Here is a 57,671-nt window from a genome sequence, read left to right on the forward strand (position 1 = left end):
GTATAGCGCTTCGGTAAAACACTTCGCTTTCCGTGGGCACGGCTTCGGCTAACTGTGTGAAGAAAGACACTTCACACAGTGGATCCTCAGCTCGTGCTGTTCCCACAGGAGTCTACGTATTTTACCTACGCTTAATCAGAATGTTCGGATGCCCTGTTTCAATATTTAGTTATGTCCCAGCCTCTTTTTAAAGTTTTATTTAACAACCGATCCATTTGGGAGACTTGTGTCATAGACTGTAGCTAATGAAAGCTTGCCATCTTTGTCTTCACCAGTCAGAATCATGCCCTGTGACAGCTCTCCACGTAGCTTGACCGGCTTTAAATTAGTGACACAGATCACTTTTTTACCGACTAGATCTTCGGGTTGATAATATTGTGCAATTCCGGAAATAATCTGGCGTTTCTCATTACCAAGATCGACAGAAATCTTTAGTAGTTTATCTGTTTTTTTAATTTTTTCTGCTTTAATCACCTCTGCCACTCGAAGGTCAAGTTTTAAAAAGTCATCAAATGCAATTTCTGCCTTAGCAGGCTCTTTAGCTTCATCCACTTCTACAGCCGGTTTTTTCATCATTGCTTTTATTGCTTCAACTTCTTCCTCAGCCTCTAAACGCGGGAAGATTGGCTCTCCTTTTTGCACCTTCGTATTTGCCTTGATTAAATCAGTAAGTAGAAGCGTCTCCCACTCTTTAGCTGCACCATCCTCAATACCTAGTTGACTAAAAATTAATTCAGGGGTTTGGATTAAGAATGGTCGTAACAAGATGGCTACTCGTCTTAATGCATCTGCTAGGTGTGCCATCACATTACCAAGGCGCGCTTTGTTAGCTTCATCCTTCGCTAGTAGCCAAGGCTGAGTCTCATCGATATATTTATTGGTGCGACTGACATATTGCCAAATTGCTGTGAGTGCCACACTGAACTCCATATTATCTAGGGTTTTTTCAACTTCTGCTACTGTCTTTTGTGCTGTTGCTTCTAACTGCTGATCAAACGTATCCTCACCTGATTTAAAGGCTGGGATATACCCATCAAAGTATTTATTAATCATTGCAACAGTTCTGTTTAGTAGATTACCTAAATCATTAGCTAAATCGAAATTAACACGTTCAACAAAGCCTTCTGGGGTAAAGACACCGTCTGCACCAAATGGCACTTCTCGTAATAAGTAATAGCGTAAGGCATCTAGGCCATAACGATCAATTAACGAAACAGGATCGACGACATTGCCTTTCGATTTCGACATCTTGCCATCCTTCATTAAAATCCAACCATGTGCAAACACTTTTTTAGGTAAAGGTAAATTTAGTGCCATCAGCATAATCGGCCAATAAATTGTATGAAAACGGACAATTTCTTTACCAACAAGGTGAACATCCGCTGGCCAATACTTTTGATAGTCTTGATCATTATCACTACCATATCCTAATGCCGTAATATAATTAGATAGTGCATCAATCCACACATAAATGACATGCTTTGGATCTCCTGGAACCTTCACACCCCAATCAAACGTTGTCCGTGAAACAGCTAGATCCTCAAGACCTGGTTTAATAAAGTTATTAATCATCTCATTCTTGCGACTCTCAGGCTGAATGAAATGAGGATTTTCTTCATAAAAAGCCAACAGACGATCAACGTATTTACTCATTTTGAAGAAATACGATTCCTCTTTAACACGTTCAACCGGGCCCCCACAATCTGGACATTTACCTTCGTCGAGCTGCCGTTCTGTAAAGAAAGATTCGCATGGTGTACAATACCAGCCTTCATATTGATCTAGATAAATATCGCCTTGCTCAAGCAACTGAGCAAATATCTTTTCAACAATGACTTTATGCCGCGTTTCCGTTGTCCGAATAAAATCAGTATAGGAGATATCAAGTTTATCCCATAAGGTTTTAATTCCACTAACAATTTCATCTACATAAGCAATCGGGCTAACACCTTGTTCATCTGCTTTTTTTTGGATTTTTTGACCATGCTCATCTGTTCCTGTTAAATACATCACATCATAACCTCTTAAGCGCTTATAGCGTGCCATTGCATCTCCTGCAACTGTTGTATAGGCATGACCGATATGCAAATTACCGCTTGGGTAATAGATTGGTGTGGTCAGGTAAAACGTCTTTTTGTCTGCCATTTCTATGTCCTCCTTAACTGCATGCTAGCAATTGACTAAATTTTTATCATATTTCTTTATATTGTAGCGTTTTTAATAACTTTTTTCCATGCTCTCTTTTCTTTTCTCTATCCTAACCAATAATTTTGTTATTAAGTCAAAGCGCTCGTATTTATGCCGATACATTATTAATTCTAAACAAAGCCATTAATCTCTAGTTAAAAGTGTTTAAAAAAAGTATTTAGTGGAAAAATGAAGAAAAGGGCTTTTAAATTTTTTTGATAAAAATACAATTTTCTTGAAATTTTTAATTGACACATATAGAAATTACTGGTATATTCAAAATAGGTATTGTCGAAATATGCCGAAATTATCTTAAAGGGGAGATTTACATGAAATCTACAGGTATTGTCCGTAAAGTTGATGAGTTAGGCCGTGTCGTTATTCCAATTGAATTACGTCGTACTCTTGGTATCGCAGAGAAGGATGCTTTAGAAATTTATGTAGATGATGAGCGTATCATCCTACAAAAATACAAACCAAGCATGACTTGCCATGTTACTGGTGAAATTTCTGATGATAATTTATCTCTTGCTGATGGTAAGCTTGTTTTAAGCCCTGAAGGTGCAAAATCATTAGTAAGCGAAATTAACAAAGCGTTAAACAACTAAAAAAACTAAGAGGTTGTCAAATCTGGCAACCTCTTTTATTTGTCTAAATTTATTCAATATGGTATTGGTTATAAACATCACGTTTTTTCATCTCTCGGTCTTTTGCCACTAGCTTTATGGCCTCCTTACTAGAAAGCTCATCATTAGACATATAATATTGAATGTGCTCCACAACAGTATAAGCAATCCACCATTTGCTTTGCTCAATGGCTTCTAGATTACCCCCCTCAATTACAAGACAACATTCGCCCTTTACTTCATTAGCTTCGCTCCACGCTCTTATTTCTGATAGCGAACCTCGTACATATTGTTCAAACTTCTTGGTTAATTCTCTAGCTAAAGTGGCCTTACGATCACCTAGCATTTCTTCGAGCTCTATTAGGGTAGACTTTACTCTGTATGGTGATTCATAAATTAGCAATGTACTTGTTTGACTTTTTAAAAATGTTAAAGCCTGTTCACGTTCTTTATTCTTGCGGGGTAAGAATCCATAAAAATAGAATTGCCTAGTATCCAGTCCCGATCCGACTAGGGCACAGAGCGCTGCATTAGCGCCAGGAAGAACAATAACTTTAATCTGTTTTGCAATTGCAGCCTGGATTAATGGTGTACCTGGATCAGAAATACCAGGCATGCCTGCATCGCTTACCAATGCAATTTGTTTACCAGCTTCTAATTGACTTATCAGTTGGTCCTTCTTATGCTCTTGACTATGTTCATGATAACTAATTAATGCACAGTGAATATCAAAGTGCGTTAGCAGCTTTCGGGTATGGCGTGTGTCTTCAGCAGCAATTAAATCGACTAACTTTAGCGTATTTAGAGCCCGAATCGTGATATCATCTAAGTTTCCAATTGGTGTAGGTACAATATAAAGCGTTCCTTCACCTGCTATATTTTGAAAGCTGTGCTGATTATTCAAATTGATCACTCCATTTCTTAAGCTTAATAAGCTGCTCTTTTCTTGTCCGTGAAAGCTTCTTTATGCGATATTCCACCTGCATTGCTTTTTCTTTAGTAGGAAAAGGCTCCTGATAGATCAGTATAAACGGGCCTCTCCCTCTCGTGTATTTTGCACCTTTACCACTTTCATGCATTTTAAGACGATTGGTAACATTATTTGTATACCCTGTATAATAGGTGTTATCCTTACATTTCAGTATATAAACGATGTGCTTAGTAGACAAGTCGGCTCAACTCCTCGGTATAGCTACCATCTTGATTAAAAACATATAGGGGTGGTAATAGTTTTAAATCCGGCTTACCATCACGCACCGCTTCAATTAGTAAAATATTGGCTTCCTTGCCTGGCTTTGGGTAAACAAACTGGATTCGCTTCGGTTCCAGCTTATTCAAGCGCAGTAGCGTAATAATATCTACTAACCGACCTGGACGATGAACAAGCGCTACCTTCCCCCCAGATTTGGCTAGCTTACTCGTTGTTTGGATCACCTCTTCTAACGTGACCATAATTTCATGTCGAGCAATCGTTAAATAGTCTGTTTTATTTAACTGATCAGGATGGTCTGTCTTAAAATATGGTGGATTAACTGTGACCAAGTCAAATTTATCATTACCAAATCGAGCTGGCATAGCCTTTAAATCCCCGTGAATAAGGTCTATCTGAGTTTGCTTATTATTAAATTCAACACTTCTAGCCGCCATCTGATAAAGACGTTGTTGAATTTCCACACCCGTTATTGGTACCTCAGTATGTTTACTCATCAAAAGGGGGATCACGCCATTTCCAGTACACAGATCGATAACTTTTCCCTTCTTATATGGTATCGAGGCAAAATCCGCTAGCAAGATGGCATCAATTGAGTATGAAAAAACGGACCGACTTTGAATAATTTGCATGGATTGATCAGTAAATAAATAATCAAGACGCTCATCACCATATAATTCAACCACCTTAATCACCACCCTTTAGTAAATGTAAGCTATTTTCTGCAAAAAAGAGAAGAAAGAGGTTCTTCACCAAAACACATTGGTTAAGTAAAGAGTTGTCTTGTTCCAGCAAAAAAGAGCCGCTTTCCGCGGCGGGCACAGCCTCAGTCTCGTCAGAAAGCAAAGAACGCTTTCTTGTGGGAACTATGGACGCGTACTATACCCGCAGGAGCCGGCTCTTTTTTTCTAAATTTCCGTAAACTTACCATGTACATTCCATTTGATCTGTTACCAATAAAGACTAGGCACTTGAACACGAATATGTTCTTACGCAAGTCTTTATTGTGTTTACCTTTGGGCTTACTTTGCTTTATTTAAGAACATTAGACAAAAGAGACAATCCTCGCCCTTTCGAGGACTACCAAAATGCACATTGCAAATATGAAAGCCTTCTTCATATAGCCTAGCTAAATTATCATAGCCCTCTCCGATTGCATCACCTTGCTCATCTTGCTTCGTTGTTAAGTTTTGCTCTAATGCTGTTTCTTTTTCAAGTCTATTACGCAAGTGATGGTTTTCCAGTGACAATCGATGATTTTCCTCTAACATTTCACCCAAATTGGTTTTTAAATCACCTAGTTGTTCGTAAAGCTGCCCAATTTGTGCCTCCATATCAGATACTTGCTCGAACAATTCTTTTTTATTCATGTTCATGTCACATCCACCTCATCATTCTGTGGTTTGCAAGCTTACCATACCTTGGTCAATTAGCTCATCTAAAGTATACTCAATCACACGCTCATTTGCAGGTATTTCAATTTGAATAATGCGCTCTAAAATATTTAGACCAACTACCTTTCCCGATCCAAGCGGTGTTTTTATTGACTGGCCTAAGTCAGGAAGCTGTCTTTTTGCTTCTTCATAATCGTCATTTTCATACTTTAAGCAACACATGAGCCGACCACAAAGACCAGATATTTTAGCTGGATTTAATGATAAGTTCTGGTCCTTTGCCATTTTTATTGAGACTGGCTCAAAGTCACCCAAGAATGTCGAACAACAGAGCATACGGCCACATGGACCAATACCTCCGAGTAGCTTCGCTTCATCTCTTACCCCAATTTGTCTAAGCTCAATTCTTGTCTTAAAAATAGCTGCTAGATCTTTGACAAGGTTTCTAAAATCAACACGACCCTCCGCCGTAAAATAAAAAATGACTTTATTGCGATCAAATGTATATTCTACCTCAACAAGGTTCATTTCAAGCTTGTGTTCAACGATCTTATTCGTACAAACATCAAAAGCCTTTTGCGCATTATCCTGATTCTCAAGAACCGCATGCTTGTCCTTTTCCGTTGCAAGGCGAATAACTTTCTTTAATGGAAGTACAACATCTTCCTCATCAACCTCTTTGTTAGCAATGACAACCTTACCAAACTCTATTCCTCTAGCTGTTTCTACAATAACGTATTGTTCCTGCTCAATCTTGAACTGATCAGGGTCAAAGTAATATATTTTACCCGCTTTTTTAAAGCGGACACCAATAACTTCTACCATTTACTGTCACCTCTGCATCTGCAGTGTTAATTGCTCCATAACTAATGTTGGATGGACATTATAATTCAAGTTTCTTTTTGCATCCATAATAGCATAAATAACCTTTGTGGCATCAGCTCTAGACCAGTGCCATAAACATTTCTCTAGTTCTTCATAATAAGCAATAAAAACAAGGGAATCTTTTTGATCAATATCTAAATAAATCAAATCCTTAAACCAATATAGGATCAAATCCAATCCAAAGTTTTGTTGCTCACGATCTGAAAAATGCTGTAGCCATTGTTTTTGGATAAAAAGTAATGCCTCTCCATGATTAGCTTGGAGTATACCTACTAATTGTACCACTAACTTTCGCGCCTGCGCAAACCACTCATCTTGATTAAGTGCACGAGCTTGGTCCAAATTTTGACTCACGCTTGCAAATAAACGTGCATTTTCCTTTGAAATACCCTCAGACTCAAGTCGAGTTTGAACACGCTGTGTAACGAGCGGCTTTAAAGAAATAATCTGACATCTTGATTTAATTGTGTCCAAGATGCTTTGATAATTCTCGGTCAGTAAAATTGCAGTTGTTTGCTGGCTTGGTTCTTCAAGAAATTTCAAAAGTCGATTCGCTGCATTTGTTGTCATTAAATCTGCTTGTGTAATAAGGTAAACTTTTTGATTTGACTCAAGCCCTGTATAGGTAAATTCCTTTTGTAAATGGGCAATCTGCTCTTTCTTAATTGAGGCACCGTCTGGCCTAATCCAGTGGAGATCAGGATGATTACCTGAATCAATTCGACGACAATTCACACAAGCTAAGCATGGCTCTCCGCCATGTTTATTTTGACAAAATAAACTTTTGGCCAACATTAAACCAAGCATGGCTTTCCCAGTTCCCTTATCTCCATAAATTAAATAGGCATGGGCAACTCTTTGCTTAATAATCATTTGCTTTAGCATATTTACTGCAATTGGCTGAATCTCGCTTAAGGCATCCCACGTTTTCATCACTTACACCCTTGCTTAAAAATCTATAGTTAATACTTACGTAAATATTCGCTTACTCATTTTATTTATGAGCAAAAAGAGTGAAATCAACGGGTGACTTCACTCTAGCCTCGCTATCGCTATTTTAACATAAATAATCGCCAAGGTAATAAACTTTCATGAATATAAATTAATTAGAAGACCTTTTATCTCGCCAATTACATCCAGTAGATCAATTGATTTTTTTTCATTCTCAAGTACTGACTCGGTTATTTCAATAAGCTTCTCATCAATTTGCTTAACGAGAGTTAAACGACGATTACTGCTGTGCAAATTAAAGCTGTGTGAATGAGACAAATCTAGCCCAAAGCCTACTGCCTCTCGCACAAAATCTTTTACTAAGCGCTTAAATTTAGCCAGCTCTCTAATAGTCCGATAACGCATCAGTTTTTCACCCTGAAGGGTAATCCCCTTCATTAAAAGCTCAAGTTCATATCCTTGTAGCTTCTGTGCTTGAGTTGCAACCATCGCATCAAAGTTAAGACCTTTTGCTGGCTGGGAAATCTGATTAAATTTAGTTTGATCAACCTGAGCATGAATATCTTTATTAATTTTCATAATACCCTACCTTGACTCATTTAGAATTGAAAAAAGCTTTCGATTGGTAAAACAAAGACTGTGGCGCCACCTACTTCAATATTAATCGGCTGAGGGATATAAGAATCTGCATTGCCTCCCATTGGAGAGATAGGTGCTACCATTTGTTCTCTTTGGCTAGAGTTTTGCTTAATAATAGCTAAAGCATCATCAACATTCTGATCATCACAACCAATCATTAACGTTGTATTGCCTTCTTTTAAAAAGCCCCCAGTTGATGATAATTTCGTTGTTTTGAAATCCTGCTCTCCTAAAGCATCAATTAAACGGTGACTATCCTTATCCTCTACCACAGCAATAATTAATTTCATTTCCCTTACCTCCGATATAAAATGATTGATTTTGTCGCAAATTAACTATCTGTATGCTCTCAACTGATTGTGATTCACTTTATATAATTAAATACCCTTTGAAAGGCTACCTCAATCACTTCTGCTAAAGGACGATCCGCATTAATGACCTTAATACGTTGCTGAGCTTGCTTAATAATAATCTGATAGCCTTCATAAACGGACTGATGAAAAGATAAATTCTCTAAATCAAGTCTGTTTTGTTCCCGTTCTTGATTAGCTTGAATTCGGCGTAACCCCTTACTAGGTTCAATATCAAAAAACAAGGTTAACTGCGGCATAAATTGATTAATAGCAAAGTGATTTACCTGATAAACTTCCTCAATTCCAAGCCCACGCGCAAACCCTTGATAAGCAAGACTGCTATCTAAGAACCGATCGCACAGGACAATTTTACCTTGCTCTAAAGCCGGTTGAACAATTTCAACAAGATGCTGGCGCCTTGCTGCTGCATAAAGCAAGGCTTCTGTTCGCGCATCCATTTCGGTATGCTCAGGGTTTAAGATCGTCTCTCTAATCTTCTCAGCAATGACACTTCCTCCTGGCTCTCTGGTCGTTAACACTTGATAGCCTGCTTTACATAATTTATCAGCAACACCTTTGAGCGCAGATGTCTTTCCAGCGCCTTCTCCACCCTCAAATGTAATAAAATGTCCTACCACTATTTATTCTCCTTTAAAAACAAAAACACCTTCTGCAATTTGAGATTGCTGAAAATTTATTTGTTCATCAATTAAGTATTGAATATATTGCACATGCTGCTCGGTAATTTGTTCTCCTTTTAATAAAACAGGAATGCCAGGTGGGTAAGGGATCACCGTTTTGGCGGAAACCTTACCTATGGCTTCACCCCAAGCAGATAGCTCCTCGTCTAAATCCTTCATTTCCAGTGATGAATAAACAGGATGAGTTATTGGACTAATAAAATTCAGTTTTTTTCTTTCTATTGTAGCACGTTTTGGAAAAAAACTTAATTGTGATGTTAATTTTTCTATCGTTGCTTCAAGTCTTTCCAATGCAGTAAACGAGGCTAGTCCATGGACAAATAAAAGATGCTTATCTGTTACCAGCTCTGGATAAATACCTTCTTGCTCGAAAAAATTGGCAATCAAACGCGTTGAATAGCATGCTTCAACATTTAGAGTGATTTTAAGAAAATCATCCTCATCACTCTGTGGAAGAACGCGCCACAATGGCACTCTAGCAAAAACGGCTCGCACCGTTAAAACAGATTGTTCAATTTCGGCCATCTCTTGAACTGTTAAATTAGCTAAATAGTATCTAGCTAAATCTAAACTAGCTAACAGCAAATACGAGGGGCTACTGGACTGTAGCGCTGATAAATAGTAGGCCAGTTTGCTCGCATCAACACGATCTGAACCAACATGAAGGAAAGCCGTCATCGTCAATGCTGGTGCCATCTTATGTGCAGATTGAACAACCAAATCAGCACCTAGTTCAACGGCCGAGAGTGGTGTACCATTTGGTAATGAAAAATGCACGCCATGAGCCTCATCAATAAGCACAAGCATATTATGACTGTGTGCATACTTAACCACTTCTTTTAATGCAAATGTATGCCCATAGTAATCTGGATAGGTGAGCAAAATAGCTTTACTATTAGAATATGTATCAATTGCTTTTTTTATTGTAAGTAAACTAGGGAACGTATAACGCTCATGCTTGTTACAGTAATCAGGAGATATAAAAATTGGGTCAGCACCACTTAATTCTAAGCCATTTATAATGGATTTATGACAATTACGTTGAACAATAATTTGATCATTTAAACCGCAGGTCGCCAGAATCATTGCTAAATTGCCCACGGTACTGCCGTTAACAAGAAAATATGTTTTTTGAGCTTGAAACCACTCAGCAGCTAACTGCTGAGCGTCTTCAATAATACCCTCTGCATTATGTAAATCATCTAATCCTGTTAATTCAGTAAGATCATATGTTAAAAGACTTTTAAATTCAAACCATTCATTAGAGGGCATAATTTTGCCATTTTTATGACCAGGTACATGAAAAGAAACGGGATTATTGCTTTGAAAATGACGTAATTTCTCCCAGATCGGTTTATTAAGCTGACGATTCATTATTATCACCCTCACTTATACATTGTATCTAGTATAAAATGAAAAAAGCCCATAGTCTATCTAAAAAAAGACTATGAGCTTTAGTGCTTTTAGCTATTAATTAGGTGCTGGCGAATTCGACGCAACTTGTTAACAAAGAACTGATAATTAGGATCCTCTGGCTGTGTTTTTAACATTTCTTGCTCACAGCTATTACAGATATATAGATTGTAAATATATAAACCTTCTTTTTGAGATTGATCACATAGATGACATTTATGCATAAACCTCCACCTCCATTTTTAATAGGATGGTCACAAATAGTCTGATTTATACATATTAAAAAAGATACCTGCTAGATTACTAATAGCAGGTATCTTTTTTATTGCTTTTATTTTTTAGTGATCTTAATCTACATCACTTACCGATAAAGGCTCTTCTTGAGTCAATGCAATTTCATTACGATAAACGCCTAGTCCTGGAACTTGAGGTATAAAGTAATTATGAACACGATTATTTACCGGTACTAACACAGCACGATATACAGTAGGGAAAACCGGGATTTGCTCAACCATATATTCTTGCCATTCGCTATAAACCTGTTGACGATATGCAATGTCAAAGGCATCCTCAGATAAACCTTCCTCTAATAACTCATCATTACGTTCACTTGCAAAACGTGTATAGTTAAATGCTGCAGTACGACCATACAAGCCTGAAGGATCTACATCTGAGCCAACACCCCAAGCGCCTTGATAAATGTCAATATCAGGGTCATCAGCTTCAACACGATCATAGAATGTGTTGAATTCTTGAAGTCTTCCGTCAACCAATTGAACATTTAAGCCTACAGCTTCCCATGCCTGCATATAATACTGAGCTAATGGCTCGGCAATATCTCCGCCTGACATTGAAGCAAAATTAATAACTAATTCATTTCCATCTGGATCTTCACGATAACCATCACCATCAAGATCTTCATAACCAGCCTCATCTAGAATGCGCTCTGCTTCAGCTGGGTCATAGAGTGGTGCTTCAATTGAATCATCGTGATAATCTGGATGAGAAGGTGGAATTAAAGTTGTTGCATTCCAACGCAAACCATTATAATAACGTTGCCCAACAGTATCATTATCAACTGCATGCCACATAGCACGGCGTAGTTCTACATCAGCCATTTTAGCATCCGGATCGACGACAACCTCTCCTGCATCAGCATCCCAACTTCCAAATTTGAAGCCAATATAAGTGTAGGCATTATCAATACCGCCTAAAAATTCAACATTAGCTAATTCAGCATTTTCAGGATATTGATCTGTCGGGAAGCTATCAACAACATCGATATTTCCATTTTCAAGCTCTTGAACAACAACACTTGGGTTAATAACACGTAAGGTTACACCATCTAAATTAGGCTCACCTCTCCAATAGTCTTCATTTTTGACAAATGTTACTGACTCTCCTGGTACAATTGATTCCACAACAAACGGACCGTAACCAATAGGATTTTGTCGTACTGCATCCGAAGAAGCCATGTCTCCGATTTCCATATCTTCAAAAATGTGTTTTGCTAGTGGATAGGCCCAAACCCCGCTTGCAAGTAGTGATGGTGTAAATTGATGATACGTAAATTTAATTGTTTTTTCATCAATAATTTCAATACCTGAAATAGAATCAGCTTCACCAGTTTTATATTCTGGCATACCCTCAACGCTACTTAAAGCTTGTGTATATCGGACACCTTCATAATCTGGATGACCGACTATTTCGTAAGCATAAGCCCAGTCCTCTGCAGTTACTGGTTCACCATCGTGCCAATTTAAATCCTCATGAATGGTGAAAGTAATTGAACCCTCATCTTCATCCACTTCAAATGTTGCAGCACCGTCTTGCGTATAATTATAGTTCTCATCAATTCCTAATAAAGATTCATTAAACCAGTTGATAACCTGAACATCTGGATTACCTGAATAAAAATTGTAGTTCAATGTCCCTTCAAATGCAGTATCTGATACTAAACCAAAGTTTAAGATACCACCAGATATAGCTTCACCTTCGTTTGTTTTAACAGGATCGAAGTCATCAATAGAATAAATCCCATCGTCTTCTACTTCTTCCTCATCACCAGGTTCCTCTTCTACTGGTGTCTCATCTTCCCCTGTTGCATCGTCATCACCTGACGAACAACCTACAACTGCTAGTAATAAAAATAACATCAGTGCAAATAACAGCTTTGCCATTTTAGAACTTGTCATTTGTTACCCTCCCCTTATTTTTTATGTTTCTTGTCAACCTTTAGGTTGATATATACTTAACACCTATAAAGGTGTTGGTACCCTATTATCCTCTTCGTTGTCGTGCGTCTGTAGCTCGTTTTAAAGCTTCTCCTACATTTCGAACACTTAACATTAATAAAAAAATTAAGATAGCAGCTGGCATCCAAATCCACCAACGATTTTCTAACGTTTGTGGATTTGTTGCATAGCTTAATAGTGTTCCTAAGCTAGGCATCCGCTCTGGGAAGCCGAAGCCTAAGAAAGATAACCCCGATTCTAAACCAATGTTAGCTGCTAAATTTAGGGTCATTGTAACAATAATTAATGAACTTAGATTCGGTAAAATTTGACCAAACATGATCTTCCATCTCGGTGTACCTAAAGTTTGAGAAGCTTGTGCATAATCGAGCTCGCGCTCTTGCAATGTCTTTGAACGAATAATACGTGCAATCCCCATCCACAGAAAGCCAGTCATAATTAATGAAAATTCAACTATTCCATAATTCGGCACTATTGCAACAAAAACAATGACGACCATAAGGAAAGGTAATATTTGAAAAAAATCTACAATTCTCATTAACATATTATCGGTTTGGCCACCGAAATATCCTGTTATTAGTCCAAAGCTTACTCCAATAATTCCTGTCATTAACGTAACAGCAAAGCCAATCGCTAGCGAGTTTCTTGTTCCAATAATTAGCTGACCAAAAATATCACGACCACCGTAATCAGTACCTAACCAAAAATTTTCACTTGGTGGCTCGTAAATTGCAAATAAATCCACTCTAACAATTTCATTTAAATCTAGTAAACCTGAAACAACAAATACGGTAGTCGTTATGACTGCTAAGAAAATGAGTGACACTAATGCTAGCTTATCACGAACAATTTCTCTCCATAATATATTTAAGCCACTTTGGCTACGATGAGCTTTTTTTTCTTTTTTAACATCAAGTTTTAATTCGTTCATCCCTATATTCTCCCTTTTCAGCTATTTAATTCGGATTCTCGGATCAACTAAACTTAAAATAATGTCCGATAACAGAGCACCAATAATAGAGGCAATACCAAATAATAGCACCACGGCGACTACCACACTATAGTCTCTCTGTGATATTGACTCTAATAATAGTAAGCCCATACCTGGATAACTATAAATGCGTTCTATAAAAACCGTTCCTCCAATGAGTCCAGTAATCTCAAATCCAAATAATGCTGCAATTGGTAAAAGAGAGTTTCGAAAAATATGACGATTATACACTCTTGATTCTGACGCACCCTTAGCACGTGCAGTTAAAATAAATTCTTTCTGCTTCGTATCAATAATTTCACTTCGCAAATACTGTACAGTACTTACTGTAGTAATAAGCGCCATTGATAACGCGGGTAAAATTAAATGATGGAGCTTGCTAAGCACATAATCTAGGGTACCTGGTGTTAAACCTGGTTGGACACTACCACCAGTTGGAAACCAACCAAAATTAAACCCTAGCAACCATAGTAACAGTAAGGCAAAGATAAATAATGGTGTTGCGAAGCCAACATAAGTATAGCCGACAATCATTTGGTCACGGAATGTATCATTAAAACGCCCACTCGTAATCCCTAATGGAATGGCAATCATGTAAGTGAAGATAAGCGTTAACAATGACAACCAAAAGGTATTGACCAAGCGTTGTGCGATGATATCAGTTACATCCATTTTATATCGAAATGACTGCCCAAGATCGCCTTGTAAGGCGCTAGTAATCCAGTCGTAGTATTGAACATACCAAGGATTATTTAATCCTAACCGCTCACGCTGAAGTGCAATTTGTGCTGGATCCAAGTTGGGATCAACTAGACCAGTTAGTGCATCACCCGGCATTAGCTGAGCAAGAAGAAAGACAAATAAACTTAATAATAGAATTTGTGGTAGCGTTATAATAATCCGTCTAACAATAAATTTCCACATTATTCAACCACCCCTATTTCTGGTAAAGCGGCGAGGTGAGTCTGTGAAATATTACGCAAATTAAACGCCAAGCCCTTTTCATCGAAATAACGACCATAATCTTTCTGATATTCCAGTTGTACTTCTTCTCTAAATTTCTTTTGGGCATCTCTATTTTTGGGATTAATATCTGGAATAGCCGCAACTAGTCGCTTCGTGTAAATATGCTGAGGGTTACTAAAAATATCCTCCGTATCGCCTTCCTCAACAAAACGACCTTTATACATAATGCCAATCCGGTCCGACATATGCTTAACAATTCCTAAATCATGACTGATAAATAAATAAGTTAAATTAAGTTCTTTTTGAATCTCGCGCATGAAATTAAGAACTTGTGCTTGTACGGATACATCTAAAGCTGAAACAGGCTCATCAGCAATAATAAGCTTCGGCTTTAAAGCAATTGCTCTGGCAATTCCAATTCTCTGTCTTTGCCCACCTGAGAATTCATGTGGATATTTAAAAATACTTTCAGGAGAGAGACCTACTTTTTCCAATAAATCTGCTACTCTCTCAACCTCTTGGCTCCTTGATAATTTTTCATAGTTTCGTAGTGGTTCAGCAACAATGTCTAAAACTCTCTTCTTTGGATTTAGTGAAGAGTATGGATCTTGAAAGATCATTTGGACATCTCGCTTAACATCTAACTTTTTATTTTCTGTGGCGGCCAAATCATTTCCTTCAAAAATGACTTGGCCGCTTGTAATTTCATTTAATCCAATAATGGCACGTCCAGTTGTTGTTTTACCTGAACCAGATTCTCCAACTAAGCCATAGGTTTTACCCTGTTCTACTTGGAACGAGACTCCATTGACAGCTTTCACACTATCAATCGTTCTATTTAGAATACCACCCTTAATCGGAAAGTGAACATGGAGATCATTTATCTCAAGAAAGGCCACTATTCTCGACCTCCGTTTCATCTGGAAAATAGAAATGTTCGTAACAAGAACATCTAACGAAATGATTTGGTGCGATTTCATGTAATTCAGGATGGTCTTCATGCGTGCTCTCTGCTATCCATGGAATTCTCGTTTTAAAACGACACCCTTCTCTTGGAAGGTTTTGTAATGCAGGCACAATACCCTGGATAACATGCAATTTATCCTGCTTCTCATCAGAATTCGGCACAGAATTAAGTAACGATCTTGTATAAGGATGACGAGGTTGCTCAAATAACGTATTTACTTCTGCAATTTCAACAATTTCCCCTGCATACATAACAGCTACTCGATCAGCCATCTCTGCTACAACACCGAGATCATGTGTAATTAAAATAATTCCTGCATCCATTTTTTGTTTCAAATCTCTAATTAAATCTAAAATCTGTGCTTGAATGGTAACATCCAATGCAGTCGTTGGCTCATCAGCAATTAACAGCTCAGGTGAATTCGCAATTGCAATTGCAATAATTACACGTTGGCGCATCCCTCCTGATAGTTCATGAGGGTACTGATCACAAACATATTTAGCATGTGGTATTCCTACCTGATCTAATAATTCAATCACCTTAGCCTTTTTATCACGATTTGAAATGGCTTTATTGTGTAGATAAATAACTTCTCCAATTTGCTCTTCAATCGTCATTAATGGATTAAGTGCGGTTAAAGGATCTTGGAAAATCATCGACATCTCTTTACCACGAATTTTATTTATTTTCCCTGGCGCTAAGCCGACAAGGTTTGTTCCTTTAAAATTAATGCTGCCTTCCATTTTTGCTCGATTGTGAAGTCCCATAATTGAGAAAGCTAACGCACTTTTCCCAGATCCAGATTCTCCCACAATCGCTAATACCTCATTTTTATTTACATTTAAAGAGACATCATCTACAGCAGCATAGTAATCGTCACGAATACGAAAAGATGTCTTTAAATTACGTATTTCTAATAATTTATCGTTCAACTTTATCCTCCTATTTGCCCTTTTCTTATTCAGAACATTGAATTAATGAATAATTCTGAAATTTTTATTGATCTCTGTATATTACGTTCCCTTCAGTGAACGAATCGAATTTATAAGGAACATTATAGGGAATTAAAAGGTAAAAAGCAATGACTTTTCTGAATTTTTTTAAAAGTATCTCATATATCGAAGAAAGCGATCTCTTATTCATGTTAATTTGGATATGGAAACTAATTATACACGAAAAGTAGTTCGTAAATTCTTCTTTATACAAACTACTTTTTGTGTATAATTCTTAATTAACTTGCGATAAACGATAACTCGTCCTTACTTAAAGCTATAAAACATAAAGCTGTAAAGAACTCAATGCTAAAATTCCTGGTAAGCCAAGTATGCCAACCAATGTAGAGGTAAACAGGTTGATCGGAATATGCAAACCGATTGTTCCACTTACTAAATTTAGAAAAAATAATAAGATTGCTCCAATGACGACCTTAATAACAAGCTTACTTAACCATTTAATTGTTGCTGGGCTAAATAAGGCAACAATGAAGATCACGATTCCACCAATAATTACACCTTGTAGCACTATCGTTTCCCCCTATCCGACTATTTTAATTATAATAGGAGGATATGTATGAACAGGCAAAAAAAGAACGCCCAACCATTAAATTTGGTTGGCGCTCAGATGACGTTTTCTTGCTTCTCTCAGTAAATAAAAGTATTTGGCTTCAGCTACCATTAAGTCATAGCGACCAATTTCACTTGGATCAACACTCTTTTCAATAATCTCTTTTAGCTTGGACCATTCATTTTGCAATTGAAAAATATCATGTAAAAGTGCTTCTTCTACCACTTTCTTTTTTCGCTTGTTAAAAGCCATGTTCACCACTTCCTTTTACAGCTCTCTACGTCCTTCTAAAGCTTTAGATAAAGTTACTTCATCTGCATATTCAAGATCGCCACCCATTGGCAAGCCATGGGCAATTCGCGTAATTTTAATCCCTGAAGGCTTAACAAGACGTGAAATATACATAGCTGTTGCTTCACCTTCAACATTTGGATTCGTTGCCAAGATAAGCTCCTCGACCTGCTCATCTTTTAGGCGATTGAGTAGCGCTGGTACATTAATATCGTCTGGGCCAATACCATCCATTGGTGATATCGCGCCGTGAAGAACATGATACCTGCCGTTAAATTCACGCATTTTTTCCATCGCAATGACATCCTTAGGGTCCTGAACAACACAAATGACTGAATCATCTCGAGACTGGTCCTGGCAGATTACACAAGGATCCTGATCAGTAATATGACCGCACACATTGCAATGGGTTAATTCTCGTTTGGCGCTAACTAATGCCTTGGCGAAATCAAGCACATCGTCTTCCTTCATATTTAGAACGAAAAAAGCCAGGCGGACCGCCGTTTTCGGTCCAATCCCTGGCAGTTTAGTAAAGCTGTCAATTAGCTTTGATATTGGTTCTGGATAATACACATTAACGCCTCCCTAGAACATGCCTCCAGGTAGATTCATCCCTTTTGTGAATTTCCCCATTGTATCATTTGAGGTATCCTCTACTTTGGCTAATACTTCATTTGTTGCTGCAATAATAAGATCCTGAAGCATCTCTACATCGTCTGGATCAACAACTTCCTCTTTAATTTCAACTTCAAGTATTTCTTTCTTTCCATTAGCAATTACCTTCACCATACCACCACCGGCAGTTGCTTCAAATGTCATCTCTTGGAGCTCTTCCTGTGCCTTCATCATATCCTTTTGCATTTTTTGCATTTGTTTCATCATTTTATTCATATTACCCATATTTCCTCGCATCTGCTTAATCCTCCTAGAATATTTTTTAAAATTTATTCATCATGTACTTCTAATAAATCATCTCCGACTAGCTTCCTTGCTTCAGAAACTAGTGGGTCTTCCTCTGTTAATTCTTGATCTTGGTCATCCTCATTTGTTTGCTGACGTTGTTTCTCAATAAATTCTTCCCTAATTTCTTGCCAGCTTACCTCTGGTATTGGGATAAAAGTAAGCCGTTGACCCGTTAGCTGTAATAATAATGCCTCAATGATCTGCTGGTGGTCTAATGCTAATGAACAATGAATGTCATACTTAAATGACATAATAACCGTGTCCGCCGAAGCTGCGGACGGTTTTGCATTTTGGAGCGTTGCATGTGCTGGGGCACTCTGCTGCTTAAGCATTTGCATAAACGTAGCCCAATGACTATGAACAAGCTTCAAATGCTGTTTTTCTGCTTCCTCTAATACATCACGAATGCGTTGAAAAGGAATCTTATAATTATTCTTCGTTGAAACTGCTCGCTTTTTGGCTGGAGCTTCCTTTGATTGTGGTGAAGCAGCAGCTACGCCGTTCTCTTTAAGTACATTTAACTCTTTTTCTAGTTTATCAACCTTTTCCGTTAACTGCAAAAAAAGATCTTGTTGTGTTGATTCAGGCTCCGAGGTAGATTGGATTTCAGTTAGCTTAAGCAATGCAATCTCAATGAAAACCTTTGGGCTATTCGTCCATTTCATTTCCTGCTGACATTGATTAAGCTCTTTAATTGCATATTGAATCCATTCTGCTGTTATATCATGAGCCAGCTGTTTAAAACTTTGATCAACAATAGCTCTTTCCATCGTGTTTGCTAGACTTGGAGCGGCCTGATAAAGTAATAAGTCCCGTAAAAAATAAATAAGGTCGTGTACTAATCGCCCCGGGTCCTTACCCTCTTGTACAAATGCATCAACAAGTAATAACGCTTTACTTATCTCCTGCTTATGTATACTCGCAATAAGCTCATTTATTCTCTCCTGTGAGACAGACCCTGTAATCGCAAGGACATCCTCTAAGGTAACTCCACCTTCACTATATGAAATAGCTTGATCTAGTAGGCTAAGTGCATCACGCATACCACCTTCTGCTGCTAATGCGATGGCATGATAAGCTGACTCAGAGACGCTAATCCCCTCTTGCTCCATAATAAGACTCATTCGTTCAACGATTGCTTGTTGCGTAATTCGTTTAAAGTCAAAGCGCTGACATCTTGAAATAATTGTTAATGGAATCTTATGCGGTTCAGTTGTTGCCAGAATAAAAATAATATGCTTTGGCGGTTCTTCTAAAGTTTTAAGTAGCGCATTAAATGCACCGATAGAAAGCATATGAACCTCGTCAATAATATACACTTTATAGGAAACTGCACTTGGGGCATATTTCACCTTGTCCCTAATATCCCGAATTTGCTCAACACCATTATTCGAAGCTGCGTCAATTTCAATGACATCAGAAATGGCACCAGTTTGTATCCCGACACAAGCGTCACATTTGCCACAAGGATCATTAGTAGGTGCTTCCTTACAGTTAATCATCTTGGCAAAAATCTTCGCCGCACTTGTTTTCCCAGTCCCTCGTGGACCAGAAAATAAATAAGCATGAGAAAATTTATTTTGTGCGCTTGCATTTTGTAATGTTCGAGTAATATGCGATTGTCCTACGACATCTTCAAAACGCTGCGGTCGCCATACGCGATATAGGGCTTGATAGCTCATTTTGGGCATAGTCCTCTCTGCTCTTAATTCTCTTTCTATTATAACTGAATTGCCATCCACATGTATATCCTAACGTTGAAAAAATGCCCTGAAGCTCGCGCTATAATAAATGCCACATCATTAATCATATTCAATTATTAGAATTTAACTAAGCAATAATTTGCAATCCGACACATTACCATCTGACGGCTGTAAATCCTTTTACAAATTACGATTATTAAACTATGCAAATTTAATAACTAACAAAAAAAACCTCTCCCTAGCTCGGTAAGAGGTGATTTAACATATTAACGCCGTGCACCCATCCTCGATGGCACAACCCTAAGCGTTACATAAATGCATGGCTCAGCTCAGGCTTCCCCGCGGCACACGAGAGAAAACCGCTTACTGCTGCTTCCTTCCGGACCTGACAGGGTTCACGGGCTCCCATTGCGCGGGACCCAAACATCAACACCAATTCTTTATGGCAGACCTTATTATTGTGCACCTCAGATGGGAATTCAGTCTCGCTACAGCGGATTGCGAGTACAGGACACCGCTACCTTCCCACCTAGCACGGCAAGTTTTAAAAGCTTTGCATCTTAACGACGCATATATTAGTATAAAGCGTTTAACTTAAAAATGCAATTGTTATCGATTGTTATTTTCTCCCTTAGACTTTGACAGTTGGATAACCTTTTTGTTTGGCTTACTTTGACGAATTTTTTTAAAAAAAATTCGGAGTAATTCTCCACATTGTTCGGCTAAAATACCACCTTTTATATCAACTTGATGATTAAAGCGGTGATCATTAAGCAGATTCATAATTGACCCGACACACCCCGCCTTAGGATCATAAGCACCAAACACCACCCGTTTAATCCGTGCTTGTAAAATGGCACCTGCACACATTGGGCACGGCTCCAAAGTCACATACAACGTACAATCCTCTAATCGCCAGCTTCCTATTACTTCATTTGCCTTATCAATCAACAACATTTCCGCGTGTGAAGCGGTTGTTTGTAATGCTTCTCTTAAGTTAAAAGCCTTTGCAATGACTTGATCCTGATAAACAAGCACAGCTCCAATTGGAACCTCACCTAATTGCGCCGCCTTAGTCGCTTCTTCTAGGGCTAATTCCATATACGCCTCTTCTGTCAACATGAACACCTCTAACTCTCTATATTGGTTATTAGTTTACCAAAGTTCAAGCATTTTGCCTAAAGTTTTTGAATACTTATTTTCATTTAAAAAATACAGCACATGCCCAAGTTTTAAAGCATAGGCTAATGGGAGATTGAAAAAAAAGGAGGAATTATTGTTGTGCAAATTTATGTTGTAGCAGAAGGCGATTCAATCTACCAAATAGCAAATTTATTTGGGTCCTCAGTTGCAGACATCACTACCGCTAATGAACTAGAAACACCGGAGCAACTTGTAGTTGGTCAAGCATTAGTGATTCCAATTGTCGGGCAATTTTATTTTGTTCAGCCTGGGGATACCTTATCCAGTATTAGTGACCAATTTAATCTATCGGTTGCCGAGCTTGCGCGTATTAATGGCCTTGATGCCAATCAACCGTTACAGGTTGGGTTTAGACTCTATATTCCAGAGCTACCTAAAACAACAATTGAATCAAATGCTTATATTGAACCATTTGGTGGGACTGTCTCCGAAACATTGGAAAATGCTGCTCGAAAGCATGCCTCACAGCTTACTTACTTAGCACCCTTTAGCTATCAGGTAACCCGAGATGGAAGCCTAGTAGCACCCCCACTTAATGATTTTAAAACGATTGCTGATCAAAACCAGGCTGTTTTGATGATGGTCATTACGAATTTAGAAGAAGGTGCTTTTAGCGCAGAGCTTGGAAGTACAGTCATTAACAACGAAACTGTTAGAGAGCAACTGCTTACGAATATTATTACAACTGCTCAAGAAGTCGGCTTTCGAGACATACACTTTGACTTTGAATTCCTCCCGCCAGAGGATCGCGAAGCCTACAATGCTTTTTTACGTTATGCAAAATCACGACTCAGTGAAGCAGGCTTACTAATGTCAACAGCATTGGCACCAAAGGTAAGTGCAGATCAAGCAGGAGCATGGTATGAAGCACATGATTATCGTGCTCACGGCGAAATTGCTGACTTTGTTGTCCTTATGACCTATGAATGGGGCTACAGCGGTGGCCCACCTCTGGCGGTATCTCCAATTGATCAGGTTAGAAGAGTGGTCGAATACGCATTAACCGAAATGCCAGCAAATAAAATTATGCTTGGTCAAAATTTATACGGCTATGATTGGACACTTCCCTTTGAGCCTGGTGGAGAATATGCACGTGCAATTAGCCCCCAGCAAGGTATTGCTTTAGCCCGGCAATACAATGAATCAATCTTATTCGATTCAACTGCTCAAGCACCCTACTTTCAATACGTTGATGCAGAAGGTAATACCCATGAAGTTTGGTTTGAAGATGCTCGCTCCATTCAAGCTAAATTTAATTTAATTAAAGAAAAGGGATTGAGAGGAATTAGTTACTGGAAGCTCGGCTTGGCCTTTCCGCAAAACTGGCTCTTGCTTGATGATCAATTTATCATATTCAAATACTAGAAGAAAAAGATTTTCTGCATACTAAAGCCCCCCATTATCTATTCCTTCTGGGGGGCTCTTGATCTAATCAGGCTTACTCCTTATCTATCCAATAGCTTTAATGATTCTCGGTTAAATGCTGGTAAATCATCAGGTGTGCGACTGGTAACTAATTGATCTTGGTCAACGACTACCTCTTGATCAATATAATTTGCCTTTGCGTATTCCATATCCACCTTAATTGACTTAAATCCAGTCGCAGTTCGACCCTCAATAGCTCTAGCAGTAATAAGTAATTGCGGACCATGACAGATCGCAAATACAGGTTTTTTATCATCCATAAATGCTTTAGTAAATGAAACAAATCGGTCATCACTGCGCAATAAATCCGGTGAAAAGCCGCCTGGTATTAACAATGCATCAAAATCGTTAGGTTTCACATCAGCAATGCCTTTATCAACCTGAAATTGTATCTCTTCTTGCTTGCCCGTTACTGTCTCTCCTGCCTCTTTACCAATCGTTATAATGGTATGACCAGCACTTTTAAATGCTTCTGCAGGTGATGTATATTCTACATCTTCAAACATATCCGAGATAACAACTGCTACTTTCTTCATTTCTTGAAAACAGCTCCTTTTTTATAATGTCCCTTTCTCAGAGTTTACCCATGTATAGAAAAGTTAAAACCATCCACACTAAAACCTAGTTAGGTGGTGAAGGACGTGCGGAAAAAAAAAGCTCAAACTCAGCAAAAACAGACCTTATCCAGTGACTTTGTCAACAATCTCGATCAATTAAAAAACTGCTTTTCATATGGCGTAAACAATGATTTCTCTATTCGCTTGCTTCAAGCAAAGTATAATAACAAGGAGCTGGCACTTTGCTATTATGCCTCACTTGTTAATAGTGACAAAATTGAACAATCGCTAATTAGTCCTTTGTTAGAACAGGAGGGTGCATCAATCTTTGCCATTATTACCGCTGAAAGTGTTAAAAAAATAACCCTATTAGAAGAGGTTATCGAGAACATTACGAGTGGCAAAGTCGTTTTACTTATGCAGGATGAAAAAGTAGCCTTTTCGATCGATGTATCCAATTTTCAACATCGAGCCGTCAGCCAGTCTGAGATTGAAAGTGTTGTACGTGGACCGAAAGAAGCATTTACTGAATCCATTCATGTCAATATCTCGCTTATTCGTAAACAAGTTCGCAACAGTCAACTTATTACTGAGGTATTAAAAGTAGGAGAACGTTCACAACAAGATATTCAGCTTGTTTATAATAAGCAAATTGTCAATCAAGAATTACTAGATGATATTCGACAGCGTATTAATAAAATTAAAGTTGATAACGTACCGAATCTTGAATCTCTTGAACAGTATATTGAAGAACGTCCTTATTCAATCTTCCCAACCATTTTTTATACAGAACGCCCAGATAATGCATCTACCTATATCGATCGTGGTCATGTCGTTTTATTAATGGAAAGTTCCGCTTCTTGTTTAATTTTGCCAGTCACGTTTTGGACTTTTTTTCACAACCCTGAGGATCGTTATGCCCGCGTGGCTTTTGGTAACTTCTCACGATTAATTCGATACATCGCCCTGTTTTTCACCCTAATGATTTCGGCAATTTATGTTGCACTTGCTAATTTTCACAGTGAGATGATTCCACCCGATTTATTACTGGCAATTACTGCTGCTCGTGAACGGGTCCCCTTTCCGTTAATATTAGAGGTTATTATCATGGAAGTTGCCTTTGAACTTATTCGAGAAGCAGGTATTAGGATTCCTAGCCCTTTGGGGCCGACAATTGGAATTGTAGGAGCGCTTATTCTTGGACAAGCTGCGGTAGAGGCTAATATTATTAGCCCGATAATTGTCATCGTTTCGGCTCTTTCTGGTTTAACTTCCTTTGCCATTAGTGATCCAAGCTTTAATTTTACAGTAAGAATTTCTCGTTTTATTTTTATTATTGCAGCTGGTGTGTTTGGTATGTTTAGTTTGATGAGTGCCCTTATTCTTTGGCTTATGTATGTAGTTTCCCTTAAATCATTTGGTGTACCATACTTAGCACCTCTTTCACCGACCTTTAAATCAAATCGTGATGTTTATTTTAGGCGGGCATTAAAAAAGGAACGCTGGCGACCAGCCTATCTTTTACCTAAGGATTTACAAAATATGAACAAAAATAAATAAGGAGGGGGCTCTATTTAGATGAACGTTAATAAAAAATTATCATCGTTTGAAATGTTCTCGATGACTTTAATATTAATTGGCATGAAATTATCAGATACCACCCCTTCTTTATTTGCACAAAAGAGTCAAAATGCACTATGGTATATTCCATTTCTTGCATTCCTAATTGTACTCCCCTCTTTTTTTGTAATAATGTACTTACTTGAGAAAGTACAAGCAAAACATTTAGTTAATTTGTTTGAATTACTACTTGGCAAACTGCTTGGCAAAGGATTAGCATTCTTTATTTTTTTACTGAGCTTTCTAATGATTTCTTTGGACAGTCGCAACTATGTTGAACAGATTAAGACACTTTATTTTGAGCGATCTTCATCCCTCATAATCTTTGTGCTTTTTTGTGTCGTCTGTGTATTCGGTGCAATCCGTGGCATTGAAGTCATTGGTTATACGAGTAAAGTGCTTATTCCATTTCTGACGGCATCGCTTGTTCTTGTAATCTTTCTCGTTTACGAACATATGATTTGGGAACGTATTTATCCGATCTTTGGATCAGGTCTACAATTTGTTTTAAAGGAAAGTTTGTTTAAAGGTTCAATATTTGCTGATTTCATCTTACTGACAATGGCATATTCAAGCTTTAAGAAACCATCAGATTTTAAAATTGGTGGTTTAATTGCTCTTTTTATCGCAGTTCTTGAGATTACTTTTTTATTTCTAATCTATGCAACTGTTTTTGATTACAATTCAATTGAAAAAGTCTCCTTTCCCTTTCACGAAATTACGCAATATGTACAGCTTGGTGATTTCTTCACTAATATCGAAACCTTTTTTATGGTTTTTTGGTTATTAGCAACGTTTCTCCGCTTTATTTTACTGTTGTATTTACAAACCTGGCTTTTCGGCGCCATTTTTAATATTGATGAATTTGAATTGCTTGTGCTTCCGCTTGGATTCTTGTCAATGGTTATTGGGCTAATTCCTGACAACTCTGTCGTTACAGAGCTTGTCTACCGTAATCAATTATTGGATCTATTAACACCTGTTCTAATTGTTCTCCCCTTTCTTTTATTAGCAATATACACCTTAAGACGAAAGCAGGTAACATAATGGCTAAATTCTGTTGGCTGGTAATTGGTCTCATGCCTATCCTATTTGGTTGTGAAGATATGGTAGAGCTTGAAAAACAGTCCTACGTAGTAGCAGTTGGGATCGACAAAACAGACCAAGACGGTACCTATCAATTCACCTACCAAATAGCAAACCCGGAGGCTGGTTCAAGCTTGGCTGCTAACAACGCAGACCAGGCACCTTCAGAAATAATTTCGATAGTTGGGACAGATTTGATGACGACATCTAGTACCGCAAATGCTTTTGTAACAAAGCAAATGGTTATGGATCAAACACGTGTCTTAATTATTTCCGAAGAACTTGCCCGAACAGATCAATTTCTTAGAGTTATTCAATCTGTTGCTCGCAGCAACCAAATTAGGCGTGGTGTAAAATTAGTCATCTCTAAAGAAAATGCCTCCCAGTTTATGAATAATAATGACCCTGCTCTTGAACAAAGACCTCATAAATATTATCAATATATGCTCTCTAGAGCTCGAGAAACAGGCCTAATTCCAGATGCTGATATTCACCGTTTTTTTCAAATTACTGAAGGCGATGCCGATTTGTTTCTTGGTATTTATGCAACCACAATTGAAGATCCTAAAGATGTCAGCGGGCCTGAAGATACAATTGTTGCCGGAGAGATTCCTAAGCATGGTGGTAACAGCACTCAATTTATGGGGGCAGCTGTATTTAAAGAGGGTATTATGATTGATGTGCTCACAGCGGAAGAAACAAGAATAGCTAACATTCTTGATAAAACAATGAAAATGGATGAGCTACTAGCCTCATACCCTGACCCAGTTGCTCCAGAATATAATGTAGCTGTTAAATACATTCAAAAAAACGAACCCAAAATTGAGATTAATTACGACCGTGTCGCAAACCATGCAGCTATTCAAGTTATCATCCCATTTGAAGCAGAAATCATTGCCATTCCAAGTTTAATTAACTATTCACAAGTAGACAGTTATAAGGAACGGCTAAAAAAATCAATTGAAAGCTATGCTGAACATGTCACCAGACAATTTATTAAAAAGACACAGGAGTTCTATCGAGCAGAGCCTTTTTACTGGTCTTTGTACATTCGAAAGTTCTTTAAGGATATACCAGATTTCGAAGAGGCCGACTGGAATAAACAGATTTATCCTAATGCTGATATTACCGTTTACTATCAGATGAAACGGATGCATTTTGGTAAAATGCTTGATGATACCCATCTTAACGAAGTGAGGGATTAGCATGCAATTATTTCTATTCATCGTTGTTTGTCTATACCTCAGCTATTATTGCATCGCAATGGCCTATCATGTGACAAAAAAGGATGGGAATTTAATTGGTGGCATTGCTATTCTGTGTGTCAACATCTTTTTGGTTATAGCAACAATTTTACTCCATATTATGCAATGATAAATAAACGTTCACATTCTAAGGACGTTTATTTTATTTTCAAAATCTGATCACACCGTATGGTTAATAAATATGTTAAAATAGTTTTTGTCTTATTTTATCGAAACCTGTTCTGCAAGGGGGAATTTAAATGAATCAGGTACCTTTCATTGCTGTTGAAGGGCCGATTGGTGTAGGAAAAACATCATTGTCACAAAAAATTGCAACATATTTTAGCTTTTACATATTAAAAGAGATTGTCGAGGAAAACCCCTTTTTGGGTAAATTCTATGATGATATCGAGGCATGGAGCTTTCAAACGGAAATGTTTTTTTTATGTAATCGTTTTAAGCAGCTGGATGATATTAAAAAGGACTTTTTAAGTCAAAGCAAGCCGGTTGTCGCTGATTATCATATTATGAAAAATATGATTTTCGCCAAACGGACTCTACCAGCTGATAAATTTGATAAGTACGAACAAATCTATCATATTTTAACAAATGATATGGCGCGCCCTAATGTGCTCATTTATTTAGATGCCAGTTTAGAAACATTATTAGCGCGGATTGACCAAAGAGGGCGATCAGTGGAAGAAAAGATCCAACCTGCCTACTTAGCGCAATTACGTCAGGATTATCAACAGTTTATGAGCGAATTTGAGCAAAAGCATTCCGATATTCCAGTTATTCGCATTAATGGTGATGAGCTCGATTTTATTAAACATCAGGCTGATCTAGATTGTATCTTTGCCAAAATTAAACCTTATCTATCAAAAGGAGTTCAAACACAATGAATTTAAGAGAAAAGTATCATATTCCACACGATAGTGTGATTACCATTGCCGGAACGGTTGGCGTTGGAAAATCAACAATGACCCATGCATTAGCCGACGCCCTAAACTTTCGTACCTCATTAGAGAAAGTAGAAACAAATCCGTATTTAGATAAATTTTATGCTGACTTTGAACGCTGGAGCTTCCATCTCCAAATCTATTTCCTAGCTGAACGCTTTAAAGAGCAAAAGCGAATTTTTGAATATGGTGGCGGATTTATTCAGGATCGTTCCATCTATGAGGATACCGGTATTTTTGCGAAAATGCACTATGAAAAAGGCACCATGACACCAACTGATTATGAGACGTATCGTAATTTATTTGATGCCATGGTGATGACACCTTACTTTCCTCATCCTCATCTACTTATCTACCTAGACGGAAGCTTAGATGAAGTATTAGATCGCATTAAAGAGCGTGGCCGTCCAATGGAGCAGCAAACACCGATATCCTACTGGCGGGAAATGCACAAACGTTATGAAGATTGGATTAACAGCTTTAATGCGTGCCCAATTCTAAGAATTAACATTGCCGATTACGACTTGATGAATAACAAAGCCTCAATTGAACCTGTGCTTGAAAAAATTGGCCATTTTATTAATCAATCACGCTACTAAATAAACAGGAACTCTCAGAAGGAATTCGAGAGCTCCTGTTTATTTAAAAGGATAATCTTTTGAATGACAAGCAATAATAGATGCGATCACTACATACTAAGCCAAAGATCTATTATATTTCTATGAAACACATTAAAATGTGGCCCCCAGCTACTCGTTGCAACTAAGGATGTTGTATGATCGCCAACTCTTATAGGTCCTCCACTCTGCCTACTAGTAATATATGCAGAATGGATAATAGCACCATTAAAAAAATCATTTATTACGCCCGGAGAGCGATACATGTAATAGTATCGACGATTATTGCCCCTGTCTCTGATAAATCAAATGGATAACCAATTGCGTTTATATTTAAACCTGTTTCATTTACTTCGCTAAGCGACAAATAATCATGCGCTCCTTGAACTTTTAGAACAGCAAAATCATAAACAACATCACCTAGGTATATCATTCCCGCTGCTGGAGGATCAGTAAGACCCAGTTACTTGTAATCCATACATCATACACACAGTGAGCTGCTGTTAATACATGGGTAGGAGAAATAAATGACCCAGAGCACATTGACCCACCCCCACTGTGCGTTAAGAATTCTATCTTAGCAGCGGCCCTATTGCGGTTAACTCTAGTATTGTTAATGCGAACTCTATTATCAATATTAGATATGCTTAGCATTTCTTCTTGGGGTATAGTATCTTGATTTAGTGAAAGAAAAGATTCATGAGGTTTAATATCATCGTGCATACTGATGGAAAAAAGGGTTTTGGGAGTTAACTTAAAGATGGTCAGTGTTTAAGTTATTCCTATATTCAGGAATTTCCATCCTCATTAGTATTTCTTCTAGCTTAGAGACGCGCTCCTCACTCAACTCTGCTAAATCAATTGGCTCAGAAGGTCGCACAATCACTTACCTTCAATAATAGGATGACTTGTCAAAAACGCACCAAAATAAAAAATAATAAAATATTCCAGATAATTTTATAAAATAATCTTTTTTAAAAATTGAAAAATATGTTACATTTTTATTATGATATATTTTACTATTGAAACAACACAAAAAGGAGAATTTAATTATAAAATGTGGAAAATCATAATTCTATTATTTTTTTTAACTGGGTGCTCCCCCAAAAATACTGATGTACTCAAAATAACAGTTTCTTTGAGTGAGAATGTAACACAGCAATCGTATCTCATTGTAATCGATCCGTTAGAATCTCCACAACATATTGATTTTCTCCCTACTGAATATGGAAATATCTATGCTACTAAATCAAATTTAACTAATGGGATCGAATTAACCGTTGAACGTGATTTACTTTACAACTTATCGGTTTATCGTGCTCAAGATGATTTTGAACAATCTGTTAACAAGCGAGAATACCTTGATTTTGTAGAAGAGCAGGTTGCCAAAGTAGAGTTAACCTTTGATAAAGCTGATACCCATTATGTATTAATTTTAGATAACTAATTTAATTAGTCTAGTAAAACATTTTATCTTCTGACATCTAACATAATTGGGAAGTAATGCTTTTTTTCTAATTTATTTAGTATGCCCTAATGCAACTGAGCGCTGATAAGCGGCTTGAATCGCTTCTTTTATTGCTTGATCAACTTCCGCTGCCGCCAAAGCATGGATACCAGCTTCAGTTGTCCCTTTGGGGCTCGTAATCTTTTTTCTCAGCTCCGCAGGAGAGTCAGACGACTTTGTTAACATTGCTGCCGCCCCTAACAATGTCTGATTAATCAGTCGCTTAGCACTTCCCTCTGCTAAACCCAGTTCTTTAGCCTTGGTCTCCATCGCCTCAACAATATAATAAAAATAAGCCGGCCCACTTCCGGCAATTGCAGTGGCGATATCAATTTCCTGTTCCTTCAGTAGCTCCACTACTCCTACTGTCACAAATAGCTGAGTTGCCATCTCAACATGATCCTGATTGGCAAATTGGCCTTTTGCGATTGCTGTCGCACTTAATCCAATCATTGCTGACGTATTTGGCATTGCACGTACAACGGCAATATCCAGCTCTAAGATTTGTTCAATATATTGGGTTGAAATCCCTGCCATTACCGACAGAATGAGTATTTCCTTATTTAAAAAAGGTTTAATCTGTTCCAAAACGGTTTGGGCGTCCTTTGGCTTAATAGCTAAGACAATAATTGTTGCTTGTTGTAGCGCTTGCTGTGAATCCTGCTCAACCTGAATACCATATTTCTCTTTTAGTTCTATTAGACGCTGTTTGTTCGTTCTATTCGTAACCGTAATAACTGAAGGTGAAAAGTTACGAGCAACCATTCCAGCAATTAAAGCCTCTGCCATTGATCCTGCTCCGATAAACGTCATCTTGTTCATAACAAAGCCTCCTTAGCATACTATCCAATCTGAATATTCTAACTTTTAATGATGATATAAAAAAGATCCTATCAGCTAAAATGATAAGATCCCGAGTATCGTCTATTGTTATCGGTATAATATGGCGGAGGAAGAGGGATTCGAACCCCCGCGAGCCGTGAAGCCCCTGTCGGTTTTCAAGACCGATCCCTTCAGCCGGACTTGGGTATTCCTCCGTAAACTGACGACAAAAATTATCATACCAGTTCTTATTATACCTGTCAATATAATTAACATATTTTTTTATTTAATTACGGTTTTCCCACCCATATAAGACTGTAAGACAGTTGGTATTGTAATACTACCGTCTTCATTCTGATAATTTTCTAAGATTGCTGCTACTGTTCTGCCAATTGCTAATCCAGAACCATTCAAAGTATGAACAAACTCAGGCTTGGCTTTTTCCTCACGTCTGAATCTAATTCCCGCCCGTCTTGCTTGAAAGGCTTCAAAATTTGAGCATGATGAGATTTCCCGATAGCTATCATTGCTTGGCATCCATACTTCAATGTCATATTTTTTGGCTGCTGTAAAGCCTAAGTCTGCCGTACACATGCTTAGCACACGATAAGGGAGTTCTAACAATTGCAGCACCTTCTCAGCATGTCCAGTTAACTCTTCAAGCACTTGATAAGAATCTTCAGGTTTAACAAAATGAACAAGTTCAACCTTGTTAAACTGGTGCTGGCGAATTAATCCTCTTGTATCACGACCTGCTGAACCTGCTTCTGAACGGAAAGAAGCGCTATAAGCAACAAATTTTTGTGGGAGCTGATTGGCAGCTAAGATATCATCGCGATAATAGTTGGTAACAGGCACCTCAGCAGTTGGAACAAGAAAATAATCCCAATCTTGAATTTTAAAAGCATCTTCTTCAAATTTAGGTAACTGACCTGTCCCCGTCATGCTTGTTCGATTAACCATATACGGTGGTAGCATTTCCTGATAGCCATGCTCATCAGCATGGAGATCCATCATAAAGTTGAGCAGTGCACGCTCTAACCGGGCACCTAAACCCGTATAAAAGACGAATCGACTTCCAGTAACCTTTGCTGCTCGTTCGAAGTCTAATAGTCCTAATTCAGTAGCTAGGTCCCAATGGGCTTTCTGTTCAAATATCGGCTTTTGAATTTCTCCCCACTGGCGTACTTCTACATTATCATCCTCTGTCTCACCAATTGGGGAAGATTGATGTGGAATGTTTGGAATAGAGAGTAAGAGTTGTTCAAGCTTTTCCTCGACCTCCTTAAGCTTATGATCAATCGCCTTGATCTGGTCACCAACCTCACGCATTTCGACAATCATACTGTCTGCATTTTCTTTTGCCTTTTTAAGTGCTGCAATTTCCTTCGTCACATCATTTCGCTTTGCTTTTAACTCCTCGGTTTGAGCAATAAGCTCACGTCTTGATTGATCTAACGCTTCAAATTGATCTAAATCTGATAAGTCCTCCCCTCGATGCTTTAGCTTTTCCTTTACCTCAGCAAAATTTTGACGTAGATATTTAATATCCAGCATACGAATAGCCTCCTTTTATAAATGATGCGTAAAAAGCAAAAAAAATAGCGCTCATCCCAAATAATACATAAGGGACGAGAACTATTTCCCGCGATACCACCCTGATTGGAGACATCGGTCTCCCGGCTTCTTTCAGGATAACGGCTTAACACCGAGTATGCTTGCGACCACATACCACTCAAGGATGGATTCACTATTTTCTCACACTGGTTCCCACCAACCACCAGCTCTCTTGTTGTGAAAAAAAATAACTACTAAGTCCTCTCATTGCTTTCGTACACATATTGATTAATTATTGTTTATCATAACGAAAAGCGCCTTAAGTTGCAAGTGCTTTTTTAGCATCTCCAACCATTTCAACAAAATACGCAATTAAGCGATCATCATTTGTTAGCTCAGGATGAAAAGACGTACAAAGTAAAGCGCCTTGCTTGGCGGCAACCACAGCATTATTGAAGGTTGCTAGCACTTCTACTGTTGAACCAATTTCTAAAATATATGGTGCTCTTATAAAAACCGCTTCAAAGTCAGGTGCAACGTGCTTAATGGCCAGATTTGCTTCAAAGGATTCCCGTTGCCTACCAAATGCATTTCGCTCCACTTTGATATCCATCAGTTCTAAGTGTGCATCATCTTGCCCTGCTATTTCCTTTGCTAACAGAATTAAACCGGCGCATGTGCCAAAGATGGGCTTACCCTGTCCACCAAATCGCTTTAATGGTTCAAGAAAATGATAATGATTAATTAAGCGCCTCATTGTGGTGCTCTCACCACCGGGTAAAATTAAACCATCAATACCCGCTAGCTGCTCTACTTTTTTTATAATAATTCCTTCTGCTCCACACCGTTCAATTGCATTTATATGCTCACGGACAGCGCCTTGCAAGCCTAATACCCCTACTTTAACCATATTAATCGTTCCTTTATTTTTTTTACCAACCACGATCCTGCATCCGGTTTTCTGGTGCGATGGTACTAATCTCAAGACCTTTCATTGCTGTACCAAGTCCCTTTGAAACATTAGCAATTAATTCATAATTGTCAAAATGCGTTGTTGCTTCAACAATTGCTTTAGCAAATTTCTCAGGATGGTCGGACTTAAAGATACCTGATCCAACAAAGACACCATCCGCACCAAGCTCCATCATCAGGGCTGCATCTGCTGGAGTGGCAACGCCACCCGCTGCAAAGTTGACAACTGGTAGACGACCATTTTCTTTAATTGCTAACAATACTTCATATGGTGCACCAAGCTCTTTAGCAAAGGTCATAATCTCATCAACTGACATATGGATTAGCTTGCGTACTTGCGCATTAACCTCACGCATATGACGAACCGCTTCAACAATGTTTCCTGTACCCGGTTCACCCTTTGTCCGAAGCATTGAGGTACCTTCACCAATACGACGAGCAGCTTCACCAAGATCACGGCAACCACATACAAAAGGAACCGTATAATCTTTTTTGTTTAAATGGAAAATCTCATCAGCTGGCGTTAGCACTTCACTTTCATCAATATAGTCAACACCCATCGCTTCTAACACACGTGCTTCAACAATATGACCAATTCTCGCTTTTGCCATTACAGGAATAGTAACAGCCTGCATAACCTCTTCAACAATAGTAGGATCAGCCATACGTGCTACACCACCTGCTGCTCGGATATCAGAAGGAACACGCTCTAATGCCATAACAGCGACAGCACCAGCTTGCTCAGCAATTTTAGCCTGCTCAGCATTTACGACGTCCATAATAACGCCACCCTTTTGCATTTCTGCCATACCACGTTTAACTCGATCAGTCCCTAAAACAGTCATTTGTATAAATCCCCCTTAAAATGATTACCTAGTCAATACTGCATGTCGTTTTGAATTAGCTACATTTTATCCTAACCATAATACTTGTACAAGCACTATTTTAATTCTTGTATGATAAAACAGATTCGAAAAGTAGGTTTTAAAGTTGAGCGTTCTTGATAACGCACTTAGTAAACCGACAAACTGCTTAATTCTCATTATTCAGTCTTTATCAAGCTATCTTATTGTATCAAAAAGACTTGAGAGATTTGATACCCTCAAGCCTTTTTTAGATTAAAACCAGCCAGTTACTGTATCGACAACTGTTGTGAAAATATTACTAAAGAAGTCACCAACAGCACCCATTGTTAGCATAAACCAATTGGCCTGCTCTACCTCACTTAAAGTAATAATGTCGACAGCAGGACCAGTGTTATCTTGATAGATATTTCCATAGTCTGCGTTCCCTTGATATACAAGGCGTGCTTGTCCAATCGTTTCACCTTGATCAAGCGGAGCAACTAACTCACCTGCGTCATTAAACTTATCCTCATCGTAAACGTATTCCACTGTATATGCTTCTTCTTCATCATGACGAACCATTGCGGATAAACCAGCAGCTAATTCGACATCAACCTGATCTTCTTTTCCTTTATTTACAGGTAAAGTCGACTCACCATCTAATTGATAGCCAGCTTCATACAGATCTATCTTACTAAATTCATTAAAGCCATAATCAAATAGCTTTTGGGTTTCATTAAATCGCGCACCATAGCTCTCTGTTCGCATAACAACGGTAATTAACCGTTGACCATTCCGCTCTGCAGTTCCAGTAAAGCAATAACCTGCTTCTTGCGTATAGCCTGTCTTTAACCCATCAACACCCTCGTAAAAATACGAAGAAAAATTATCATTATTCCACGGAAGCATCCAATTCAGGTTCTCCAATGGTTGACCATCTAATTGTGAACGAATTGTACTTGAGAATTCCAATACTTCTGGATAGTCATTTACTAAATGGTAAGCTAAAGTCGCTGCCGAACGGGCTGAGATTAAGTTATCAGCTTCCGGGTCTGTTCCCTCGGGGTAGTCATCACCTAGACTTGCATTTGTTAATCCTGTTGAATTGACAAATTCAAAATCGGTTAAGCCCAATGCTTCCCCTTTTTCATTCATCATTCGAACGAAATCTCCCTCGGAGCCCGCTACAAGTTCTGCTAGTGCGATGGTTGTTGCATTGTCAGAAATAATTGCCATACCTTCATACAATTCTCTAACTGTATAATCCTTATTCTGAATTAGACCTATACCAGAAAAAGCATTATTAGCTGAAATGCTATAAGGATAGTCACTTATTTGCGTTGTTGTATCCCAATCAATTTGACCTTCACTTATTGCTTCAAGTACTAAATATTCCGTCATCATCTTGGTCATACTGGCTGGTGGTAGCATCAAATCCGCGTTCTTTGCATACAAAATCTGTCCTGTTTCAGCATCAACCAAAATAGCCGACTCTGCCTCGATATCTATCGTTTGAGCATATAACGATCCCATACCCCCACTAAAGACTCCAAATACTAATAACGCAATTAGTAAACTTACTGTTGTTTTTTTTATAGCTTTCAACTGCTTGTACCTCCACTTATTTTGTTACACGTCATTATTCTAACATATTTGATTTTATTTCGACATCTACTTTTGCACTGTATTTTCTTCCAATAATAATATCTCCAGAAACATTCAGTGGTAGTCAAGGCAACATTATAGCAACTAACCAGTAATTAGCGGCTTTCAACTTTTTAAAAAAATAAGGCAAGCTAATCTGATAGCTTGCCTTATCTTTATTGGACAGAATAATTTGGCGCTTCTTTCGTAATCTGGACATCATGCGGATGTGACTCTCTTAATCCGGCTCCCGTCATTCTAATGAACTGAGCATCCTGACGAAAACGTTCAATACTTTCAGCACCACAATAGCCCATACCAGCCCGTAAGCCACCTAGCAATTGATGGACAGTGTCTGATAGCGGTCCTTTATAGGCAACACGTCCCTCTATCCCTTCTGGCACAAGCTTTTTCGTGTCATCTGTATCTTGGAAGTATCGATCCTTAGAGCCTGATTTCATTGCAGAAACAGAGCCCATACCACGATAAACCTTGTAACGTCTGCCTTGGAAAATTTCCGTTTCTCCTGGACTTTCGCTTACACCAGCAAACAAACTACCAAGCATAACTGCCTTAGCACCTGCTGCAATTGCTTTTGCAATATCGCCAGAGTATTTAATGCCACCATCTGCAATGACAGGGACACCATATTGATCTGCTGCTTGAGCACAATCATTAACAGCTGTAATTTGTGGAACGCCGACTCCAGCAACAACACGCGTTGTACAAATAGAGCCTGGTCCAATGCCCACTTTTATAATGGAGGCACCCGCTTCAATCAATTCTTTCGTTGCCTCTGCTGTCGCTACGTTCCCAGCAATAATTGGCAGCTTAGGATACATATCGCGTACGCGTTGGACTTGTTCAATAACACCTCGCGAATGGCCATGTGCTGTATCAATAACGAGAACATCAATCCCTGCCTCAACAAGCTTTTCTACTCGTGTTAACGAATCTGCTGTTACACCAACTGCTGCGCCACAAAGTAACCGTCCTTGACTATCTTTAGCTGAATGGGGGAATTCAATAACCTTTTCAATATCTTTAATTGTGATTAATCCCTTTAGTACCCCTTTTTCATCAATTAGCGGCAATTTTTCAATGCGATGCTTCTGCAATATTTTACTTGCCTCTTTTAACGTTGTTCCTACAGGAGCAGTGACTAGATTCTCACTTGTCATAACTTCAAAGATTTTGATCGAGTAATCCTCAATAAAACGCAAATCTCGGTTAGTCAGAATACCAACTAAAACTTGATCTTCTTTGTTGTTAACAATCGGAACACCAGATATTCGAAACTTACCCATCAAATGCTCGGCATCGAATACTTGGTTTTCAGGGGTAAGAAAGAAAGGATTGGTAATAACCCCACTCTCAGATCGTTTAACACGATCAACATGCTCAGCTTGATCTTCTATTGCCATATTTTTATGGATAATTCCTAAACCGCCCTGCCTAGCCATCGCGATCGCCAGCTCAGCTTCTGTCACAGTATCCATTCCAGCACTTATAAGTGGAATATTCAAATTAAGTGTGTCAGTTAACGCTGTTTTAATTGATACATCTCTTGGCAATACCTCCGATTTGGCTGGAACTAGCAAAACATCATCAAAAGTTAATCCTTCCTTTACAAACTTGTCCTCCCTCATGTTACTCCTCCTTATTGTTATCTATCTACTCGGTTATTCATGCATTTCTAATCTTATTGTTATTTACAATACGACAACGTACAGTGTTTTTCAACCTTTTTTCAATAGAAGAAGCTAAGTGAATTAAATTTAGAAAAATCTGAATTTATCAAAAAATAAGTCTGCACCATTTAAATAATTATTAAATTATCTAAATGTGGCTCAGTTTTAAAGTTTCTATTAATCTTCTACCATGGCTAAATACGCAAGATCATGTAAATTATTCTCATTAATAACTAGCATTTCATCTGTAGCGTCTAGATAAATTTCTATTGACCATTCTTTTCGCATGTTAATTTGTTTGATAATTCCTATTTGTCCATTAGTTAAATAGGCGGATTTTCCACTTAGTCGTTTCTCGAACACATCAACAAACGCTGCGAAATATTGCTGATCAATTTGCTTATCTACTAGCTGTTGCATATCTGATAAAGCTAAAAAAACAGGTGGTTTTCCTTGATTATAACGGTCAAAACTAAGAATAAAATAGCTAATTGCTATGCTTAATATTTTCGCATATGGATTAATTTTATTACCTGTTAAAGCTAACGGATAACCTCTTCCATCAATACGCTCATGGTGTTGGAGAATAGCTAGCTTCACATTATTGCTTAAAGATGATTTTTTTTCTACATATCGATAAGAGAGAACGGGATGTTTTTTCATGTTAACCATTTCTATTTGAGATAAGTGCTTTCGTTTACTAAGCAATGAATCTGTCAGCTTAGCCATCCCAGCATCAGCTAACAGCGCTGCAAGACTAACCTGAATCCAATCATTATTAAAACCGGCGTACTTTGCTAACATACCACTTAGTAAGCTGGTCGCTACACTTTGATGAAAGAAATAGTCCTCTTCAGAAGCTTGTTCAGCTAACATGAAGATAGCTACATGATTATGCTCAATTTGCTCAAGCAATGGGACAATTAGCTGTCTCAATTCATGAATATCAATTTGTTCACCGCTCTGCCACCGTTTAAACATTTGTTGATAGCAGGTTACGGTCTCCAGATAGAAAGATTTAAATGTTTTGATGTAATTCTCTTGAGCAACAATTGATTGTGATGCTTCCTTTTTACTTCGTTTTTTTGGAGAAAATGGGTTACCATTAGCTAATATCGGTTCTACTTCTACGTTATCTATTAAAAAACGCTTTAATACATCAATGTGTACCTCTTGCACAACAGTTTGACTAGCTATAATTGGTTGATTCGATTTACCATAAACATCTGCACTAATTATGCAGTTTGGAACTAATTGACTTGGATGGACAATCAGTTTAATCACCTACTTTGACTTTTGGTAGAGTTTAATTAAGACGAGAAATTACAAATTTTTTTTACAATTATTGTTTGCAATGAGTAAGTAGATGATCTCTTTTGTAGTTTATGTAGTAAAATCTTTGTCTAAGGTGAAGGAATAACATCTACTTAGTGGCAGGGACAAAGCGAATTACTTGTGAAAGTATCTGTTTCAACTCTTTAATTATAGATGATGAAGCTAAGAAACCGAAGACTGCTGCTAACAATTAGCTATGCGCCTTCGGTTCAATAATTATGCTTCTTCGTTAGGTAATTCTTCTTCTAACTCGGATTCATCCTCTTTTTGTTCAATTCTTGCAACAGTTGCAACTTTTTCCTCTTCCTGTAAACGAATTAAGCGAACCCCTTGCGTATTTCGGCCTGTTTGAGAAATTGAATTAACTGGCATGCGAATTAATACGCCTGAAACAGTAATAATCATCAGATCCTCGTCTCCATTTACTGCTTTCACAGCAACAACATTACCGGTCTTTTCCGTAATATTACAGGTTGATACACCTTTACCACCACGATTAATAATGCGATATTCCTCAGCTGCGGTCTGCTTACCATAGCCATTTTCGGTTACGTTTAAAACATAATCGTTATCTTCAAGAATTTCCATTGAGACAACTTCATCATCTTCTCGTAATGAAATACCTTTAACGCCTGCAGCAGTTCGACCCATTGAGCGAATCTGTGCTTCATCAAAGCGAATTAACGAACCTTTCCTTGTTGCAATCATAATGTCTTTTGTCCCATCAGTTAATCGGACGGAAATGAGTTCATCATCTTCTCGGAGATTTAGCGCAATTAGGCCACCTCTTCTAATATTCGCAAATTGACTAAGCTGAGTTCTTTTGGAAATACCGAATTTAGTCGTAAAGAACAGATAAGAATTATCATCAAATTCGTGGACAGTGATAACAGCATTAATCCACTCACCTTGCTCAATTTCAAGTAAATTGATAATTGGTAAACCTTTAGCTGTCCGACTGAATTCTGGAATCTCATAGCCCTTTAGGCGATATACCTTGCCTTTATTCGAGAAAAAGAGTACCGTATCATGAGTCGATGTTGAAACAAGGTGCTCGACAAAATCATCCTCATTTGTATCCATACCTTGTACCCCTCTGCCGCCTCGTCTTTGCGTACGATAGGTTGATGATGGTAGCCGCTTGATGTAACCGCGGTGTGTTAAGGTAATAACAATATCCTCTTCTGGAATTAAATCTTCATCCTCGAAAAAGTCAACACCACCAGAAACAATTTCGGTTCGACGTGTATCATTGAAACGAGCCTTAATTTCTGTTAATTCCTCACGAATGATCTCTAATACCTTTTCTTCATTTGCTAAAATAGCTTTTAGCTCAGCGATTAAGGTAAGTAATTCATTGTACTCTGCTTCAATTTTCTCACGTTCTAATCCTGTTAATCGTTGTAAACGCATATCCAAAATAGCCTGTGCTTGTTTTTCAGATAATTGATAGTTTGACATTAAAGCAGTTCGAGCTTCATCCGCCGTTTTTGATGCTCTAATTAGACTAATAATGGCATCAATGTGATCTAGGGCAATGCGAAGACCTTCCAAGATATGTGCACGGGCTTCAGCTTTCTCTAGTTCATATGCAGTCCGCCGTCTAATAATTTCTTTTTGGTGCGCTAAGTAATGAACGAGTGCTTGCTTTAAGGTTAATACCTTTGGCTGGCCATCAACTAAAGCAAGCATGTTAATCCCAAATGATGTCTGTAAAGACGTTTGCTTATACAAATTATTAAGTAAAACATTCGGATTAGCATCACGACGTAGCTCAATAACGATGCGCATACCATTTCGATCTGATTCATCACGTAAATCAGTAATCCCCTCAATTTTCTTATCACGAGCTAACTCGGCTATCTTCTCGATCAGCTTTGCCTTGTTAACTTGATAAGGTAACTCAGAAACAATAATCCTTGTTTTTCCACTTTTCTGTTCTTCAATTTTTGCTTTCGCACGGATGGTTATTGAGCCTTTCCCAGTTTCAAAAGCTTTTCGAATCCCAGATCGGCCAAGAATCATTGCCCCGGTAGGGAAATCAGGACCATAAATATAATTTTCCATTAGTTCATCGACTGTGATGTCAGGATTCTCACTTACTGCCAATACTGCATCAATCGTCTCACCTAACTGATGTGGTGGAATATTCGTGGCCATCCCTACAGCAATACCAGAAGCACCGTTTACTAATAGATTCGGGAAACGAGCAGGTAACACTCTTGGCTCACGCTCAGATCCGTCATAGTTATCCATGTAATCAATGGTGTTTTTATTAATATCGCGTAATAATTCCATCGCAATCTTTGACATTCTTGCTTCGGTATAACGCATCGCAGCAGCTGGGTCACCATCGACCGAACCGAAGTTACCATGGCCATCGACTAGCATATTACGATAGCTAAAATCCTGTGCCATTCTGACCATTGCTTCATAAACAGCAGAATCACCGTGTGGGTGATACTTACCAATCACATCGCCAACAATACGTGCTGACTTTTTGTAAGCCTTATCTGCGTGCATGCCTAAATCATTCATCGCATATAATATCCGCCGATGGACAGGCTTAAGACCATCACGCACATCTGGTAATGCCCGTGAAACGATAACGCTCATTGCGTAATCTAAAAATGACGTACGCATTTCTTTGCCAATATTTATTTCTTGAACTTGTGGACGTTGATTATCCGCCATTCCATTACCTCCTATCCTACTGAGGACATTAGTAAAGCTTACGTTGGCAAGCCTTACACTTCTTTATCTCGCTTTGGCGTAACTCCAATATGTTTAAATCTAGCTCTATCGTTAAATATCTAAGTTCTTTACATATACGGCATTATCTTGAATAAAGTTGCGACGTGGCTCTACTTTATCGCCCATCAGCATGTCAAAGATTTGATCTGCTTCAATAGCATCATCAAGATTAACCTGTAATAGCGTCCGATTTTCTGGATCCATGGTTGTCTCCCAGAGCTGGTCCGCATTCATTTCCCCTAAACCTTTATAGCGCTGCAGACCTGGCTTTGGTTGTTTTGGTAGTTCACTAACAATTCGTTCCATTTCTTTATCATTATATGCGTAATAAGCTGCTTTTCCTTGTTGTACTTTATAAAGCGGTGGTTGGGCAATATAGATATACCCATGATCAATTAATGGTCGCATATAACGGTAGAAGAAGGTTAACAGCAATGTTCTAATATGAGCACCATCAACGTCGGCATCCGTCATAATGACAATTTTATGATACCTTGCTTTAGTAATATCAAAGTCCTCAGCAATTCCTGTCCCCATCGCCGTTACCATTGAACGAATCTCATTGTTTGATAAAATTTTATCAAGTCGCGCCTTCTCGACGTTTAGAATTTTACCACGCAGTGGCAAAATAGCTTGAAAATGTCGATCCCGACCTTGTTTAGCTGACCCACCAGCTGAATCACCCTCAACAATGTACAGCTCACTTAAGGACGCATCACGAGAAGAGCAATCTGCTAGTTTACCTGGTAAATTGGAAATTTCAAACGCACCTTTTCTCCGTGTCAGCTCACGTGCTTTCTTAGCTGCAAGACGTGCGCGTGAAGCCATCAGGCCCTTTTCTACAATAACTTTCGCAATATTTGGATTCTCAAAAAGAAACTTTGAAAATAGTTCACTAAATGATGCATCAGTAATTGTTCTTGCCTCACTATTACCAAGCTTTGTTTTCGTTTGTCCTTCAAATTGTGGGTCGGGGTGCTTAATTGAAATAATTGCTGTTAACCCTTCACGTACATCATCACCTGTTAAATTTGGATCAGCATCCTTGAATAGATTGTTTTTCCGGGCATAATCATTAATAACACGTGTCAAGCCTGTCTTAAAGCCAGATTCATGCATTCCACCCTCATAGGTATGAATATTGTTAGCAAACGAATAAATATTACTAGAGAAGCCATCATTATATTGAATGGCAACCTCTACTGTAATTCCTTGCTCTTCCTTTTCTGCATAGAAAGGGGTATGAAGAACTTCTTTTGATTTATTTAAATGCTCGACATAGGATTTAATACCCCCTTCATAATGAAAGGTATCATCTTTTTCTTGCCCAGGTCGCTTATCTGCTATCGTTACTTTTAATCCTTTATTTAAGAAAGCTAACTCACGTAGTCGATGTGATAATGTTTCATAGCTATATACCGTTGTTTCATCGAAAATTTCAGGATCAGGTAAAAAATGCGTACGCGTACCTGTAACATCTGTTTCACCAATAACTTCAAGCTCTTTCGTTGGAATACCACGCTTGAAATTCAAGTGATAAATTTGACCATCACGGTGGACGTAAACGTCTAAGTTCGTTGACAAAGCATTAACAACCGAAGCACCTACACCATGGAGACCACCAGAAACTTTATAGCCGCCACCGCCAAATTTACCACCAGCATGAAGCACTGTCATAATAACCTCAACAGCTGGTCGGCCCGTTTTTTCATGAATACCAACAGGGATTCCTCGCCCGTTATCGATAACAGTTATACTGTTATCTGCTTCAATCGCAACTTGAATGTGATCACAATAATCAGCCAAGGCTTCATCAATACTATTATCAACAATTTCCCAAACAAGATGATGAAGTCCACGCTCACTCGTGGAACCAATATACATTCCTGGACGCTTACGAACAGCTTCAAGACCTTCTAATACTTGTATTTGATTCTCATCATATTGATGTTCATTTAAATTATTTTCTTCCATTGCCAATTGGTTCACCTACACTTCTTGTTAAAACATCATGTTCACATAATGTTTTTTGTTATCTATATAAAAAATCGGAATCGATTTGATTAGTTATAATATTGGTTTTTCCATTGTAATATAGAGCTATTATTAGTCAAACATATCACTATCAGTATAGTCATCTAAATTACTAATTGTTGAAATCATGCTTGCTCTTTTTTTGAGGGTCATGATGGAAAGTGGACTATAATAAACAGATTCTGTTGTAATAATGATCGATTTCGTGACATCTCCATCTAGTTCAAGTGATTCTTCTTGTTCTTCAATAAATTCAATCATTTCTTCGTTAATAGATGAAGATTCTACGTACTGTTGATCAATCATCGCAATAATCTCTTCCGAACGGATAACTTGATCATCACCAATATGAATAAACATGGCTTACCCTCTTCTCTGTTGCGTTATCGTACCGTTCTCTACATAAAAAAGCTCTGCCTGTTCAATCGTTTCATGCTTAATGTCACTAACACTTGTGGTGGAAATAAACGTTTGAACCTTTCCTTGAATCGTATTGAGCAGATGCGATTGGCGATGCTGATCCAATTCACTTAACACGTCATCTAATAACAGAACTGGATATTCACCGACCTCCGCTTTAATTAATTCAATTTCAGCTAGTTTAAGCGAAAGTGCAGTTGTCCTTTGTTGCCCTTGTGAGCCGAATGTTTGGACATTTCTATTATTCACATAAAAAAGCAAATCATCGCGGTGGGGCCCAAATAAAGTTGTGCCACGTTCAATTTCTTTTCTCTGATTTTGAGAAAAAGTGGTTTCATAGATATGCTTTATTTTTTCCTTATTATAACTTTCTAATACGTCAATTGTTGTATCATAGTTAATTGTTAGGCTTTCTTTGTGTTGACTTATTCCTTGATGAATTGGGGCTGCCCATTGACGTAATAGTTCTAAAAACGAAAATCGCTTTTCGATGATGATGCTAGCATGCTCAATTAATTGTTCTGTTAGCACACTTAGTAAAGTAAGGTCGTGCTGCTTCTTTCGTTGTAACTCCTTTAGTAGATGATTACGCTGTTTTAATATCTTTTGATATTGACCGAGATGATAGATATAAACTGGCTTTATTTGACCAATTTCCATGTCAATAAAGCGTCTTCGCATTTGTGGACTACCTTTGACTAGATTTAAGTCTTCTGGCGCAAACATGACGAGATTCAGTGCCCCTATGTAATCACTTAATCTTCTTTGTTCAAGGTGGTTCAGCTTTGCCTTTTTTCCCTTTGCAGAAAACTGCATCTCAAGAGGAACCTGATAATGCTTTTTTAAAACCGTACCTTCTATTTTAGCATAACTTTGCTCCCATTGGATAAGCTCTTTATCTTTTGATGTCCGATAGGATTTAGAAAAGCCTAATACATAAATAGCCTCCATTAGGTTAGTCTTTCCTTGCGCATTTTCACCAATAATCACGTTAATGCGGTCATCAAATGTTAATGCTAATTCATGATAATTACGATAATGCTGTAACTTTATATTTTTAATATACATGCTTAATATGCCTACCTTTTTTAAAGAAACGTGCTTGGCATATTTGTTAAGCCAACGCAAGTAAGTATTGTAATTTTATCGTAATATCCTTTAGCTTGACGGTGCGATAATTTTAAAGCTACCGATACCTTCAATCTCTATTATATCATTAGAATACAGCTTTCGCCCTCTGCGTTGGTCTTGCTCACCATTAATATTCACAGGATACGTGGCTAAAAAATGCTTAACTAAACCGCCTGATTCTACCACGTTAGCTAGTTTTAATAACTGACCTAACTGAATATATATTGTTGAAATTTCAATTTCTTCCATTTCCATATAGCCCCCATCTGTTTATTTATCCGTAACTTAAGTTTCTACTATCTATTTTACTAAAGTTTGCAGATTTAGCAAAGTGTCCTCAGCATCATTCAGTTGATTTATTATTAGTTAGTCTTATTAGTAGTCATTTATTACGTTACTAATAAAAAAGAGCTGTTCAAACTTTTTTTACAAAAGAAGTTTGAACAGCTCCTTAAATGACAATTAAAATGTTCTTACTGGTGTGATTAATTGTAATATTTGTTCATTTTCAGCTGGTTTAATGATAAATGGTCGCATAGCCCCTGTAAAATTAATTCTAACATAATCCTCTTGAATAATTTTCAAAGCATCCATCATGTATTTTGCACTAAAGGAAATCTTTAATTCTTCTCCATCGATTTGTTCTGTGATCACTTCTTCAGTAACCTGGCCAACCTCTGGTGTATTACTGCTAATCTCTAATACATTGTTTGCTTTTGTTTCAAGTTTAACAACATTATTACGATTTTCCTTTGCTAATAGTGAAGCTCGATCAATTGCCTGCAGCAATGATTTTGTTTTAGTTAAGACTTCTGTTTTACTTTGGTCAGGAATAAGGCGAGAAGTCTCTGGGTAATTTCCATCTAGTAATCGTGATAAAAAGTTTAAATGTTCCGTTTGAAAGAGAATTTGATTTTCAGTAACACTAATTGAAATTGAATTTTCATTATCCTCAATAATTTTATTTAACTCAACCAGTGTTTTACCAGGAATAACAATATTATTAAACGATAAATTCAGATAATCGTCTGGCAATTGGACAGTAACAGTGGCTAATCGATGGCTATCTGTCGCTACTAGGTTTAGTTCAGCATTATTAATTTGCATATTAACACCGGTAAGAATAGGTCTTGTTTCGACTGTTGAGACTGCGAAAACAGTTTGACGAATGAGATCCTTTAATAAATCATTTTTCAAGTCAAAGCTATTCTCGGTCCGTAATACAGGGAGCTGTGGATATTCAGCTGCATCTTGACCATTCAAGTGAAATTCCGATCCACCCGAAAGAATTGTCATTTGAAACTGATCATCAGTTTTTATTTCAACAGTATTTAACGGAAGCTTGCGAATAATATCAGGAAAGTACTTCGCTTGAACGACAATGCTGCCTTGTTCAATCTCCTCAATATTGATAATACCGTCTTCCTCTTTAGGAATAAATGATTCAATTGAGATATCAGAATCACTACCTGTCAATTTAATCCCGCTAGAGTTAGCTTCAATTTTAATCCCGGTTAAGATTGGAATAGTTACTCTTGATGAGATGGCTTTCATAACATGCTGAATGCTTTCAATTAGTAAATCGCGTTGGATAACAAATTTCATAATAAATCCTCCTAAAGGAAGTATAATTATTTATTTTTTTAATAAAAAAATAGTAGTAATAGTAATAGGGCCTGTGATTATGTGGATAACTAGAAAATGAACTAGTTTTAATAAGGTTATCCACTTGTGGGTAATTTGTTAGTAAGCTAGTTTGGTTATTAACAATATCCACAGTCAGTTAAAAGCTCTTTAATTGTTCCTTAATATCTTCTAGCTCTCTATTAAGCTGCTGATCTACACTAACAAGCTTGGAGATTTTTTCATGAGCATGAATAACAGTGGTATGATCACGCCCACCAAATTCTTCGCCGATCTTTGGCAGTGAAAAATCGGTTAGCTCTCGTGATAAATACATGGCAATTTGTCTCGGGAATGCAACAGATTTCGTTCGCTTCTTAGCAGCAAATTCTTCTAGCTTTATGTTGTATCTTTCTGCTATTATTTCTTGAATACCTGCTATCGTAATCATTTTAGGACGTGTGCTCGGAATAATATCTTTTAAAGCCTCTGCTGCTAGAGCTGCATCAATGTCTTGATTAATAAGCGATGAGTAAGCAACAACACGAATTAGTGCCCCCTCAAGCTCTCGAATATTCGTATCAATTTGATTAGCAATGTAAAGCATTACCTCATTAGGAATTTCTAATCCTTCAGCCTTTGCCTTTTTCCTTAAAATCGCAATTCTTGTTTCTAAATCAGGTGGTGTAATATCGGTAATTAAGCCCCACTCAAAGCGTGAACGTAAGCGATCCTCAAGTGTTGGGATTTCCTTAGGTGGACGATCACTCGAAATAATAATTTGTTTACTTTCTTCATGCAATGTATTAAAGGTATGGAAAAACTCTTCTTGCGTTTGTTCTTTTCCAGCTAAAAATTGAATATCATCAATTAATAAGACATCAACATTGCGGTATTTGCTCCTAAAATTCTCTGCTTTATTGTCACGAATAGAGTTGATAAATTCATTAGTAAATTTTTCTGATGATAAATAAACAACCTTAGCTGAGGGGTTGTGATCTAAAACATAATGTCCAATTGCGTGCATAAGGTGTGTTTTACCAAGACCTACACCACCGTAAATAAACAAAGGGTTATAGGCTTTAGCTGGCGCTTCTGCTACTGCAAGAGAAGCTGCATGAGCAAAGCGATTACCTGATCCAATAACAAAAGTGTTAAATGTATACTTATCATTTAGCATCGTTTTTGAGTGATCATTCTGATCAAGAGCATTATGCTTTGGTACTTTAGCCGTTTGATTACTAGCTTGATCGTTCGTCTCGCTTTCATCTTCGGGAATAATAAATTTGGTTTTTAACTTTGCACCAGTCACTTCAAAGATGGCTTCTGAGATTAAATTAGTGTATCGATTTTCCAACCAATCCCGGGCAAATTCATTAGGTGCTGAGATAATTAAAGTATCTTCAGTAATACTGTTAGCATTTGTGTTTTTTAGCCAGGTATCAAAGCTAGGCTTACTAACTTTCTCTTTAATGGCTAATAAGGTACTCGCCCATAACTCTTCTATATTTTCCAACGATAAGCCCCTTTCTAAATCATGATAAACGTTGTTAAATATGTATCATTCCCGACTTTAAAAAACCTCTCGGGAATCTATTTACTGATCTAATAGATCGAAAGGTTTCTATTATTAGGAGATGTGGATAATTAATTTCTATTATATCATGGTTTATCCTGTTAAACGCAATTATTCACAGAGTTGTGGGTAAGTAAGTCTACAGACTTGTGAATAAATGTCCACAGTTTATCCACTGGTTGTGGATAGTAAAATTTAGAATTGCCGTTTTGATTCAGTTAAACACAGTAATAATACCAAAAAAAAGGGATAAAAGCAAGGAGATTCGACACTTATCCACATAACATGTCAGCTGTTTATTAAATTCGTCCACAGGTTGTGGAATTGTGATTTATTTGTCGATAAATGATGTGGATATTTTTTTCGCTACTAAAATTGTTAAACATGGCCTGTGGACAACTCATAATGGAGCTTGAGTTTACATGATTTGGTTTTGTTACTCTAGAATTACGTCGAAACTTAAAACGTAAAATAATGTGGTAGTTAAGATAATTACTCAACTTTGACACACTGACAAAAGGTAATAAGTCTCAATTGTGTTTGGAGAAGTCGGTAGGCAATACCCGTGTTGACTTTCTTATCCGTTTGGCGTGCTATGTCGTTCCGAAACGGAAGAGATTAGCTTTCCACGGTGCTGATTTAAGCCATCTTGGCTGATTGTTACTATCTAGATGCAGAAGTTGACTAATTTAGATTAAAGTGAATATCAATTTTCGACTAATGTGTTTGCAAATGCAAAATTTACAGAACAGATTAAGATTAGCTAAATGTTTTCTTGATTTACTGTTGACAGTGCTAAAGGAAATTACGTATAATGTATGGGACTGTCTAATAGTTGATTTTTTTATTCCTCAGGGAGGTGTACTATATAATGAAACGCACATTTCAACCAAATAATCGTAAACGTAAAAAGGTTCACGGATTCCGTGCCCGTATGAGCACAAAAAATGGACGACATGTACTAGCGCGTCGTCGTAAAAAAGGTAGAAAAGTATTATCTGCATAGGCCACTGACACATTATCAGTGGTCTTTTTTCCACTTAGATTGAAAAAGGGTTATTTTTTTTTGGAGGTCAACGTACATGAAGAAGGCTTATCGTTTAAAATCAAATGATGAATTCCAGCTGGTTTTTAAACAAGGAAAATCATTTGCTAATCGTCAACTCGTATTGTACTATCTACCAAAAAAAGATCAGAGCCATTTTCGTTTTGGCTTGTCTGTTTCCAAGAAAGTTGGTAATGCAGTGGTAAGAAACCGGATAAAGCGTTATCTTAGACAAGCACTTTTAGAAATGAATGATAAAATTGTGCATTCTTATGATTATGTGATTATTGCTAGAATGCCAACTAAAGATATTGATTTTCATCAAATGAAGAAAAGTTTAACTCACGTCTTATTTAAATCCCATTTACTTAAATGACGTTTAAGTTTCTGAGAGTACTGTCATTCTAGTATTCGCACTACTTTAATGGTAAAATAAATGTTGAGTTTTACATAGAGTATTGAATGTATGTTAAGGAGGAAAATCATGCGCAAGAAGGTCTTATTGTTAGCGGCCTTAATTGGTTTAGTAGTGGTGCTGGCAGGCTGTGGTGATATTAACGAGACAATTACTCCAGAAAGTACTGGTATCTGGAATTCGTACTTTGTCTATCCATTATCTTGGGTTATTATCACAGTTTCTAATTTCTTTGGTGGAAACTTTGGTATAGCAATTATTTTAGTGACATTAGTCATTCGACTAATCTTGGTACCGTTAAATGTTAAACAATTAAAAAGTTCAAAATCTATGCAAGATATTCAACCAGAATTACAAGGTTTAAGAGAGAAATATAGTTCAAAGGATGCTCAAACGCAGCAAAAGCTGCAGCAGGAAACAATGGAGTTGTTTAAAAAGCACAAGGTCAATCCAGCTGCTGGTTGTTTACCGGTATTTGTGCAAATGCCGATAATGATTGGTTTATATCATGCAATAATGAGAACACCAGGATTACAAGATGGAAGCTTTCTTTGGTTTGAGTTGTCTCAACCAGATCCGTACTATATCCTACCAATTATAGCTGCTGGAGCAACATTCCTACAGCAAAAGCTTACTATGGCAGGAACTAATGCAACACAAAATGCTGGTAATCCACAAATGACAATGATGCTGTACATGATGCCAGTTATGATTGGTGTTATGTCAATGTTCTTTGCATCAGCATTATCACTCTATTGGGTAGTCGGTAATGTGTTCATGGTTGTACAAACGATTTTTATTAGAAAACCATTTAAATTCCAGCAACCAGCGGGAGGAAAATAAAGGTGAAACAGGTTACTGCTTCTGGACAAACAGTCAAAGATGCGGTCCAATCGGCACTTGAGCAGCTTAACACGACGGAGGACCAAGTCAATATTGAAGTCATTGATGAAGGTAAAAAAGGCATGTTTGGTTTATTTGGTGCAAAACGCGCCATTGTAAAAGTTACGATTAAAGTAGATCCGGTTAATCAGGCAACACTTTATTTAAAAGAAGTTGCCCGCTTTTTTTCCGAAGATGTTGCAGTACGCGTGAAAAGAGATGGGAAGCATATTTACTTTGATTTATCTGGTGAAAAAATTGCCATGATTATTGGCAAAAGGGGTCAAACGCTTAACGCGTTACAACATTTAGTTCGGGTTATGTTAAATCGTGGATCACAGGAACGCTTCCGAGTAACCGTTGATGCAGAAGGTTATCGTGATCGCAGGCAACAGACTCTCGAACAGCTCGCTTCTCGTCTAGCTGATAAGGCGGTTAAAATAAAAAGAAATGTTACCTTGGAACCAATGCCATCATTTGAACGAAAGATTATCCATAGTGTTCTGCAAGATAATCAAAAGGTAGAGACAACCTCAGATGGAACCGAACCAAACCGCCATGTGGTAATTAAGCCGTTATAAAAATCAAGAAGCCCAGTTGGGCTTCTTTTTTTGTTTATATTGGTTTACTATAGAGCGGTTTCAGATTAATGCTAAAACACAAATTAAATAGTGCTGGGTTTGAACTGTGGATAAATGAAGCAGAAAGCTGTAAAGATAGTTTTCCACATGTGCATAACTATCTTTTCTTTTTTTCACTTGTATGGTATGCTAATCAGTTAGTGAATGCTATACTAATTAATGCTAAATGAAAGGATTGTTAGGCAGATAAGTTGCCTATCTTAAAATATATTGGACAACAACTGTATGATAGAATTAGCATGTTAAATGCGGGGGTGTAAAAAATGGATTTTGATACGATAGCGGCAATTTCCACACCACTGGGTGAAGGGGCAATTGCTATTGTCAGATTGAGTGGGGATGATGCTGTCAATATTGCTGCCCAGATTTTTAAAGGTCAGAATTTAACAGAAGTGAAGTCGCATACCATCCACTATGGGAAGATAATTGATCCTGAAAGTGATGAACTATTAGAGGAAGTTATGGTTAGTGTCATGCGTGCACCCAAAACATTCACACGGCAGGATGTCATCGAGATTAATTGTCATGGTGGACTAGCGTCTGTTAATCGCTTATTAGAACTGGTATTGCATTTAGGTGCTCGCCTAGCTGAGCCAGGAGAGTTCACTAAACGAGCATTTTTAAACGGCCGGATTGATTTATCACAGGCTGAGGCAGTTATGGATTTAATTCGGGCTAAGACGGATAAGGCGATGAAGGTGGCTGTCAAGCAGTTAGATGGAAAATTATCAAGACTAATTAGTCAGCTGCGTCAGGATCTAATTGAAACAGTTGCCCACGTTGAGGTCAATATTGATTATCCAGAGTATGATGATGTGGAAGAGATGACAGAACAACTCATGCTTGAAAAGACGAAATATGTATACTCAGAGATTGAACGATTACTTACGATGGCACGGCAAGGAAAAATACTAAGAGAAGGTATCTCGACTGCAATTATTGGCCGACCGAATGTTGGGAAATCGTCATTAATGAATACACTTGTGCAAGAGAATAAAGCAATCGTAACAGATATACCTGGGACAACCCGAGATATTATTGAAGAGTATGTCAATGTAAGAGGAGTTCCATTACGGCTTGTTGATACAGCAGGGATACGAGAAACAGACGATATTGTTGAAAAAATAGGTGTGGAAAGATCGAGACAAGTGCTAAAGGAAGCGGATTTAATTTTACTCGTTTTAAATGGTAACGAAGCCTTAACAGACCAGGATCGACAATTATTTGATCTCATTAAGAATATGCAAGCTATTGTGTTAATTAATAAAACGGATTTAGTACAACTAATTGATCGTAATGAAGTTAATCTATTAGCAGATGAGCATCAAGTTGTGGCAACAGCGTTAGTAGAGGAGGCGGGAATTGATCAGCTCGAACAAGCCATTGCTGATACGTTTTTTGCTGGTCAGCTAGAGGGTAGTGACTTATCATATGTCTCCAATGTGCGGCATATTCAATTACTAAGACAGGCATTACAAGCACTTGATGATGCAATTCACGCTATCGCAGATGGGATGCCAATGGATCTTATTCAAATTGATGTAACACGAACATGGCAGTTACTCGGGGAAATTGTTGGAGATACCGTCCATGAAAGCTTAATTGATCAACTGTTTTCACAGTTTTGTTTAGGGAAATAATGAAGTAAAGGAGAGATTGAGATGGTCTATGATGCAGGTCACTTTGATGTGATCGTTATTGGTGCAGGTCATGCTGGTGTGGAAGCTGCCAATGCAGCAGCAAGACGAGGTGCTAAAACATTAATGCTAACATTAAACTTAGATATGATTGCCTTTATGCCCTGTAATCCATCAGTAGGTGGACCAGCAAAAGGGGTAGTAGTGAGAGAAATAGATGCACTTGGTGGATTAATGGGCAAGGTAATTGATAAAACATACATCCAGATGCGTATGCTAAATACAGGGAAGGGGCCTGCTGTACGTGCTTTAAGAGCACAGGCTGACAAACCTCTTTATATTCAGGAAATGAAATACCAACTAGAGCAACTTGAACATTTAACAATCAGGCAAGCGATGGTTGAACGTCTAATGATTGAAGACGGTGTTTGTAAAGGTGTATTGACAGAAACTAAAGCGGCTTACTATGCACCTTCAGTTATTATTACTACGGGTACGTTTATGCGGGGCAGTGTGATTATTGGTGATTTATCGTATGAGAGTGGCCCGAATAATCAACGTGCTTCCGTTAAGTTATCTGAGCATTTAGAAGAGCTTGGTTTTGAGCTGGTTCGGTTTAAAACAGGAACACCACCGCGTGTCAATGCACGATCAATTGACTATTCTAAAACAGAGATTCAACCGGGTGATGAGAACCCTAGTCATTTTTCATATGAAACAAAAGAAGCAATTCTTGACCAAATTCCATGTTGGTTAACCTATACTAATGAAACAACTCATGAAATTATTAATAATAATCTTGGTTTATCGGCTATGTACTCGGGGATGATTAAAGGAACTGGACCTAGATATTGTCCGTCTATTGAAGACAAAGTCGTTCGCTTTCACGATAAGCCACGACATCAAATATTTTTAGAGCCTGAAGGTCGAAATACTGAGGAAGTTTACGTCCAAGGTTTTTCTACTTCATTACCGGAGTATGTTCAACATGAGATGCTTCGTTCAATTTCCGGTTTAGAAGAGGCAGAAATTATGCGAGCTGGCTATGCAATTGAGTATGATTCTGTTGTGCCAACTCAATTATGGCCCACACTAGAGATAAAGCAACTGCCGGGCTTATTTACGGCTGGACAAATAAATGGAACATCGGGCTATGAGGAAGCTGCAGGACAAGGTTTGATGGCAGGCATTAATGCAGCTGCTAATGCGTTAGGGATTGATACGTTAATTCTTGATCGGTCGCAAGGCTATATTGGTGTATTAATTGATGATCTGGTTACTAAAGGAACAAATGAACCGTATCGATTGTTAACCTCACGAGCTGAGTATCGTTTACTACTTCGTCATGATAATGCCGATCTTCGATTAACCGAAATTGGCTATGAATTGGGCTTAATTACGGAAGAGCGATATAAAAGCTTTAAAGAAAAGTGCGCTCTAATTGAACAGGAGAAAGTGCGCTTGTCAAAATTGACGATTAAACCTTCTCAGGAGCTAGATCAGAAGCTTATCGAGGCTGGCGGAACTGGTTTAAGAGAACCCATTAAAGCGTTAGACCTGTTAAAAAGACCTGAGGTAACCTATTCCTTTATCGTTAGCTTATATGAAGAAACGGATGCTATTCCGGTTGAGGTACAAGAGCAGGTTGAAATTCAAGTTAAGTATGAAGGCTATATTGTTAAAGCTAGACAGCAGGTTGAACGCATGAAAAAAATGGAAAACAAAGCAATTCCTAATCAAATTGACTATGACGCAATTGGTGGACTAGCAACTGAAGCGAAGCAAAAGCTTAAGCAGGTACGTCCGTTATCCGTTGGTCAAGCATCTCGAATATCTGGTGTGAATCCAGCAGATGTTTCAATCTTACTGGTGTACATTGAGCAAGGACAAATAGCGAAGAGAAGTGAGCCAATTATTTAGAATAGAAGCGAGCTTTGACACGTTTATTAAATAAATAAGTTTTTATGGAAGGATTTAGGAATATGAATATTGAAAGCTTTGTGTCTGAATTAAAAAAGCTTGATATTAATTTGACTGAACAGCAGCTCACCCAGTTTAATGTTTATTATGAGACATTAATAGAATGGAATGAAAAAATCAATTTAACAGCTATTACCGATAAACCAAGTGTTTATTTAAAGCATTTCTATGATTCAATAACCGCGTGCTTGGCTTTGGACTTTAACCAGCCGATGTCAGTCTGTGATGTGGGGGCGGGTGCAGGCTTCCCCAGTCTCCCGTTAAAAATATGCTTTCCTCATTTACAAGTGACTATTGTCGACTCTTTAAAAAAGCGCATTATGTTCTTAAATCATTTGGCAAATAAGTTAGAGCTAACAGACGTTGCTTTCTATCATGATCGAGCAGAATTATTTGGTCGCGATGCACCATTCAGACATAAATTTGACCTCGTAATGGCACGAGCCGTTGCCAAAACTTCTGTATTAAGTGAACTTTGCCTGCCTTTGGTTAAAACGGGTGGCGTTTTCCTTGCGATGAAGGGTCCACATGCCGAAGAAGAGTTAAAAGAGGCAGAAAATGCAATTTCCTTACTTGGTGGAGCAGTTAATAACGTCTTCACCTTTGATTTATTAGAAAATCAGGGAGAAAGAAATATTGTAAAGATTGATAAAAAGAAAAAAACACCTAAAGGCTATCCTAGAAAGCCTGGAACACCAAATAAATCACCGCTTTCTTAATAGTTATTGTCGAATAATTATATTCTAGGCGCATATTAAAAGGACGAATGGTTGTTTAGAAGAGCATTCGTCTTTTCTTTGTAAGCATCCGTATATTTGCAGGTAAGCTTAAAAGTTTTTTAGTGCTATGTTTTTAATTTCTGCCTACTTGACCGATTTAATCAGATTAGCATATTTGACTCTTTATTGACCTATTCTCTTATTATCCGTAATAAAAATTTAAAATTAGCTAATTATTTTAAAGATAGTTTTCACGAATAGAAGGATTATATGATAGAATAGTAGAAGTATATGACATAGAGATTTCAGTTCGTGACAGTTATATTGTTTCACGTGAAACATTTATCCTTTCAAAAGGATAATGGAAGAGAAGGTGGTGTGTTTATGTTACCTCCATTCGGCCGAATATTTGGTATGGGCGAGAAAGGCGACACTGAAGAGGAAGCATTTAATCAAGGTGATGTAATACAGTTAGCTATTAAAGATGTATTACCAAATCGTTATCAACCGCGAACGATTTTTAATGACGAAAAGATTGCAGAATTGGCTCAGACTATTCATACGCACGGCATGATTCAACCAATTGTAGTAAGAAGAGTAGATGACGCTGAAAAAAGTTTTGAAATTATTGCTGGAGAACGGCGATTTCGAGCTGCATTGTCGTTAGGTTGGGAGTCCATTCCTGTTATTATAAGACAAATGAATGATAAGGAAACAGCTTCTGTTGCCCTAATTGAAAATTTACAGCGTGAAGAGCTGACAGTGATTGAAGAAGCTAAGGCTTATGAGCGGCTCTTAACCATTCATGAACTAACGCAAGAGGCACTGGCGCAAAGATTAGGAAAAAGCCAATCCACAATTGCTAATAAACTGCGACTATTAAAATTACCTAGCCCCGTTCTTGAGGCTATTACTAATAAAGCTATTACCGAACGCCATGCGCGTGCTTTAATTGCATTGAAAAATCAAGAATTACAAGAGCAAGTTCTTCAAGAAATACTCACTAAAAATCTTAATGTAAAGCAAACCGAAGAGCGTATTAATAGTATACTAAATAGTAAGCCTAAAAAGAAAAAGCCGAAACTTAAAGGTTTTAATAAAGATATGCGTATAGCAATGAATACGATTAGACAATCTCTGAATATGGTTTCAGATACAGGTATTAATCTAGAAACGGATGAGCAAGACTTAGATGATTATTATCAAATAACAATTAAAATCCCAAAAAAATAAACAAATGTAGTGCTGTTTTATGGTCAAATACCATAAAACAGCTTTTTTTAGATGTCTAATATATCTTAGTTAGTGTATCCAATTTTCTAGTTCAAAACATCGATTTTTATAAAAATAAACAATTATCTAATTATTTTTCGCTGTTTATTTTGTAAAAAAGTGATAGAATAATAAAGATAGAGTTCAGACTAGGTAGGTGACGTAATGGGAAAAGTAATCGCCATAGCTAATCAAAAAGGTGGCGTAGGAAAAACAACTTCAGCAGTTAATTTAAGTGCAAGCTTAGCATATTTAGGATATAAAACACTTTTGGTAGATATTGATCCACAAGGCAATGCAACAAGTGGTGTGGGAGTAAACAAAGCAGACATTGATCAATGTGTTTACAATGTATTGGTCGAGGATGTGAAGGCAATTGATGTTACAGTGCCTACTTTGT

The 57,671-nt window shown here is 37.7% G+C and carries 58 protein-coding genes, 1 tRNA gene, 1 other RNA gene and 1 other annotated feature (1 of these 61 running past the window's edge); of the genes, 18 read left to right on the top strand and 42 right to left on the bottom strand.

All coding sequences use genetic code 11. The features are described from left to right. Positions 1–195: 195 nt before the first annotated feature. Positions 196–2,145, bottom strand: coding sequence for a methionine--tRNA ligase (gene metG / locus BM000_RS10120; RefSeq protein WP_091497679.1), 1,950 nt, complete (start codon positions 2,143–2,145; stop codon positions 196–198). A gap of 365 nt (positions 2,146–2,510) precedes the next feature. On the opposite strand from metG, the gene BM000_RS10125 reads away from it, so the two are divergent. Beyond that, on the top strand, positions 2,511–2,795 hold the full coding sequence (locus BM000_RS10125; RefSeq protein ID WP_091498119.1) for a transition state genes transcriptional regulator AbrB: 285 nt from the start codon (positions 2,511–2,513) through the stop codon (positions 2,793–2,795). Positions 2,796–2,844: 49 nt separating this feature from the next. Here the strand turns inward: BM000_RS10125 and rsmI are convergent, their stop codons facing one another. From rsmI to tadA, 23 genes are all read right to left on the bottom strand, one after another. Beyond that, positions 2,845–3,726, bottom strand: a complete 882-nt coding sequence (gene rsmI / locus BM000_RS10130; RefSeq protein WP_425425177.1) for a 16S rRNA (cytidine(1402)-2'-O)-methyltransferase — start codon at positions 3,724–3,726, stop codon at positions 2,845–2,847. Then, on the bottom strand, positions 3,710–3,982 hold the full coding sequence (locus tag BM000_RS10135) for a GIY-YIG nuclease family protein (RefSeq protein WP_091497684.1): 273 nt from the start codon (positions 3,980–3,982) through the stop codon (positions 3,710–3,712). Before BM000_RS10135 ends, rsmI begins: the two co-directional genes overlap by 17 nt. Further along, positions 3,972–4,709: a tRNA1(Val) (adenine(37)-N6)-methyltransferase gene (locus BM000_RS10140; protein ID WP_091497686.1), complete on the bottom strand. Its 738-nt coding sequence runs from the start codon at positions 4,707–4,709 to the stop codon at positions 3,972–3,974. Before BM000_RS10140 ends, BM000_RS10135 begins: the two co-directional genes overlap by 11 nt. A 336-nt stretch (positions 4,710–5,045) precedes the next feature. Beyond that, complete coding sequence (gene yabA, locus BM000_RS10145) at positions 5,046–5,393, bottom strand: DNA replication initiation control protein YabA (RefSeq protein ID WP_091498121.1); 348 nt, start codon at positions 5,391–5,393, stop codon at positions 5,046–5,048. 21 nt (positions 5,394–5,414) lie between these two features. Beyond that, positions 5,415–6,242 carry a PSP1 domain-containing protein gene (locus BM000_RS10150; protein ID WP_091497689.1) on the bottom strand — a complete coding sequence of 276 codons (828 nt, stop codon included), beginning with the start codon at positions 6,240–6,242 and terminating at the stop codon, positions 5,415–5,417. A 6-nt stretch (positions 6,243–6,248) separates the two neighbouring features. Then, positions 6,249–7,235, bottom strand: a complete 987-nt coding sequence (gene holB, locus BM000_RS10155; RefSeq protein WP_091497691.1) for a DNA polymerase III subunit delta' — start codon at positions 7,233–7,235, stop codon at positions 6,249–6,251. 156 nt (positions 7,236–7,391) lie between these two features. Further along, positions 7,392–7,832, bottom strand: a complete 441-nt coding sequence (locus tag BM000_RS10160; RefSeq protein ID WP_091497694.1) for a YaaR family protein — start codon at positions 7,830–7,832, stop codon at positions 7,392–7,394. A gap of 20 nt (positions 7,833–7,852) precedes the next feature. Then, complete coding sequence (locus tag BM000_RS10165) at positions 7,853–8,182, bottom strand: cyclic-di-AMP receptor (RefSeq protein ID WP_091497697.1); 330 nt, start codon at positions 8,180–8,182, stop codon at positions 7,853–7,855. Between the two features lie 74 nt (positions 8,183–8,256). Then, positions 8,257–8,883, bottom strand: coding sequence for a dTMP kinase (tmk, locus tag BM000_RS10170; RefSeq protein ID WP_091497699.1), 627 nt, complete (start codon positions 8,881–8,883; stop codon positions 8,257–8,259). A 3-nt stretch (positions 8,884–8,886) separates the two neighbouring features. Next, positions 8,887–10,320, bottom strand: a complete 1,434-nt coding sequence (locus BM000_RS10175; protein ID WP_091497702.1) for an aminotransferase class I/II-fold pyridoxal phosphate-dependent enzyme — start codon at positions 10,318–10,320, stop codon at positions 8,887–8,889. Between the two features lie 89 nt (positions 10,321–10,409). Beyond that, on the bottom strand, positions 10,410–10,583 hold the full coding sequence (locus BM000_RS10180) for a sigma factor G inhibitor Gin (protein ID WP_091497705.1): 174 nt from the start codon (positions 10,581–10,583) through the stop codon (positions 10,410–10,412). A 123-nt stretch (positions 10,584–10,706) separates the two neighbouring features. Then, positions 10,707–12,554: an oligopeptide ABC transporter substrate-binding protein gene (gene opp4A, locus BM000_RS10185; RefSeq protein ID WP_091497707.1), complete on the bottom strand. Its 1,848-nt coding sequence runs from the start codon at positions 12,552–12,554 to the stop codon at positions 10,707–10,709. 85 nt (positions 12,555–12,639) lie between these two features. After that, positions 12,640–13,545, bottom strand: coding sequence for an ABC transporter permease (locus BM000_RS10190; protein WP_091497710.1), 906 nt, complete (start codon positions 13,543–13,545; stop codon positions 12,640–12,642). Positions 13,546–13,566: 21 nt separating this feature from the next. Continuing rightward, positions 13,567–14,529: an oligopeptide ABC transporter permease gene (opp4B, locus tag BM000_RS10195; protein ID WP_091497714.1), complete on the bottom strand. Its 963-nt coding sequence runs from the start codon at positions 14,527–14,529 to the stop codon at positions 13,567–13,569. Continuing rightward, entirely contained in the window at positions 14,529–15,470 is a 942-nt protein-coding gene (locus tag BM000_RS10200; RefSeq protein WP_091497716.1) for an ABC transporter ATP-binding protein, read from the bottom strand. Before BM000_RS10200 ends, opp4B begins: the two co-directional genes overlap by 1 nt. Further along, positions 15,457–16,470, bottom strand: coding sequence for an ABC transporter ATP-binding protein (locus BM000_RS10205; RefSeq protein WP_091497718.1), 1,014 nt, complete (start codon positions 16,468–16,470; stop codon positions 15,457–15,459). Before BM000_RS10205 ends, BM000_RS10200 begins: the two co-directional genes overlap by 14 nt. A gap of 337 nt (positions 16,471–16,807) precedes the next feature. After that, positions 16,808–17,059 carry a pro-sigmaK processing inhibitor BofA family protein gene (locus BM000_RS10210; protein ID WP_091497721.1) on the bottom strand — a complete coding sequence of 84 codons (252 nt, stop codon included), beginning with the start codon at positions 17,057–17,059 and terminating at the stop codon, positions 16,808–16,810. A 78-nt stretch (positions 17,060–17,137) separates the two neighbouring features. Next, positions 17,138–17,353 (bottom strand): YaaL family protein, encoded by a 216-nt coding sequence (locus BM000_RS10215; protein WP_091497724.1) that lies wholly within the window; start codon positions 17,351–17,353, stop codon positions 17,138–17,140. Positions 17,354–17,368: 15 nt separating this feature from the next. Further along, positions 17,369–17,965: a recombination mediator RecR gene (gene recR, locus BM000_RS10220; protein ID WP_091497727.1), complete on the bottom strand. Its 597-nt coding sequence runs from the start codon at positions 17,963–17,965 to the stop codon at positions 17,369–17,371. A gap of 12 nt (positions 17,966–17,977) precedes the next feature. Beyond that, a complete protein-coding gene (locus tag BM000_RS10225; protein WP_091497729.1) occupies positions 17,978–18,304 on the bottom strand; it encodes a YbaB/EbfC family nucleoid-associated protein in 327 nt (108 codons plus the stop codon). 32 nt (positions 18,305–18,336) lie between these two features. Then, a complete protein-coding gene (gene dnaX, locus BM000_RS10230; protein WP_091497732.1) occupies positions 18,337–20,037 on the bottom strand; it encodes a DNA polymerase III subunit gamma/tau in 1,701 nt (566 codons plus the stop codon). A gap of 293 nt (positions 20,038–20,330) precedes the next feature. Then, positions 20,331–20,596, bottom strand: an RNA gene (gene ffs / locus BM000_RS10235) — signal recognition particle sRNA large type. A 71-nt stretch (positions 20,597–20,667) separates the two neighbouring features. Continuing rightward, positions 20,668–21,180 (bottom strand): tRNA adenosine(34) deaminase TadA, encoded by a 513-nt coding sequence (gene tadA, locus BM000_RS10240; protein ID WP_091497735.1) that lies wholly within the window; start codon positions 21,178–21,180, stop codon positions 20,668–20,670. A gap of 159 nt (positions 21,181–21,339) precedes the next feature. Here tadA and BM000_RS10245 point away from each other — a divergent pair, with 159 nt between their 5' ends. Beyond that, positions 21,340–22,626 carry a glycoside hydrolase family 18 protein gene (locus BM000_RS10245; RefSeq protein ID WP_091497738.1) on the top strand — a complete coding sequence of 429 codons (1,287 nt, stop codon included), beginning with the start codon at positions 21,340–21,342 and terminating at the stop codon, positions 22,624–22,626. Positions 22,627–22,706: 80 nt separating this feature from the next. On the opposite strand, the gene BM000_RS10250 is transcribed toward BM000_RS10245, so the two are convergent. Beyond that, positions 22,707–23,222 (bottom strand): type 1 glutamine amidotransferase domain-containing protein, encoded by a 516-nt coding sequence (locus BM000_RS10250; protein WP_091497741.1) that lies wholly within the window; start codon positions 23,220–23,222, stop codon positions 22,707–22,709. Between the two features lie 105 nt (positions 23,223–23,327). Between BM000_RS10250 and BM000_RS10255 the strand changes: the two genes are divergently transcribed. The 6 genes from BM000_RS10255 to BM000_RS10275 all read left to right on the top strand — a co-directional run bounded on the left by BM000_RS10255 (position 23,328) and on the right by BM000_RS10275 (position 28,751). Next, entirely contained in the window at positions 23,328–24,803 is a 1,476-nt protein-coding gene (locus BM000_RS10255) for a spore germination protein (RefSeq protein WP_091497743.1), read from the top strand. A gap of 18 nt (positions 24,804–24,821) precedes the next feature. After that, positions 24,822–25,910 carry a GerAB/ArcD/ProY family transporter gene (locus tag BM000_RS10260; protein ID WP_091497746.1) on the top strand — a complete coding sequence of 363 codons (1,089 nt, stop codon included), beginning with the start codon at positions 24,822–24,824 and terminating at the stop codon, positions 25,908–25,910. Beyond that, entirely contained in the window at positions 25,910–27,154 is a 1,245-nt protein-coding gene (locus tag BM000_RS10265; protein WP_091497748.1) for a Ger(x)C family spore germination protein, read from the top strand. The genes BM000_RS10260 and BM000_RS10265 overlap by 1 nt, the downstream gene beginning before the upstream one ends. A 1-nt stretch (position 27,155) precedes the next feature. Then, a complete protein-coding gene (locus BM000_RS16765) occupies positions 27,156–27,323 on the top strand; it encodes a hypothetical protein (protein WP_177178272.1) in 168 nt (55 codons plus the stop codon). A gap of 130 nt (positions 27,324–27,453) precedes the next feature. Beyond that, positions 27,454–28,095 (top strand): deoxynucleoside kinase, encoded by a 642-nt coding sequence (locus BM000_RS10270; protein WP_091497751.1) that lies wholly within the window; start codon positions 27,454–27,456, stop codon positions 28,093–28,095. Beyond that, the gene (locus tag BM000_RS10275) at positions 28,092–28,751 is read left to right on the top strand and encodes a deoxynucleoside kinase (RefSeq protein ID WP_091497753.1); all 660 of its coding nucleotides are present in this window, start codon (positions 28,092–28,094) and stop codon (positions 28,749–28,751) included. The genes BM000_RS10270 and BM000_RS10275 overlap by 4 nt, the downstream gene beginning before the upstream one ends. Before the next feature lie 262 nt (positions 28,752–29,013). Here BM000_RS10275 and BM000_RS10280 read toward each other — a convergent pair whose 3' ends face one another. Together BM000_RS10280 and BM000_RS17200 are read right to left on the bottom strand one after the other, a co-directional pair. Continuing rightward, positions 29,014–29,202, bottom strand: a complete 189-nt coding sequence (locus tag BM000_RS10280) for a hypothetical protein (RefSeq protein WP_091497756.1) — start codon at positions 29,200–29,202, stop codon at positions 29,014–29,016. After that, positions 29,199–29,492 carry a trypsin-like serine protease gene (locus tag BM000_RS17200; RefSeq protein WP_091497759.1) on the bottom strand — a complete coding sequence of 98 codons (294 nt, stop codon included), beginning with the start codon at positions 29,490–29,492 and terminating at the stop codon, positions 29,199–29,201. The genes BM000_RS10280 and BM000_RS17200 overlap by 4 nt, the downstream gene beginning before the upstream one ends. Before the next feature lie 334 nt (positions 29,493–29,826). On the opposite strand from BM000_RS17200, the gene BM000_RS10290 reads away from it, so the two are divergent. After that, positions 29,827–30,216 (top strand): hypothetical protein, encoded by a 390-nt coding sequence (locus BM000_RS10290; RefSeq protein WP_091497761.1) that lies wholly within the window; start codon positions 29,827–29,829, stop codon positions 30,214–30,216. A 72-nt stretch (positions 30,217–30,288) separates the two neighbouring features. Here BM000_RS10290 and proC read toward each other — a convergent pair whose 3' ends face one another. The 15 genes from proC to dnaA all read right to left on the bottom strand — a co-directional run bounded on the left by proC (position 30,289) and on the right by dnaA (position 48,620). After that, positions 30,289–31,098, bottom strand: coding sequence for a pyrroline-5-carboxylate reductase (gene proC / locus BM000_RS10295; protein WP_091497764.1), 810 nt, complete (start codon positions 31,096–31,098; stop codon positions 30,289–30,291). Between the two features lie 122 nt (positions 31,099–31,220). Next, positions 31,221–31,313, bottom strand: a tRNA-Ser gene (locus BM000_RS10300). A 67-nt stretch (positions 31,314–31,380) separates the two neighbouring features. Next, positions 31,381–32,655, bottom strand: a complete 1,275-nt coding sequence (gene serS, locus BM000_RS10305; RefSeq protein ID WP_091497766.1) for a serine--tRNA ligase — start codon at positions 32,653–32,655, stop codon at positions 31,381–31,383. A gap of 67 nt (positions 32,656–32,722) precedes the next feature. Beyond that, positions 32,723–32,932: a binding site (T-box leader), on the bottom strand. Between the two features lie 42 nt (positions 32,933–32,974). After that, complete coding sequence (gene pdxT, locus BM000_RS10310; RefSeq protein ID WP_091498124.1) at positions 32,975–33,565, bottom strand: pyridoxal 5'-phosphate synthase glutaminase subunit PdxT; 591 nt, start codon at positions 33,563–33,565, stop codon at positions 32,975–32,977. A gap of 22 nt (positions 33,566–33,587) precedes the next feature. Beyond that, positions 33,588–34,472, bottom strand: a complete 885-nt coding sequence (gene pdxS / locus BM000_RS10315) for a pyridoxal 5'-phosphate synthase lyase subunit PdxS (protein WP_091497769.1) — start codon at positions 34,470–34,472, stop codon at positions 33,588–33,590. A 273-nt stretch (positions 34,473–34,745) separates the two neighbouring features. Continuing rightward, a complete protein-coding gene (locus tag BM000_RS10320) occupies positions 34,746–36,077 on the bottom strand; it encodes a serine hydrolase (RefSeq protein ID WP_245751632.1) in 1,332 nt (443 codons plus the stop codon). Positions 36,078–36,292: 215 nt separating this feature from the next. Continuing rightward, positions 36,293–37,765 carry an IMP dehydrogenase gene (gene guaB / locus BM000_RS10325; protein ID WP_091497772.1) on the bottom strand — a complete coding sequence of 491 codons (1,473 nt, stop codon included), beginning with the start codon at positions 37,763–37,765 and terminating at the stop codon, positions 36,293–36,295. A gap of 219 nt (positions 37,766–37,984) precedes the next feature. Then, positions 37,985–39,091 carry an HD-GYP domain-containing protein gene (locus BM000_RS10330; RefSeq protein ID WP_091497776.1) on the bottom strand — a complete coding sequence of 369 codons (1,107 nt, stop codon included), beginning with the start codon at positions 39,089–39,091 and terminating at the stop codon, positions 37,985–37,987. 267 nt (positions 39,092–39,358) lie between these two features. Further along, on the bottom strand, positions 39,359–41,836 hold the full coding sequence (gene gyrA / locus BM000_RS10335; protein WP_091497779.1) for a DNA gyrase subunit A: 2,478 nt from the start codon (positions 41,834–41,836) through the stop codon (positions 39,359–39,361). A 111-nt stretch (positions 41,837–41,947) separates the two neighbouring features. Beyond that, entirely contained in the window at positions 41,948–43,870 is a 1,923-nt protein-coding gene (gene gyrB, locus BM000_RS10340) for a DNA topoisomerase (ATP-hydrolyzing) subunit B (RefSeq protein ID WP_177178274.1), read from the bottom strand. A gap of 132 nt (positions 43,871–44,002) precedes the next feature. Continuing rightward, a complete protein-coding gene (remB, locus tag BM000_RS10345) occupies positions 44,003–44,290 on the bottom strand; it encodes an extracellular matrix regulator RemB (RefSeq protein WP_091497784.1) in 288 nt (95 codons plus the stop codon). 3 nt (positions 44,291–44,293) lie between these two features. Continuing rightward, on the bottom strand, positions 44,294–45,418 hold the full coding sequence (recF, locus tag BM000_RS10350; protein WP_091497787.1) for a DNA replication/repair protein RecF: 1,125 nt from the start codon (positions 45,416–45,418) through the stop codon (positions 44,294–44,296). 90 nt (positions 45,419–45,508) lie between these two features. Further along, the gene (locus BM000_RS10355) at positions 45,509–45,730 is read right to left on the bottom strand and encodes an RNA-binding S4 domain-containing protein (protein ID WP_091497789.1); all 222 of its coding nucleotides are present in this window, start codon (positions 45,728–45,730) and stop codon (positions 45,509–45,511) included. Positions 45,731–45,943: 213 nt separating this feature from the next. Next, positions 45,944–47,086: a DNA polymerase III subunit beta gene (dnaN, locus tag BM000_RS10360; RefSeq protein ID WP_091497793.1), complete on the bottom strand. Its 1,143-nt coding sequence runs from the start codon at positions 47,084–47,086 to the stop codon at positions 45,944–45,946. 178 nt (positions 47,087–47,264) lie between these two features. After that, positions 47,265–48,620 (bottom strand): chromosomal replication initiator protein DnaA, encoded by a 1,356-nt coding sequence (dnaA, locus tag BM000_RS10365; RefSeq protein WP_091497796.1) that lies wholly within the window; start codon positions 48,618–48,620, stop codon positions 47,265–47,267. Between the two features lie 931 nt (positions 48,621–49,551). Here dnaA and rpmH point away from each other — a divergent pair. The 9 genes from rpmH to BM000_RS10410 form a co-directional block, all read left to right on the top strand. Further along, the gene (rpmH, locus tag BM000_RS10370) at positions 49,552–49,686 is read left to right on the top strand and encodes a 50S ribosomal protein L34 (protein WP_091497798.1); all 135 of its coding nucleotides are present in this window, start codon (positions 49,552–49,554) and stop codon (positions 49,684–49,686) included. A 76-nt stretch (positions 49,687–49,762) separates the two neighbouring features. Then, positions 49,763–50,101 carry a ribonuclease P protein component gene (gene rnpA / locus BM000_RS10375; RefSeq protein WP_091497801.1) on the top strand — a complete coding sequence of 113 codons (339 nt, stop codon included), beginning with the start codon at positions 49,763–49,765 and terminating at the stop codon, positions 50,099–50,101. 108 nt (positions 50,102–50,209) lie between these two features. Then, positions 50,210–50,983: a YidC family membrane integrase SpoIIIJ gene (gene spoIIIJ / locus BM000_RS10380; RefSeq protein ID WP_091497803.1), complete on the top strand. Its 774-nt coding sequence runs from the start codon at positions 50,210–50,212 to the stop codon at positions 50,981–50,983. 2 nt (positions 50,984–50,985) lie between these two features. After that, positions 50,986–51,603, top strand: a complete 618-nt coding sequence (jag, locus tag BM000_RS10385; RefSeq protein WP_091497806.1) for an RNA-binding cell elongation regulator Jag/EloR — start codon at positions 50,986–50,988, stop codon at positions 51,601–51,603. Positions 51,604–51,926: 323 nt separating this feature from the next. Continuing rightward, positions 51,927–53,303 (top strand): tRNA uridine-5-carboxymethylaminomethyl(34) synthesis GTPase MnmE, encoded by a 1,377-nt coding sequence (gene mnmE / locus BM000_RS10390; RefSeq protein WP_091497808.1) that lies wholly within the window; start codon positions 51,927–51,929, stop codon positions 53,301–53,303. Between the two features lie 21 nt (positions 53,304–53,324). Beyond that, a complete protein-coding gene (mnmG, locus tag BM000_RS10395; RefSeq protein ID WP_091497811.1) occupies positions 53,325–55,220 on the top strand; it encodes a tRNA uridine-5-carboxymethylaminomethyl(34) synthesis enzyme MnmG in 1,896 nt (631 codons plus the stop codon). A gap of 62 nt (positions 55,221–55,282) precedes the next feature. Further along, on the top strand, positions 55,283–55,999 hold the full coding sequence (gene rsmG / locus BM000_RS10400; protein ID WP_091497814.1) for a 16S rRNA (guanine(527)-N(7))-methyltransferase RsmG: 717 nt from the start codon (positions 55,283–55,285) through the stop codon (positions 55,997–55,999). A 384-nt stretch (positions 56,000–56,383) separates the two neighbouring features. Next, positions 56,384–57,232: a nucleoid occlusion protein gene (noc, locus tag BM000_RS10405; RefSeq protein ID WP_091497816.1), complete on the top strand. Its 849-nt coding sequence runs from the start codon at positions 56,384–56,386 to the stop codon at positions 57,230–57,232. Between the two features lie 204 nt (positions 57,233–57,436). After that, a protein-coding gene (locus BM000_RS10410; protein ID WP_091497819.1) for a ParA family protein crosses the window boundary here: on the top strand, positions 57,437–57,671 show its start. Its footprint extends 539 nt past the window's final position; the window shows 235 of its 774 coding nt (coding positions 1–235); its start codon is at positions 57,437–57,439; the stop codon falls past the right edge of the window.

Origin of the sequence: Amphibacillus marinus, from assembly GCF_900110345.1 — a bacterium.
GTDB classification, from domain to species: Bacteria; Bacillota; Bacilli; order Bacillales; family Amphibacillaceae; genus Amphibacillus_D; species Amphibacillus_D marinus.

What these genes read in the sequence shown, in the direction of transcription:
- rsmG (WP_091497814.1), top strand. Translation starts at nt 55,283, where the DNA reads ATGAATATTGAAAGCTTTGTGTCTGAATTAAAAAAGCTTGATATTAAT.
- BM000_RS10190 (WP_091497710.1), bottom strand. Translation starts at nt 13,545, where the DNA reads ATGAACGAATTAAAACTTGATGTTAAAAAAGAAAAAAAAGCTCATCGT.
- BM000_RS10175 (WP_091497702.1), bottom strand. Translation starts at nt 10,320, where the DNA reads ATGAATCGTCAGCTTAATAAACCGATCTGGGAGAAATTACGTCATTTT.
- metG (WP_091497679.1), bottom strand. Translation starts at nt 2,145, where the DNA reads ATGGCAGACAAAAAGACGTTTTACCTGACCACACCAATCTATTACCCA.
- BM000_RS10150 (WP_091497689.1), bottom strand. Translation starts at nt 6,242, where the DNA reads ATGGTAGAAGTTATTGGTGTCCGCTTTAAAAAAGCGGGTAAAATATAT.
- yabA (WP_091498121.1), bottom strand. Translation starts at nt 5,393, where the DNA reads ATGAATAAAAAAGAATTGTTCGAGCAAGTATCTGATATGGAGGCACAA.
- BM000_RS10280 (WP_091497756.1), bottom strand. Translation starts at nt 29,202, where the DNA reads ATGATATACCTAGGTGATGTTGTTTATGATTTTGCTGTTCTAAAAGTT.
- opp4B (WP_091497714.1), bottom strand. Translation starts at nt 14,529, where the DNA reads ATGTGGAAATTTATTGTTAGACGGATTATTATAACGCTACCACAAATT.
- recF (WP_091497787.1), bottom strand. Translation starts at nt 45,418, where the DNA reads ATGTATATTAAAAATATAAAGTTACAGCATTATCGTAATTATCATGAA.
- gyrA (WP_091497779.1), bottom strand. Translation starts at nt 41,836, where the DNA reads ATGGCGGATAATCAACGTCCACAAGTTCAAGAAATAAATATTGGCAAA.
- BM000_RS10225 (WP_091497729.1), bottom strand. Translation starts at nt 18,304, where the DNA reads ATGCGAGGAAATATGGGTAATATGAATAAAATGATGAAACAAATGCAA.
- BM000_RS10275 (WP_091497753.1), top strand. Translation starts at nt 28,092, where the DNA reads ATGAATTTAAGAGAAAAGTATCATATTCCACACGATAGTGTGATTACC.
- proC (WP_091497764.1), bottom strand. Translation starts at nt 31,098, where the DNA reads ATGAACAAGATGACGTTTATCGGAGCAGGATCAATGGCAGAGGCTTTA.
- rpmH (WP_091497798.1), top strand. Translation starts at nt 49,552, where the DNA reads ATGAAACGCACATTTCAACCAAATAATCGTAAACGTAAAAAGGTTCAC.
- rnpA (WP_091497801.1), top strand. Translation starts at nt 49,763, where the DNA reads ATGAAGAAGGCTTATCGTTTAAAATCAAATGATGAATTCCAGCTGGTT.
- noc (WP_091497816.1), top strand. Translation starts at nt 56,384, where the DNA reads ATGTTACCTCCATTCGGCCGAATATTTGGTATGGGCGAGAAAGGCGAC.
- BM000_RS10355 (WP_091497789.1), bottom strand. Translation starts at nt 45,730, where the DNA reads ATGGAAGAAATTGAAATTTCAACAATATATATTCAGTTAGGTCAGTTA.
- BM000_RS10165 (WP_091497697.1), bottom strand. Translation starts at nt 8,182, where the DNA reads ATGAAATTAATTATTGCTGTGGTAGAGGATAAGGATAGTCACCGTTTA.
- spoIIIJ (WP_091497803.1), top strand. Translation starts at nt 50,210, where the DNA reads ATGCGCAAGAAGGTCTTATTGTTAGCGGCCTTAATTGGTTTAGTAGTG.
- dnaN (WP_091497793.1), bottom strand. Translation starts at nt 47,086, where the DNA reads ATGAAATTTGTTATCCAACGCGATTTACTAATTGAAAGCATTCAGCAT.
- gyrB (WP_177178274.1), bottom strand. Translation starts at nt 43,870, where the DNA reads ATGGAAGAAAATAATTTAAATGAACATCAATATGATGAGAATCAAATA.
- BM000_RS16765 (WP_177178272.1), top strand. Translation starts at nt 27,156, where the DNA reads ATGCAATTATTTCTATTCATCGTTGTTTGTCTATACCTCAGCTATTAT.
- BM000_RS10260 (WP_091497746.1), top strand. Translation starts at nt 24,822, where the DNA reads ATGAACGTTAATAAAAAATTATCATCGTTTGAAATGTTCTCGATGACT.
- opp4A (WP_091497707.1), bottom strand. Translation starts at nt 12,554, where the DNA reads ATGACAAGTTCTAAAATGGCAAAGCTGTTATTTGCACTGATGTTATTT.
- pdxS (WP_091497769.1), bottom strand. Translation starts at nt 34,472, where the DNA reads ATGACTGTTTTAGGGACTGATCGAGTTAAACGTGGTATGGCAGAAATG.
- BM000_RS10160 (WP_091497694.1), bottom strand. Translation starts at nt 7,832, where the DNA reads ATGAAAATTAATAAAGATATTCATGCTCAGGTTGATCAAACTAAATTT.
- mnmE (WP_091497808.1), top strand. Translation starts at nt 51,927, where the DNA reads ATGGATTTTGATACGATAGCGGCAATTTCCACACCACTGGGTGAAGGG.
- serS (WP_091497766.1), bottom strand. Translation starts at nt 32,655, where the DNA reads ATGCTGGATATTAAATATCTACGTCAAAATTTTGCTGAGGTAAAGGAA.
- BM000_RS10270 (WP_091497751.1), top strand. Translation starts at nt 27,454, where the DNA reads ATGAATCAGGTACCTTTCATTGCTGTTGAAGGGCCGATTGGTGTAGGA.
- tadA (WP_091497735.1), bottom strand. Translation starts at nt 21,180, where the DNA reads ATGTTGACAGAAGAGGCGTATATGGAATTAGCCCTAGAAGAAGCGACT.
- dnaX (WP_091497732.1), bottom strand. Translation starts at nt 20,037, where the DNA reads ATGAGCTATCAAGCCCTATATCGCGTATGGCGACCGCAGCGTTTTGAA.
- remB (WP_091497784.1), bottom strand. Translation starts at nt 44,290, where the DNA reads ATGTTTATTCATATTGGTGATGATCAAGTTATCCGTTCGGAAGAGATT.
- pdxT (WP_091498124.1), bottom strand. Translation starts at nt 33,565, where the DNA reads ATGGTTAAAGTAGGGGTATTAGGCTTGCAAGGCGCTGTCCGTGAGCAT.
- BM000_RS10290 (WP_091497761.1), top strand. Translation starts at nt 29,827, where the DNA reads ATGTGGAAAATCATAATTCTATTATTTTTTTTAACTGGGTGCTCCCCC.
- mnmG (WP_091497811.1), top strand. Translation starts at nt 53,325, where the DNA reads ATGGTCTATGATGCAGGTCACTTTGATGTGATCGTTATTGGTGCAGGT.
- BM000_RS17200 (WP_091497759.1), bottom strand. Translation starts at nt 29,492, where the DNA reads ATGCACGATGATATTAAACCTCATGAATCTTTTCTTTCACTAAATCAA.
- guaB (WP_091497772.1), bottom strand. Translation starts at nt 37,765, where the DNA reads ATGAGGGAGGACAAGTTTGTAAAGGAAGGATTAACTTTTGATGATGTT.
- BM000_RS10250 (WP_091497741.1), bottom strand. Translation starts at nt 23,222, where the DNA reads ATGAAGAAAGTAGCAGTTGTTATCTCGGATATGTTTGAAGATGTAGAA.
- holB (WP_091497691.1), bottom strand. Translation starts at nt 7,235, where the DNA reads ATGAAAACGTGGGATGCCTTAAGCGAGATTCAGCCAATTGCAGTAAAT.
- BM000_RS10265 (WP_091497748.1), top strand. Translation starts at nt 25,910, where the DNA reads ATGGCTAAATTCTGTTGGCTGGTAATTGGTCTCATGCCTATCCTATTT.
- BM000_RS10215 (WP_091497724.1), bottom strand. Translation starts at nt 17,353, where the DNA reads ATGGCTTTTAACAAGCGAAAAAAGAAAGTGGTAGAAGAAGCACTTTTA.
- BM000_RS10180 (WP_091497705.1), bottom strand. Translation starts at nt 10,583, where the DNA reads ATGCATAAATGTCATCTATGTGATCAATCTCAAAAAGAAGGTTTATAT.